Consider the following 57671-nt stretch of genomic DNA (forward strand, 5'->3'; position numbering starts at 1 on the left):
GGCACACGGCCCGGCCGCGTCATCGAACCCTCGACGAAAGAAAAACTCCGGCGATGCCCTAACGGGCCCGCACGTTGCCCCAGTTGTCGGCGCTCTTGCGCTCGTCGCGGGAGTGGTTGTCGTGGATCATCTGGATCAGCTCGCCGTTGTCGCCAAGGAGTTTGGCCATGTTCTTGGTGGCCTGATCCCACTCCGCCTGGACCTGACGGTAGGTCTCCTGGTCGGAACCCTCCCAGGAGTTGACGAGCGGCTTCAGCTCGTCCTCCAGGTTGTTGAGGGTGATGATGATCTGCTGGGTCTGGTCCATCAGTTCCTCGATGGCGTTGCGGACCACGGGGTACTGCACGTCGATGATGCCGTCGGCCATGGCGTCTCCTCTCGTAGGGCCGGGCGCCGGCCCGGGAAGCTCAAGGGTTCCGGCCTCGCCGTGACGGGGCCGGTGCTACCGGTCGGGTCAGCTCAGCGCTTCGAAGACGCCCTGACTGGTCTTGCTGTTGAGGACCTCGGTCAGGTCCTGGTTCTCCTGCGCCAAACGGTTGGCGGAGGTCACGTTCTCCTGGAGCGCGTCGACCATCGTGCTGATCTGGATGACGACCTTCTGCGCCTCGGCGTTCCAGCTGCGGAAGAGCTTCAGCAGGGCCTGGCCCTCGTCGCCGCCGACGCCCGAACGCGCGGCGATCTCACCGACGTTGTTCTGGATCTTCTCGACCTGGCTCCGGGCCGACTCCAGTGAGGAGACACCCCCCAGGCCCTTGGCATAGTCCGCTTTCCTCGCGGCGCTGTCCGCCATGTCGCGCTCCCTTCGTTCAGCCCCGTCTCGTCGCACAGTTGCTCGCTGAGGCTAAAGAGAAGCCGTCGTTCCGCGCAACGCGCACAGGGAAGATTTGAGCTTGGGTCAGCTCGCCTGGGAATTCTTACGTGGCAAGGGAGTTGTGCGGAGGTTTCAGCGATATGAACAAGCCTCTCCCACCCGCAGGGCACCCACAGCGCGCGCCGTCCGCCGGGCAACGCGAGGCGGGCAAAAAGCGGGCACGCGGACAAGCCGAACGGGCTTCGCGGAGAGCCGTATCCGGCTTTGCCAGCGCTTCCTCCGGATTTCGCGGGTGGCTCGGCCCAAATATCTGAGCTTTGTTTGAGGTTCCCGCCGTGTTCCGTTCCCGACGGCTCCGCGGACTTCACTTCACCGGCAACCACTTTGGCTCAAAACTTCTGTCGCCTGCGCCCTTTTCCTTTTCATCGGCGCCGAATGCACTCCTTGCCGTGATCAGCGTACGGTGTCCGCCTTGTCCTCAATGGCGCTCGCCTCATCCGCCTTCCGTTCCGCGTCCGGGGCGCACTGCGGAGCCGTCACCTTGGGCTCGGCAACGCCCGAGGCGGCGGCCGGGTCGAGGTCGGCGCCGGTCGGCAGAGCCGCGAGCAGAGGCGCCGGGACGGAGGCGATGTCCGCGCTCTCGTAGCCGAGCGCGGCCAGCGAATCCTTGGTGGAGACGCGGTACTTGACGCCGTTGTCCGCCACCAGGTAGCTCGTCCCCGCGTGCGCGGCGCCGCTGGCGTTCAGGGCACGGACCAGGGCACCGCGACCGGGCCGGACCACCGTGGCGTCGGTCGGGACGCAGGCCGGCTTCAGCGGCTGGGCGGCGCCTTCCGAGACCGCGACCGGGGCGAGCTGAGTCAGCGGCACCAGCACCGACCTGATCCGGACGCCGCCGTCGCCGCCGTCGACCTGTGCGCACAGCGCGGTACCGCGGGGCACGGACTGCGGGACGGGGGGCGCGTCCGGCAGCTCCGTGGAGGCACTGGTGTCCTGGCCCTTGGCTCGGTGCTCGCGCAACGCGTCGGCGCCGACCGTGCGCACCTCGGGCGAGCGCCCCCGGTAGGCGTCCTTCTGGGTGGCCGGGTCGCCCAGCACCAGGGCGGCGCCGAGCCGGGTCAGCGGCACCAGACCGTCCTTGCGCAGCAGGTGGTAGGTGCTGGCGCCCCCGGGGACGCTGACCTTGAACAGCTGGCCGATCCGGCTGGCCTCCCCGCCGAGTTCGGGGCCCTCCGCACCGCGTCCCGGCACCGCCGGCGGCTTCAGCACGGGGCCGGGGGCCAGCGCGTCGAGGAAGGCCGCCGAGACCGGCATCGGCCGCTCGGAGCCGTAACCGAGGGCGTTGCGCGCGTCCGACGCGCGGTCCAGGGGAAGCCGGCTGCCCCGCCACACCAGGTACTCGGTGTCGTCCGGCCCGCTCACCAGCACCCCGCGGTCGCCGCCGACGCCGCTGGAATCCAGCGGCGCTCCGGCCACCACGGTGGTCGCGCCCGGCTTGTCCACCCCGCTCGCCACGGCACCGGAGGTGTCCGGCAACGCGCCGTCCGGGCCGGTGACGCACATGTGCCAGGCGCCGGAGTCGAGTTGGCCGGGCGCGGGCACGGCGTCGGGGGCGCCGGGGATGCCTGCCGGGGCGCCCACCGGGACGTCCCGCAGCGATGCGGTGGCCACGTCCACGGTCTCCAGGTCGGAGCCGCCGATCAGCCGCGCCGAGGCGTAGTTGCGCACCGGGTGCAGCACGCCGTCGGTATCGGTCCACAGGTAGCGGGCACCGGTGTCGCGGTTGACCACCAGGTGCGCGCCGTCGCGCCAGGCGTCGTTCCCGCCGGGGCGCAGCAGGCCGTAGACGGTGGCGCCCGCGCCGACCAGGACGGTGACCAGTACGCCGAAGACCACGCCGCGTGTGGTGCGGCCGAGCGGGCTCTCCGGGGCGTCCGGGTCGGCCATCAGCAGGCCCGAACTGAGCCTGCCCATCATGAAGGTGTGGGCATGTACCTGGTCGCGTTTGGACTGCACGGCCTCTCCTCGTCGTTCTCGTGCCGGAGTGCGGTTGGACTCAGCCGAACAGGCCGCGCAGCCATCCGAAGAGTCCCGCCACCCACAGGCTGAGCGGCAGCAACGCCACCGCGATGCCGGTGTGCGCCACCTCCGCCGCCCGGCCCCAGTACGGCAGCATGCGGCGGCCGGGCACCGTCCAGGCGGCGATGACCAGCGCGGCGGCCGCGCCGAGCAGTACCGCGAAGACCACCAGTCGCCCATCGCCGTCGCTGTCCTGCGCCCAGCTGCGGGCGAGCAGCAGCAGACCCCAGATCCCGGGCACCGCGAGGGTCAGCCGCTGGCCGATGTGCACCAGCCCGCGGGAGTGCAGAAGCAGCAGCAGGCTCAGCGCGAGCGCGGTCAACACCTCGGGCAGGGAGGGGTGTTCGGCGAGGACCACCAGGGCTCCCGCGGCGATGATCCCGGTGACCGCGAAGAGCGCGGTGACCCAGCGCCCGGCCAGTTCGGTGCGCTCGGCGACGTCGCTGCCCGCGTAGGGCTCGATGCCTTCCTGGAGCTGGCTGGCGGAGGAGGGCAGGGCGGGCATCCGCATCCCGGCCAGCTTGAAGGCGAACGGCGCCACCGTCCCGGCCGCGAGCACGAACACCGTCGCCACCAACGCGACCGCGGCGGGCACCGCCAGGTCCGTGTAGCCGATGAGGGCCCCGGAGATCGCGATGGCCACCGACACGACCGCGGTACCCAGCAGGGCCGGGGCGCCGACCGCGGTGGCGGCCAGCGCGAGAACCGCGCCGCCGGCACCGGCCGCGCCCGCGGCGAGCAGCCGCGCGCCCGCAACCCGCGCCGCATCCGGGCCGGTCAGGTCACCGCCGGGCAGCACCCAGCCGGCCAGCGCCAGGCAGGGGGCGACCAGCAGGCCGAGCGCGGCCGCGGAGAGCCGGTCGCCGACCGCGCGGCTGGCGGTGCCCGCGCCCGCGAGCAGCAGGAGCCCCGCCACCGCGGCGCAGGCCGCCCTGACGGAGCCGGAGCCGGCCGCTCCCGGCCAGAACACCAGCACCAGGGCCGCCGTCACGGTCGCCACCGTGGCGCCCACCAGCAGCCCGCGGGCCGCCTCGGGGTGCCAGGTGTGCAGTCTGCGGCCGGCGGTGTCGGCTATCCCGTCCACCAGGTCGTCGAGCCGGGCCTCGGGCAGCGCCTCGGTGTGCGGGCGCAGATAGAGCACGTCCCCGTCGGCGAGCCCGGCCCGCGCGAGGGTCGCCTCCTCGTCGAGCGGGGCGTCACCCAGCCGCTGCAGCACCCAGCCGGCATGGTCGAGCCCGGCCTCCTCGGCCTCCTCGCCGACATAGCGCAGCAGCGTGGGCAGCAGATCGGCGACCGGCACGTCGGCGGGCACGGCCAGATCGACGGAGACGCTCGGCGCACGTACGGTCAGGCGGCACAGTTCGGCCACCGCGCTGTCGGTCATCAGCTGAACTCTCGTCTTCCGTGGGGGTTTTGACAGGAGGACTTCCCCGCGAGCGGCGTAGTGCGAAGAGTACGGAAGGTCCGCACGGGCCGGAACAGGGGGGTCGGACAAGGGAATTACGACCGCGAACCCGGCAACCACCTCTCCCGCGTGGACAGGTCGCGTCACGTGAATGCAGACTACTGCCTACGCTCGCCGGAACGTGCTGGGGACCGGACTCCTTGTCCGGTATGCAGTTGAATGGTGGGAGAGTTGGCCGTTTCCCGCTTTCCGCTTCCCCCCATTCATCCGGCGTTCACCGCGTGCCCGGGTCCCGGGAAAATGACAGCGGTGCGGTCTTTCCGGCTACCGGGTCTCCCGGTATTCGGCGTGGGCCGGAAAGTCAGCGAACCGGAGGTTCTGTTCCTTGAGTGTGGTGCTGTTTCGCCGGCCGGCCCGCAGGCGCGGTCCAGAGATGCCCGAAGGACAATTGACCCTCCAGGAGCCGCCGGTCCTCGCCGAGACGGTGCCCGACACCTCGGCGATATGGACCTATCTGCCGATGGCGCTCATGTCGGTGTCGATGATGCTGATGTTCCTGCGCCCGGGCGGTGGCAACGGCGTCTTCATCTACCTGGCGATGGGTGTCATGGCGCTGTCCGCCGGGGCGATGCTGCTGGGCCAGCTCATGCGGCGCTCCAGTGAGCGCAAGCAGCGCCTGAAGGGCGAACGCCGCGACTACCTCCGCTACCTGGCGCAGACCCGCAAGCGGGTGCGTGCCACCATCGTGGAGCAGCAGCGGGCGCTCGCCTGGCGTCACCCGGAGCCGTCGTCCCTGCGATCGCTGGCCCGCACCTCACGGCTGTGGGAACGGCGCCCGGCGGACGAGGACTTCGGCGAGGTCCGGCTCGCAGTCGGCGAACAGCAGCTCGCCCTCACCCTCAACCCGGTGTCCACCCGCCCGGTGGAGGACCTCGAACCGCTCTGCGCGCACGCCCTGCGCCGCTTCATCCGCGCCTACTCCACCATTCCCGAGCAGCCCCTGGGCCTGTATCTGCGGTCATCGGCGCGGGTTCTGCTGCGCCCCGAGGAGACCCTGGCAGGGGAGCTCCCCGCGTCGTCCGGGACCCCCGAGGGCGCCGACGGAGAAGCCGTACGCGCTCTGCTGCGTGCCGCTCTCGGCCAGCTCGCGGTGTTCCACGCGCCGGAGGAGCTGTGGATCGCCCTCTGCGTCAGCGACGAGCGCCGGGCCGACTGGGAGTGGGTCAAGTGGCTGCCGCACGCGCTGCATCCGTACGAGGAGGACGGCGCCGGGCAGGTCCGCCGGATCACCGCCGACCTCACCGAGCTGGACGACCTGCTCGGCGCCGAGTTCGCCGAGCGCCCCGGCTTCGACCCGGATGCCCGTCCGGGCCGTGACGAGCCGTACACCGTCGTCGTCCTGGACGGCATCACCGTGCCCGAGGGGCACCGGTGGGAGGGTCACGGCTATCGCAACGCCGTGGTGCTGGACGTCTCCGGCGCACTGCGCTGGCGGCCCGGCCGCAACACGCTGCGGCTGACCGTCGGGCCGGACCAGGTGAACCTGGTGCGCACCGACCGCAGCCGCAAGGAGCGCGCGGTGCCGCTCGGCCGGCCGGACCAGCTCGGCCCGCTCGGTGCGGAGTCGCTGGCGCGGCTGCTCGCCTCCCGCCGGATCAGCCTGAGCAGCGACATCGCCCAGCCGCTGGACAGCGACGTGGAGCTGACCACTCTGCTCGGCATCCCCGATCTGCACCGGCACGACACCAAGGCTCTCTTCGCGCGCCACACCGGCTCCGCCCGGTTGCGGGTGCCGATCGCGGTCGGCGTCGACGGCCGTCCGGTGGAACTGGACATCAAGGAGTCCGCGCAGGGCGGCATGGGCCCGCACGGCATGCTCATCGGCGCCACCGGCTCCGGCAAGAGCGAGCTCCTGCGCACCCTCGTCCTGGGCCTCGCCCTGACCAACTCCTCGGAGACCCTGAACTTCGTCCTGGTCGACTTCAAGGGCGGCGCCACCTTCCTCGGCCTGGAGGAACTGCCGCACACCTCCGCCGTCATCACCAACCTCGCCGACGAAGTCGCCCTGGTGGAACGCATGCAGGACGCCCTGCACGGCGAACTCATCCGCCGCCAGGAGCTGTTGCGCGCGGCCGGCAACTACACCTCGGCCCTGGAGTACGAGCGGGCCCGCGCCGGCGGGGCCGATCTCACGCCGCTGCCCAGCCTGTTCGTGGTGGTCGACGAGTTCAGCGAACTCCTCTCCGCACACCGTGAGTTCATGGACCTGTTCGTGATGATCGGCCGCCTCGGCCGCTCGCTCGGCGTGCATCTGCTGCTGGCCTCGCAGCGCCTGGACGAGGGCCGTATGCACCAGTTGGAGAGCCACCTGTCGTACCGGGTCGGCCTGCGCACCTTCTCCGCCATGGAGAGCCGGGGGGTGCTCGGCGTGCCGGACGCCTACGAGCTCCCGGCCCAGCCCGGCAGCGGCTATCTCAAGTCCGGTGTGGAGGCCCTGACCCGCTTCCGTGCCGCCTACTCCTCCGGCACCTACCGGCGCCGCACCGGCGCGGTGGTCCAGGCCCGGGTGGCCAGCCAGGTCGTGCCGTGGACCAGCGGCTGGGTGGTGCCGCGCACCCTCGACCCCACGCCCGGCCCGGAGCCGGAGAACGAGGAGACCGGCGACGAGGAGACCCTGCTCGACGTGGCCCTGGACCGACTGCGCGACTCAGGCCCCGCCGCCCACCAGGTGTGGCTGCCGCCGCTGGACGAGCCGTCCCCTCTGGACGCCCTGCTGCCCCATCTCGCCCCCGACCCCGAGCGCGGCCTCACCACCACCGGCTGGTCCGGCACGGGCAGGCTGCGTGTCCCGGTCGGCCTGGTCGACAAGCCCTTCGACCAACGCCGCGACCCGCTGGTCGTGGACCTGTCCGGAGCCGGCGGCCACGTGGCCATCGCGGGCGGCTCACAGAGCGGCAAGTCCACCCTCGCCCGCACCCTGATCGCCGCGCTCGCCCTCACCCACACCCCGGCCGAGATCCAGTTCTACTGCCTCGACTTCGGTGGCGGCGGCCTCTCCCAGTTCGCCGCACTCCCCCACGTCGGCGGTGTCGCGGCGCGGCTCAACCCGGAGCGGGTGCACCGGGCCGTCGCCGAGGTGATGACACTGCTCGCCCGCCGGGAGCAGTTCTTCGTCGACCACACCATCGACTCCATGCAGTCCTACCGCCGTCGCCGCGCCGCCGGGGAGTTCCCCGACGAGCCCTTCGGCGACGTGTTCATGGTGGTCGACGGCTGGTCCACGGTCCGTCAGGACTACGACGACCTGGTCCCGAAGTTCAACGAACTCGCCGCCCGCGGCCTGAACTACGGCATCCACCTGCTCATCACCACCACCCGCTGGGTGGAGCTGTCCGCGCAGGTCCGCGATCAGGCCGCGACCCGCCTGGAACTGCGGATGGGTGATCCGATGGACTCGGAGATCGACACCCGCAAGGCCCGATCGGTGCCGCGCAGCGGCGGCCGGGGCATCACCGCCGACAGCAAGATGCACTTCCTCGCCGGCCTGCCCCGCCTGGACGGCAGCGGCTCCCTCGAGGACCTCGGCGAGGGCGTCGCCCACCTGGTCGCTGAGGTGGCCAAGCACTGGTCCGGCCCGGCCGCCCCGCAGGTCCGCATGCTGCCGCACCGGCTGCCGCTCACCGAACTCCCCGCGCCCGAGCCGACCGAGGGCGGCGGCATGCGACTTCCGCTCGGCATCGACCAGGACGCCCTGGAGCCGGTGTGGCACGACTTCAGCCGCACCCCGCACCTGATCGTCGTCGGCGACACGGAGAGCGGCAAGACCAACCTGCTGCGCCGCGTCACCGCGGGCATCACCGCCCGTTACGCCCCGAACGAAGCCAAGATCATCGCGGTGGACTACCGTCGCACGCTGGTGGACGGCATCCCCGAGGAGTACCGCATCGGGCACGTCATCTCCCTGGACAACCTCAAGGAGACGATCGACGGCGCCGCCCGCGCGATGAAGACCCGTGTCCCCGGCGCGGACATCGCCCCCGCCCGGATGCGCAAGTGCGACTGGTGGACCGGCCCGCGTCTGTTCATCCTGGTCGACGACTACGACATGGTCGCCGGCAACTCCTTCCAGAGCCCCTTCGAACCGCTCTTCGAGCATCTGACCCTCGGCTTCGAGATGGGCCTGCACGTGATCGTCGCCCGGAGCGCCATGGGCGCTGGCCGGGGTCTGAGCGACGCCCTGATCCGCCGCTTGGACGAGGCGAACAACCCCGCGATCCTGCTCTCCTGCCCGCCCACCGAAGGCCGCCTCTTCGGCAACGCCAAGCCCGTCAACCTCCCGCCCGGCCGAGCCCTGCACATCGCCCGCCGCAAGGCCCGGTTGATACAGACGGCACTGGTCGAGGGCGAGCGTGTGCAGGAGGGCTGAGAGCGCTATGGGGTGAGCTACGCGGCGGCGGCGAGGTGGGGTGGTCGCCGCCGTCGCCTTTCCCGCACAAGGGCGACGTGCGGCGGCCCCCGCGTCGGCATTCCGGCACGCGGGTCACACCGGGCGGCCCCCTCCATCGACCATGCGGGACCAGGCCACGTGAGGTGACCTCCGCCGCCGGCTGTGCGGCACCAGGCCTCTGGGCCGCGCCCGCAGCCGCCGGGCGGTCGGGGTGCCCGGTCACCGGACCGTGGGCAGAGCGGTGGTTCGCTCGGCGAGGCCGACCACCGCCACAAGCACGACGCCGCCCGCCGGCTCCGCCGCTCCCGGGTACGGCTCAGTCCTCTCCCGTTCCACCGGCCTTTGCCGGACGCCAGCGCCTCGCACGGGCTCGGGGAAGGGCGAACACGGCCCATAGGACCGCGAGTACGGCAGCCGATCCGAGGATGACGAGGAGGGTGGCTCGGTCTGTGGCGGCGTCGGCGTCGGAGGTGTCACGGACGGTGACGCGGTCCGCGGCGCGCCCGGCGCCGGTCGACGCACGCGGGTCACCGAGGACCGTGGTCACGGCGGCGTACGCATCCAGCTGGGGGATGTCGGCCGGATAGGCGGTGGCGGTCAGGCGGCGGGTGACGGCGTCGGCCGAGGTGTCCGGGTGCGCTGCGCGGACCACCGCGGCGGCACCGGCCACATAGGCGGCGGCGACCGAGGCGCCGGCACCGAGGTAATGGCCGTCTCCGCGCGGTCCTCCGGAGACGACGCCGGCCCCGGGAGCGGCAAGGTCAATGCCCGTGGTGGGCAGGGCCCGGTCCGGACGGAGGCCACCGGGGAGCATGTCGGCGACCGAGAGGACTCCGGGTTCCCCGGCCGGCCAGTACACGCGGGGCGGGATCTCGTCGGTGTCCCCCCGCGTCGGCGGGTCGGGAGTGGCCGCGGCCACGACGACCGCACCCGCGCGGCGGGCGTCGGCGACCGCTCGGGACAGTTCCGTGTCCCGGCGCGGAAGGGCCACCGTGACCGCGATGACGTCGACCCCGGCTCGGGTGGCCTCGCGCACCGCCGCCGCGACGAGCGCCGGGTTCGCCTCACCGCGTGTGTCCGTGCCGCGCAGCGCCAGGATCCGCGCGCCCGGGGCGACGCCGGCCAGACGCGCGGCCCCCTCGGCGGTCCCGGCGATCAGCCCGGCCAGGAAGGTACCGTGCCCGACGCAGTCCTCCGCGGCCGGGCCGTCGGCGGTGACCCGGCCCTCCAGGCCGTCGGCGTCGGGGGTGACACCGGTGTCGATCAGGGCGACGGTCACGCCCGCGCCGATGCCGTGCCCGTGCAGCCGGTCCAGGTCGAGGCGCTGACGTGACCAGTCCTGCTTCTTCGCCTTCTCCCGCGAGGCTGGGGTGCACTCCGCGGCCGCATCGAGCACGGAAGGCATCGCCGGAAGCGCCTGACCCTTCTTCCCGTCAGCCGTCGGCGTCCGCGAGAGGGGGGCCGTATGAGCCGGAACGGCCGTAGGCAGCAGCAGGGCGGCGGCGAGGCCGGCGCCGGACAGCAGACGGGCTGCCCCGCGGGAAGGAGGCTTCACAGTCCGGCCGCCTTCGGCGCCGCGGCCACGTCCTCGGGAACAAGGATGCGCAAGTCGTCCAGGGTGGGCGCGGCCAGCGAACTGAGCCGCCCCGCCTGGCGGGTGACCATCGATTCGAGCACCTGCCGGGCAAGCCGGGCGTTGCCGAACGAGCGATCCCGGGGCAGCGCCTCGAAGTAGGCCCTGAGCACCGGGCCGGTGCCGGGGCCGCACTCGTAGCCCATGCTCGCGGCCTGTGCGCGCACGATGGTGACCAGTTCCTCGGAGGAGTAGTCGGCGAAGGCGATCCGGCGCGGGAAGCGGGAGGACAGCCCGGGGTTGGAGGCGAGGAAGCGCTCCATCTCGCCGGTGTAGCCCGCGACGATGACGACCACTTCGTCGCGGTGGTCCTCCATCAGCTTGAGCAGGGTGTCCACGGCCTCCTGTCCGAAGTCGGCGCCGCCGCCTTGCGGGGTGAGGGTGTACGCCTCGTCGATGAACAGCACACCGCCGCGGGCCCGTTCGAAGACCTCACGGGTGAGCTGGGCGGTGTGGCCGATGTAGCGGCCCACCAGGTCGGCACGGGCCGCCTCCACCAGCTGGCCCCGTTTCAGGATGCCGAGCTGGGTCAGGATCTCGCCGTACAGACGGGCGACAGTGGTCTTGCCGGTGCCGGGCGGGCCGGTGAAGACCAGGTGGTGGCTGAGCGAGGGCACCGGCAGCCCCGCGGCGGCGCGGTGACGGGCGGTGGTGATGAGGTTGACCAGGTCCGCGACATCGCGCTTCACCTCGGCCAGGCCGATCATGTCGCCGAGGCGGGTCAGCGGGTCGTCCTGAGGTGCACCGGACCCGGCGGCCGTCGCGGCGCCGGTGGCCGACACGTCCTCCGGCAGCAGCAGCCGCAGGTCGTGCTCACCGACCTGCGCCTGGGCGGCGAGCCGCACGGCCTGTCGGTCCACCATCTCCTCGAACACCCCGCGTGCGGCACGGCCGTTGCCGAATCCGGCGTCCCTGGGCATCGCCTCGAAGTGCGCGGCCAGCGCGGCCTCGGTGCCCTCGCCCAGTTCGTACTGGTGCTGGGCGCACATGTTCCCCATGATGGCCACCAGTTCGGGCACGGAGTAGTTCTCGAACTCGACGGTCCGGGAGAAACGGGAGGCGAGGCCCGGGTTCGAGCCCAGGAAGGACTCCATCTCCCGGGAGTAGCCGGCCGCGACCACGACCACGTCATCGCGGTGGTCCTCCATCAGCTTCAGCAGGGTGTCCACCGCCTCGCGGCCGAAGTCGGCTCCGCCGTTGCCGCTGTCCGCGGTGAGCGTGTACGCCTCGTCGATGAACAGCACGCCCCCGAGAGCCCGTTGGAAGATCTCGGTGGTCTTGATCGCGGTGCCGCCGACGACCTGCGCGACCAGGTCGGCGCGGGAGACCTCCACGAGGTGCCCGCTGCGCAGGGAACCCAGTTCGGCCAGGATCGCCCCGTAGAGGCGGGCGACGGTGGTCTTACCGGTGCCCGGAGGGCCCGCGAAGATCAGGTGTCTGCTCATCGGCGGTGCGGACATACCGAGTTGCTCGCGGCGCTGGGCGAGCTGGGTCAGGTTGACCAGGGTGCCGACCTGCTGCTTGACGTTCTCCAGACCGATCAGCGCGTTGAGGGCGCCGAGCGGGCCGTCCACGCGGTCCGGCGGGGGCGCATCCGCGGCGCCGGATCCTGCCGGGTCGGTGTTCTCGGCGCTTCCGCTGCCCCAGGCGTCACGCTTGCCGTTGCCGGTGCTCCTGAGGCCGTCCACGGCGAGCCGATCGCCGGGCGTTGTCTGCACCAGGCCGCCGCCCTCGTTCTCCCGGGCCAGGCAGTTCACGAGCGCGACCGGGGCGGTGGACTCCACCCGGAAGCCGTCCTGGGCGCCGCCGGAGACCTCACAGCCGCTGAGCGAGGCGAGCGCACCCTCGCGAAGCAGGAAGCCATGCCCCTGAGCGGCGTGGACCGTGGTGCGGTTGGCGGTCAGCTCCCCGCCGGACGCGACCACGACACCTTCCTCGCCGGATATCTCGACGCGGAAGTCGCGGACGGTGACACTGCCGCCGTCCTCCACGACCAGACCGCTGGTGGCGCTGTCCGAGACCCCTCCGCCGGCCAGATACAGGGTGCTGCCGGAGGCCACCCGCACGCCCGCGCCCTTCGGCCGGACGATCTCGCAGTCCTCGGCACGGCCGCGGGCGTCCTTGCCCGCCGTGATGCCGTCACCGGAAGGCTCCACCAGTCGGGCCCGGCGCAGCAGCGGGTTGGCACCACCGCGCACCGAGACCGCGGGCGAGCCGCCGATCACCTCCAGGCGGTCCAGCTCCGGTGCCGAGTCCTCCTCCAGGAGCAGCCCCGCCTGCTGGCAGTCACGGACCGTCAGACCGGTCAGTGCCGGAGAGGCGGCCCCCGCAACCCGCAGCGCCGCGCCCTGCGCGCCGTCCACCCAGCAGTCCTCGAAGGTGCCACGCGCCCGGTCGGTGACCAGCACGCCATGTCCTCGGGTACGCGAGACGCGGCAGCGGCGCAGCACCGGATCGGTGCCTGCGGCCAGCGCGATGCCGTTCCCGGAGGCTCCGGTGACGCGGACGTCCTCCAGCGTCGTACGGCCCGTGCTGCTCAGGTGCACTCCGGTGCTGGTGTCGTGCACCACGGTGCGCACCACCGTCAGGGAGCAGTTCTGCTCCAGGGCGATGGAGGGCTTGTCCGTGGAGGAGATGTCGCAGTCCTCGACGCTGCCGGTGGCCTCGCCGCTGGCGAGCAGGCCGTTGCCGCGGGCGGCGCGCACCGTGCAGCCACGGAGCCGGGCTTCGCCCTGTTCGGCGAGGACCAGGCCGCTGGTGCCCAGGTGCTCCAGCGTGCAGGATTCCACGGTCGTGGGCGTGGTCGAGGTGACGACGATCCCGGCGCCCTGGGGGTTGCTCACCCGGCAGTCCCGCAGCGCGAGGGAGCCGGTGCCCCCGGCCAGTACCGCGGTCCAGGCGACGCCGACGATCTCGCAGCCGTCCAGCGCGGCCTGCCCGCGCCGCACGTCCACGGCGGGCAGTTCGGCGTCACCGCCGCGCAGGGACAGCTCGGAGAGCATCACGGCGTCGGCGCGCAGCGCGAGGACGCTGCCCGAGCGTGGCCTGATCTCGACGGTTCCCCGGCCCTCGGCGGCGGTGAGGGTGACCCGGGTGTGGATCACCAGGTTCTCCGCGTACGTCCCGGGCCGGACGCTGATCAGCGCCCCGGTCCGGGCAGCCGCGAGTGCCTCACCGATCGTCCGGTAACGGTCCCGGTCCCCGGGACCGACCGTCAGTACCTGGCGCGACACGCACCAACCTCCTTGCTAGGGCAGCATCTTCAGCGGGCGCCCCGACCTGCGAGGACGCGTGTCGGCGAGCCGACGGTGCCATCATGCCCCGCTGCCGGGGCGGTCCGGCGCCAGGAGCGACGCTCTCGGCCAGAAGACGTCTGACACGCGGTCAGACGCTCCACTTCTGGTTGTCGGTACCGGCACAGGTCCACAGTTGCAACCAGGCGCCGTTGCCCGTGTTGTTGTCCTTGATGTCGACGCACTTGCCGACGACGGTGTTGACCAGGTCGTGACGCTCGTTCAGGACGAACTTCTGGGCGGCGTTCCCACTGCACCGGGCGATCTGGATGGCGGTGCCGTCGCTGTAGTCGGCGTTGGCCACGTCCAGGCACAGGCCCCGGATGCGCATGGTGCCGTCGGAGGCGAACTGCCACTTCTGCGCCACGCCGTTGTTGCAGTCCCACACGAACAGCTTCTTGCCGTCGCCGAAGTCGGCGTTCGGTACGTCGAGGCAGCGGCCGGAGAGGTGGCTGCGCAGAGAGACCGGGGCACTGAACGTCACGCCCGAACCGGTGTTGGCGGGCTGGTCGGCGCCGCCCCCGGAGGTGTTCCCGCCGCCCGACTTCGCGGGCTGATCCTGCCGGCCCGCGTCCCCCTCGGGCCGGTCCTTCCCGCCACCGTCCTGCTTCGGCGTCTCTCTGCCCGAGCCCTGCGCCGCGCCGCCCTCCGGGGCTTGCTTCACCGGCTTGTCGGGCTTGGCGGACCTCTTCTCGCCGCCGTCGGAGGCTTTGGTGTCGGGTTCGGTGACCACGAAATCACCCGGCGCCTCCTGCGCACCACCGCCGAGCACGGTTCCTCCCGCCGGTGCCGCTTTGGGGTCCTTGTCGTCGCCCCCGGTGAGCACGAGGAACGGCACCGACACGAGCAGTGCCCCGGCGACCGCGGCCCCGGCCAGCACCGCCTTGCCCGGACGCCCCACGGGCGCGGTCTGCTGCCGCGGCCGGTCGATGGCGGTCGCGGTCATGGTCCGCACGAGAGCGGGCAGTCGGCTCTTGACCGCCGCGGCCGCACCGGGGTCACTCTCCGAGTCGGCGTCGCCGTGAGGCTCCGCTTCCGACTCGGACAGACGGCCGGCGGCCATGCCGTCGGCGGGACCTGTTTCGGCCTCGGGCTCGGCGGCCCGGCCTTCCGCGGCGGCTTCGGGCTCGGTGGCACCGCCCTCGGCTGCAGTTTCACCCCCGGCGGCCGTCCCCTCGGCCCCGGACTTCGCCTGGGCGGTCTCGGGCTCGGCCTCGGGCTGAGGCTGGGTGAGGGCGGCGGCCGTGTCCTCGCCGGCGGAACCGGACTCCGCCCGCGGGGAGGTCGGGGGATGCTGGGCCGGACGCGTCACGGGGTCCTCCCTGTGGTGTGGGGCCAAGGTTCAGCAGAACTGTGGGTCCGGACCTCGGAGGGGGCCGCGGGCACCCGCTCGACTTCCGGCTCGGGCAAGGCGTCCAGGAGCCTGTCCGCCGGGACGAGCAGGGGGGCGGCGGCACCGGCGTTGACCATCAGCAGGGCGCCGGACCCGCGCAGTGACCGTGCCAGCTCCTGTGCCGGGACCGTGTCATGGCGAAGTGCCGCGGACATGAACTCGTGCGCCGGTGAGGTGAACGACAGGATCACCGGCGCCCCGTCCAGTCCGGCGGCCCTGAGCGGCCCGCCGTCCGGTCCCCGCACCACCGTGATCTCTGCTTCCGCGAGCGCCGCGAACGCCTCGGCCACCGAGCCGTAGCCGGTGGCAGCCCGCTGCGCCGCCGCGTCCACCGGGTCGGTGGGCTCCGGCCAGCCCAGCACCCGGGCCGAGGGCCGGTAGGCGGGGTTGGGACGGTAGTCCCCGACGTCCCCGCTCTCGTCGGACTGCCACTCCCCCACCACCGCCCACTCCGGCGGCATACCGTCCTGCTGCCACTCCGGGTCCACCATCCCGATCCAGTGGCCGGGCGCCCGGCGGGCGGCGTCCCGTACGGCCCCGGGTATCTCGGGAGTCTCTGTGACCTTGGCGTCGTCGGCGCCGGATGCCTCCGCGGCGGCCGGGCCGGAGCTGTCGGGCACCGCGGACGGGACGTCATCCCCGCCCTCTTGCCGTTGTCCGGGCCGCATCTCCACCTGAACTCTTCGGTCAGTACCAACACTTGGGCGCCGGTGGCTCGCGCACACACCGACGATGATCAGATCGGGAGCCCAGGATGCCACACCAGCCCCGCCCGTTGCGGAGCGGACGGAGTCCGAATCGCCGCGTCGGCGTGCCCGTTCGTTGCCCGGATCGGGGACTTTCCGGGAGCAGCGAGGCCTGAGTGGACAAAGCGACGGCAGAGTTGAGGGAGGCGGTCGGCCAACCGTCCACGGCAGGAGCTAAGTTGAGCCGTACGGGAAGACCTTGTTGCTCGGCACGGCGCCGGATCGGCCTGCGGCCACCACAGCGCCGGGCCGGTGCACCTTGACGACCGCGACCGGACCGAACTCCGGTCCACCTCGGGTCGGCACTCGACCAACGCCCGCCGGACTTCCCGGTGTTCATCCAAACGACCACTGCACGGGCCCCCGGCCACGACCGACAGCTCCGCCACCGAGGAGGAGTACCGCATGTCCCCCCAGCACCCCACCCCCGACGCGAACTCGGAGGCGGCCGCCGCCCGCGCAGGGGAGACCGGATTACCGCCCACCCCCTCCACACCGGACGGACCGACGCCGCGCCAGTCCCCGGCTCCACAGGCGGAGTCCGCAAACACCGCCGCGGAGTCAGACGAAGCCGGGGCGAAATCCGGCAAGAACGAGAAGGAACACGGCACCGCGGACACGGAATCCGGCGGCGCAGGCGCAGAATCCGGACCCCCTAAGGCGGAGTCCGGTGCCAACGAGACCGGGGCGCCCACCGCTGCCGGAGCCGAGGAGAGCAACGCCACCGCGGCCGGACCCGAAAAGGCCACAGCCCCGGGTACGAGCGAAACCGCCGACGCCGAGGAAACCACTGCCATCCCGCCCTCGCCCGAGGCAACCGGAACCACTGAGGCACCCGAGGAGCGCGCCGCCGTAGCGGCAGCCGTCGGAACCACGCCGCCGGGCGCCAAGACCCACACCGGCGTCGGCGGCGGACGTCCCCGCAAGCCGATCCTGGCCGGGGCAGCGATAGCCGGCGCCGCTCTGATCGCCATACCCCTGCTGCTGACCGGCAGCGCGAAGGACGACGGACCCCCCGACTCCGCACAGGGGTTGGCCGCAGGAGGCTCCGACACCGTCCTGAACCCGACCTCCGCCCCAGCCGCCCTCGACGACTACGTGGCCGAGAAGCCCAGCCCGTCCCCGAAAAAGGCGAAGCCGACGAAGAGCGCGCCCGCGAAGGTCGCCGCTCCCCAGTCCGCCGCTCCCGAGCCGAAGACCAGCCCGAGCAGCACACCGGAAACGAAGCCCAAGGCCAAGCCCAAGCCCAAGGCGAGCCCGAAGCCGAACTGGAGCACCGAGACCGTCTCCGCGACCAGCGTCCTGGAGGTCAACCAGGCCTGGACCACCAACCGCATCCGGATGGTCATGCAGACCGACGGCAACCTCGTCGTCTACAACGAGCAGCGCAAGCCGATCTGGGCATCCATGACCTTCGGTACGAACCACCGGGCGATCTTCCAGCAGGACGGCAACCTCGTCATCCACAACGGCGACGACCGCCCCATCTGGGCTTCACAGACCTGGGGCCACGAAGGAGCCCAACTCGTCCTCCGGGCCGACGCCAAGGTGGCCATCGTGCAGAACGGCGCAGTGCTCTGGACGACCTGACACCCTCTCCGACGCGACAAGGACGGATCGGCCTCCCGGCCTCCCTCACTTCCCCTGCGTGTCGAAGGCGACGAACCTCAACTCCGCCGTGTAGCGCCGCCTTTCGTCATCAGTGAGCCAGGTCTGTTCCGGGGTCGGAAGCATCTCCGTGAACGTGGCCGTGCCGTTCGGGTCCTTGCGGGCAAGGCGGCGCAGGGCCTTGGCGAGGATCGTGACGTACACCGGACTGTCGAAGTCGACGTAGAAGGGCCGGGACTCCGTCGGAGAGACGACGAAGACGTAGCGGGGCAGCCCGAGTCGGGTGCGCCACTGGCGCGCCCGCACGAAACGCCGGGCTTCGTCCTTGTCGTCGGCGAAAGCGGCCTCCGCGGCGGGCAGCTGCCAGGTCTCGCGGGCGACCACCATGCGGTCGAGGGTGACGCGGGGGGTGTGGGCAGCCGCCGGCAGCAGCTGGAAGAGGTCCATCGACAGCGTGGTCAGGACGTGTGAGAAGACATCGATCGCGGGGAAGAGCGCACCGTCGGGCAGGCGGACGACGAGCTCGCCGTCGCGCTCCTCGACAAGGGCGTCGGCGCTGCGGACGGCCCGGGGGCGGGCGGGGTCGGCGGTGAAGTCGGAGAGGGCGACCTGGTAGTCCTGGGGTCGCACCAGCGTGTGCCGGACGCGGGCCGAGAGGCGGGCGCGGTGCTCCTTGGGGATCAGGGGCATCAGGCGCGGGCCGGGGTGGTCCTGGTCGGTGAGGGCGATCAGTTCCTCGATGTCCGGGTGCTGGTGGGTGAAGAGCGAGGCACCCAAGGTGTTGGCCGCGAGGTGGAGTTCACCGAGGACGAGGGTGAGGTCGCCGCGTGCGGCAGCCTCAGGACCGTCGGCGGCGATCATGATGTCCGGGCTGAGGTAACGGGCCGTGGTCCAGCCTCCCCCACCGTCGAACTCCCGCCGCGCGGCCCTCTCGATGTCGGCGGCGCGCCGGCCGACCCGGCGGGCCCCCTCGGGGACTGCGAGGATGCGCTGCCAGCGTGCGGCGAACTCCCGCTGCAGCTCCCCGGCTGCCGTGCGGGCACTGCCGTGCAGCACCGGCAGGCACGCGAACCAGAAGGAGGCCAGGTCGACCGGGCCGGAGGCTGCGAGTCGGTGATGGACCGCGCGGATCTCGGCTTCCACGGTGGCGGCCAGTTGTGAGGTCAGCCAGCCGGCGCTGTCCATCAGGATGCGCAGTGGGGACAGCGCCTCCACGACAGCCGGGCCGAGGCGGGTGGTGGCGGAGCGCCGCGTGTCGCTGTACACGAGAGAGCGGCAGGGGGCGGTGGAGGCCGACTTCTCCCGCACGGCGGCCGTGTCCGTGAGGTCGGTGAAGTCGCGCTCCAGCTCCTGCAAAGCCGTCAGGAGTTCGTCCTCGTCGGTGGCGGCGGCTACTTTCTCCCTGCCTTTCTCCAGGAGGTCGAGGGCAGCGAGGCCACGTTGCCTCAGGCTCGGCTCGCCGATGGTCAGCAGCCAGGTGCGCAGGGCCCGCTCGGGGTGGGTTCCGGCCGGGACCTCCAGCCGCCAGGTCACCCAGCGGCGGGCCACCAGGTCGTGCAGCGTCGCGGCGACGTCGGTGCCGGGCAGGTCGCTGGCGATGTCGCGGGCCCGCCGTACCCCGTCACAGTGGGCGAGAACCGCCGCGGCCGCGGCGGACACCGTCGTCGGGCGCCGGCCGGGCACCCGCACCTCGTCACCGTTCAGCACGACGAACGGCACCCGCCGCGGGGCGATCCAGTCGCGCAGTCCCGCATCCGCGTCCAGGATCTTGGCAAGCGCGTCAATGCCCCAACTGGCCCAGTACACCGTGGAATCGGCGATCAGGCCGGTTCCCGGGTCGACCTGCACCCCGGACGCCGCCGTGTCCCAGCGGCCCCAGCCGACGGGGCCGAAGAAGCCGATGGTGTCGTTCTTCACGCAGAACCGCTGCCAGTAGTGCGCGACGAGTTCCTCACGCTGGCGGGGCATGCTGCTGCGCGCATCGATGCCCGGCTTCCAGCGCAGGAACGGGGCGATGCCGGAGGTGAGCACGGGCCGGTTCTGCCAGGCCACCGCCTGCCGGAACGCCGGGGTGCGGGCGATGTCCTGAAGAACGTGCGCGGTCTGCACGGCCGCCGCGCCCAGCTCGTCGGCGAAGGCTTCCCAGTCGGGGCCGGACAGCGGGGTGTCGGGGCCGAACTTGTCCGCGGCCTCGGCGAGTCCGGGGGGAGCCAGGCGTAGCACGCCGTCGGCCGGGAAGCCCGGTCCGCGCAGCGCGAACTGGTTCCACAGGCGCCAGCGGCCGAGGAACGGAACGAGGTCTTCGGTCATGGCGGACTCCTTGACGCGCGTACGGGACGAGGTGAGGTGGGAGTGGGGTGGTGCGGCGGCCGACCGGTGGCCCCCGGCCCGCGCACGGACCGAGGTGCGCGGAGCATCGGGGGCCCGGTCGGCGCCACGGTGCCCGGGGTCAGGGGCGGCCGAAGTCGGCGTCGACGACCTCGGCGAGGTCGCGCGGGGTCGGGTAGGCGAAGACCAGGGAGACCGGGACGTCGTCGGAGCCGAGGATCTCCTGGAGGCGGCCGGTGATCTGGAAGGCGGTCAGGGAGTCGCCGCCCGCCTCGTAGAAGTCGGTGTCCGCGGTGAGGTCGGCGTAGTCCAGGACGTCGCGGAAGATGTCGACGAGCAGGTCGAGGGTGCTGACGGCGGTGGCGGTCTTCTCGGTCATGGCGTGTCCTTTTGGAAGGTGATCGGTGTGATGCAGGTGTGCAGGCGGGCGGCGGTGTTGCCGCCGGAGACGACGGCCACGGCGGCTTCGCGGCGGCCGGCGCGCAGGGCTCCGGCCAGGGCGACGGCACCGCTGGGTTCGGCGTCGACGCCGTGGTGGCGCAACAGGGCTGCCGCGGCGAGGATCTCGGCCTCGCCGACGGCGATGAGGTCATCGACCCGGTCACGGATGATCGGGTACGTGAGGCGTCCGGGCCGCTGGCCGCGCAGGCCGTCGGCGACGGTGTTGCTCGGCGGCAGCTGTACGGGGTGTCCTGCGGCCAGGGAGCGGGCGTAGCGCGGGGTGAGGGCGGGTTCCACGCCGACGACCCGGATGGGGCGTCCGGTGGCGGCGAGACAGACGCCCGCCAGGAGGCCGCCGCCGCCGACCGGGACGTAGACCGTCTCGGTGTCGGGGGCGTCGGTGAGGAGTTCGGTGCCGACGGTGCCCTGGCCGGCGATCACCAGGGGGTGGTCGGACGAGGGGACGAGGACGGCGCCGGTCGTGTCGGCGAGAGCCCGGGCGCGTTCCTCGCGCGCGGCGACTCCCCCGCTCACCTGGACGGTGTGGGCGCCCAGGGCGCGGATGGCGGCGGCTTTGGCGGGGGCGGCACCGGAGGCGAGGACGACGGTCAGCTCGAGGCCGAGGGTGCGGGCGATACGGGCGAGGGCGATGCCGTGGTTGCCGGAGGAGCCTGTGACGACGCGGTCGGCGGCCAGGGCGAGAACGGCGTTGGCGGCGCCGCGGGTCTTGAACGAGCCGCCGATCTGGCGGTGTTCGGCCTTCAGCAGCAGGTGCGGGCCGCGGGCGGCGGTCCTCGGGCCGGGCAGCAGGGGGGTGCGCACGATGTGCGGGGCGATGCGCGCGGCGGCGATGGCGAGGTCGGCGGGATCAGGGAGATGGGCCACGGAGTGCGTGGTCGTGGGCCTGGTGCCGAGCACGGTCGGGCGGCCGGTGGTGGTCGGCGTGCTCATGCGGTGCTCCCGGCGACCAGGCGGCTGCGGTCGGCCTTGCCGCCGCGGGTGGTGGGCAGGGCGGTGTGGCGGTGGAAGAGGCGCGGCATCAGGTGGGGCGGCAGAGTGCGGGCCAGATGGGCGCGCAGGGCGGCGTCCGGCGTCGTGTGGTCTCCGGTGACGTGCGCGGCCAGGTAGACGCGGCCGCGGTCGTCGGTGTGCGGGGTGATGACGGCCCCGCTCACGGCGGGGTGGGTGAGCAGGGCGCCCTCGATCTCGGCGGGGTCGACGCGGTAGCCGCGGATCTTGATCTGCCGGTCACTTCGGCCTTCGTAGCGCAGCCCTTGGGGGCTCCAGCGGCCCAGGTCACCGGTGCGGTACATGCGGGAGCCGGGCGGTCCGTAGGGGTCGGGGACGAACGAGGCGGCGGTGCGCGCCGGGAGTCCTCCGTAGCCGCGGGCGAGGCCCGTGCCCCCGATGTACACCTCGCCCACGGCGCCGTCGGGGACGGGTGCGAGGTCGGGGCCGAGGACGCGGATGGTGGCGCCGCTCCTGGGCAGGCCGACGACGTCGTCGGCCGGGTCCGGGTCGGCCGCGACCATGTGGCGGGTGGTCGTCATGGTGCACTCGGTCGGCCCGTACTGGTTGACGAGGCGGCCGGGGACGAGGTGCCGGCCGCCCGCGGTGAGGAAGGGGCGCAGGGACTCGCCGCTGGAGGCGACGAGGGTGACGCCGGCCAGCGGGTCGGAAAGGTCGCGCTGTCCGGCGAGGTGGGTGAGGAAGGACGGGGTGACGCTGAGCAGGGCGGTGACACGGTGTTCGCGCACGGTGCGGGCGAATTCGGCCGGGCGCAGCAGTCGGGCGCGCTCCACGAGGACGAGGCGGGCGCCGGCCAGCAGGGGTGCGAAGGTGTCGCGGATCGAGGCGTCGTAGCCGAGCGGAGCGGTCTGCAGGACGACGGTGTCGGGGCCGAGGCCGAAGGCGCGGGCGGTGTCGCGCAGATAGCTGTCGAGGGCGTGGTGCTCGACGAGGACGGGGCTCGGCTCGCCGGTGCTGCCGGAGGTGTGGCTGACGTAGGCCAGGGCCCGTGGGTCGGCGGGCGTGAGCGGTGGGTCGTCGGCCGGGGTGGCGCGGTCCGGTGCGTCCAGGCGGACGACGGGGACGCCGAGATCGAGGTCGGCGGCGTGCGCCGTGGTGGTCAGCAGCAGTCGGGCGCCCGCGCTGCGGACGAAGGATGCCAGCCGGTCGCGGGGCTGGCTCACGTCCAGGGTGAGGAAGGCCGCGCCGCAGCGCAGGACGGCCGTCATGGCGGCGACCGCGTCCAGGCCGTGCTCGACGGCGACGGCGCAGACGGTCTCCGGCCGCAGGCCGTGCGCCCGCAGCAGACGGGTCACCTCTGCTGTCCGGTCGTCGAGTTGCCGGTAGGTCACCGGGCCGTCGGGGGTCTGAAGGGCGATCCGTCGCGGGTGCCGGGCGGCGTGTTCGGCGATGTCGTCGGCGAACGTGCGCATCACCGGCCCCCCTCGCCGTTGACGGTCTGGTCGACGGCGACGAAGCGCAGTTCGGAGGTGTAGCGCTGTCCGTCCGCGTCGGTGAGCCAGGCCTGTTCGGGGGTGGGCAGCATCTCGCTGACCTTCAGGCGGGCGCCGGGGTCCTTGCGGGCGAGCCTACGGGCGGCCTTGGCGAGGATGGTGATGTAGAGGGGGCTGTCGAAGTCGACGTAGAACGGGCGGGGTTCGGCCGGGGAGACGACGAACACGAAACGCGGCAGGTCGTGGCGGCCCTGCCAGTGGCGGGCCCGGACGAAGCGGGCGGCCTCCGACTTCTCGTCGGCGAAGTCGACCTCTGCGACCGGCAGTTGCCAGGTCTCGCGGGCCAGGATCATGCGGTCGACGCTGATGCGCGGGGTGTGGTCGCCTTCGGGGCGCAGGGTGAAGCGGTCCATCACGCGCTGGGTGAGGGTGTTGGCGTAGGCGTCGAGGAGGTCGTAGCGGGTGCCGTCGGGCAGCACCGCGGTGAGCCGGCCGTCGGTGTCCTGCACCAGGACGTCGGCGCTCAGCGCGGTGCGCGGACGGTGGGGGTCTCCGGTCTGGTCGACCAGCGCCACGTAGTGGTCCTGGTCCCGGTCGAGCGAGGGGCGGCTGCGGGTGGACCACTTAAGGGGCAGCTCCTTGGCGAGCATGGGCAGCAGACGCGTGGCGGGGAAGTCGCGGCCGGTCTCGGCGATCAGCTCGTCGCGGTCGGGGTGCTGGTGCACGAAGAGGGAGGCGCCCATGGTGTTCAGGGCGCAGTGCATCTCGCCCAGGACCAGTGCCACGTCGCCGCGTGCCAGCGCCGCCTCGTCCTCGGCGACGACGAGCAGGTCGGGGCTGATGTAGCGGGCCAGGGACCAGCCGTCACCGGGCTCGTCGAACTCCTCACGGACCCGGGCTGCGAGGTCGGCGGTGGTCAGCCGGACGCGGCGCGCGCCGGGCGGGATGTCGAGCAGGCGGGCCCACTTGGCGCGCAGTTCGCCCTGGACGGCGTCGATGAGGTCGCCGGCCTCGGGGTGCGGTGAGGGCAGGGTGTGCAGCCACAGGGTGGCGAGGTCGACGGGGCCGTCGGCGGCGAGCCGGTCGTACACGGTGCGCAGGCGGGCGCGGATGCCGTCGGCGAAGCGGTTGGTCATCCAGCGCGCGGCGGTCAGGCACAGCTGGAGGGGTTCCAGGTGGGCGAGCAGGCCCGGTCCTGCGGTGGCGGTGGCCGCGCGGCGCGTGTCGGAGTAGACCAGGCCGCGGCAGGGCGCGGTCCGGGCGCCCTTGGCGCGCTGGGCCTCGGTGTCGGTGAGGGCGGCGAAGTCGGCTTCCAGGGCGCCGATCGCCGCGGTGAGCGCGTCCGCGTCGTCGCCGGCGTCGCGCACGGCGTCCCGCCCGCCCTCCAGGACGGCGAGTTTGGCCAGCGCACGACCGCGTGCCGCCGCGTCGGGGACCCGCTCCACGATGGCGCGCAGCGCGCGGTCGGGGTGGGTGGCCGCGGGTACCTCCAGACGCCAGTGCACCCAGCGCCTGCGCGCCAACTCCCGCACGACGGCGGCGGTGTCGTCCTCGGGCAGATCGAGTGCGGTGGCGATCTCGGCCACCGGCCGGGTCCCGTCGCACAGTTCCAGTACGGCCGCCTCACGCTCCCCCACCGGCTGCGCGGGCCGCCCGGGCACCCGGACGGTGGTGCCGACGACACGGACGATGGAGACGCGGCGCGGCGGGATCCAGCGCATCAGCGCGGCGTCCTCGGCCAGCACCTTCGCCAGGGCGTCGATCGCCCAGCCGGAGAAGTACACCTCTCCCGCGGCCAGGAAGGCGTTCCCGGCGCGAGTGGAGACGGCGTCCGCCGCGGCGAGGTCCCAGCGGCCCCAGCCGACGGGACCGAAGAAGCCGATGGTGTCGTTCTTCACGCAGAACCGCTGCCAGTAGTGCGCGACGAGCTCCTCACGCTGGCGGGGCATGCTGCTGCGCGCATCGATGCCCGGCTTCCACCGCAGGAACGGGGCGATGCCGGTGCGCAGTACGGCGGGGTTCTGCCAGGCCAGGGCCGCCTGGAAGCGGGGCCGGGCGGCCACCTCCTGCAGGTGGCGGGCGGTGTGCACGGCCGCGGCGGCCAGCTCCTCGCTGAAGCCGTCCCACTCGGGGCCCGACAGCGCCGTGCCGGGGCCGAACTTGTCGGCGGCCTCGGCCAGTCCGGGTGGGGCCAGGCGCAGCACGCCGTCGGCGGGGAAGCCCGGGCCGCGCAGCGCGAACTGTTCCCACAGCCGCCAGCCTCCGCCCGGCAGCAGGACAGGTGCGTGCTCGTCCGACATCGCGTGCTCCTTCCGGAAAGGGGGGTGCGGGGAGGCGACCGGCCCCGGGGCGGACGGTGGTCCGCCCCGGGTCTGCCGGGTTCTCCGGCCGCAGAGCACCGTCCCGCGCGGCGGGGTCGGGCCGACAGAGAAGTTCCGGCAGCAACACGTGCCGCGGGGTCGGCGCGTTCGTCCCTGACCCCGGCCTTCGGGGTGCGGGCACGCTGTCGGCGTCGGCCGTGACCTGCGGCCGGCCCCATCACCCGCGGGAGGTTCACCGTGACGCAACCCGACTTCGCCAACGGCGCGGACGCCGAGGAGGTCCGCCCGGACATCGACGAGGAGTACCTCGTGGTGCGCAACGACGAGGAGCAGTACTCGATCTGGCGGGCGGACCGCGAACTGCCCGCGGGCTGGCACCCGGAGGGGCTGCGCGGCAGCCGGCAGGCGTGCCTGGACCACATCGACGTGATCTGGACGGACATGCGTCCGCTGAGCCTGCGCCGGCGGCTGGCCGGGGCAGATGCCTGAGGGGCTCCCGGGCAGGCTCCCGGGTCCCTCGGCCCACGATCCGCCGGCAGCCGACACGTCCTGCGTGCTGACCGCTCCCGCCGCACCTGTGGTACTGCCGCAGCGGTTGTGTCCGGCCGTGCTGGACCTGTCGGGGCTGCGGGACGGGCCGGCCGGGCAAGGCCCCCGTGGCCTGCGTGCCCCGCTGGAGCTGTACCTGGCCCGGGTCGCGGAGCAGGACGCGCAGACCCTCCGGCACGCCCGCGAGGTCCTCGACGCGGAGGAACGGGCCCGCGCCCGCGCCTTCCGGCACGACCGGGACCGCGACGCCTACGTGGTCGCCCACGCAGCGCTGCGGGGGGTGCTGAGCGTCGTGCTCGGGGTACGCGCCGACGCGCTGGCGCTGACCCGCGAGCCCTGCACGGGCTGCGGCGGGCCGCACGGGCGCCCGGTGCTGCCCGCATCAGGGGTGCACTTCTCGCTGTCGCACAGCGGGGGGCTGGTGCTGGTGGCGCTCGCGCCTGCGCCGGTCGGCGTCGACGTGGAGGAGCTGGCCACCGTGAAGGTCATGCTCAGCGCGCAGGCGGCACTGCACTGCGCGGAGGCGGACGAGCTGGCACGCCTGCCCGCCTACAGCCGGCCGGCGGCGTTCACCCGCGCCTGGGTACGCAAGGAGGCCTACCTCAAAGGGCTGGGCACGGGTCTGGTCCGCAATCCCGCGCTCGACTACCTGGGTACCGGCCCGACGCCCACCGACCCGGCACCGGGTTGGGCGGTGCGCGACGTTCTGGTCCCGTCCGGGTATGCGGCCGCCGTGGGCCTGCACACCTGCTGACCCGCACCCGGCAGCGGGGCGGAGGCCGGTTCAACCACCGGTCCCCGCCCCGCTGTTGGCATGCACCAGGCGGTCCGACCTGCGCACCGCCTTCACGAATCGCTCACGCTTTCCACCACGGCGATCGGTATACGATCATGCGGATGACAGCACCCGAACCCACCATCGTCGCCACCTCAGGCGGTTTTCGCCCCGGCAGACGCACGCGGGTGCTCTTCGACTCCCTGGTCCACCACGCGGTCGACCTCTCCGGCGTGCACGGCAGACGCCCGCGCATCCTCCACGTCGGCACCGCGGCGGGAGACGCCGAGCACGTCGCCGCACGAGTCTCCGAAGCGGCCCGGGTGGCGGGCTACGACCTCACCCCGCTGCAGTTGTTCCCCATGCCCAACGTCGAGGACATCGAGGCCACCGTGCTCGACCACGACGTGGTGTGGGTGGGCGGCGGATCGGTGGCCAACCTGCTCGCCGTATGGCGGGTGCACGCCCTGGACACCGTCCTGCGGCGCGCCTGGCAGGCCGGAGTGGTCCTCGCCGGCGTGAGCGCGGGCTCCATCTGCTGGTACGAGGGCGGCACCACCGACTCCTTCGGACCCGAGCTGCGAGCGGTCACCGACGGACTCGCCCTGCTCCCCTACGGCAACGGAGTGCACTACGACTCCGACGAGGGCCGCCGCCCGCTGATCCACCGCCTGGTCACCGACGGCACCTTCACCGAGGCCCACTGCACCGACGACGGGGTGGGCCTGGTCTACCGCGGAACCGAACTCGTCGAGGCGGTGGCGGAGTTGCCGCGCAAGGCGGCGTACCTGGTGCGGCGGGAGAACGGGCGGGCCGTGGAGGAGCGCATCGAGCCGCGCCTGCTGCCGACCGCCTGACTGCCCGGTCCTGTCTCCGGGCTTCCCGCACACGACCGCGCGGGGCGACGGGCCGGCCCTCGGTGCCCGTAGGGCACCAGGAGCGCGCATTCCCGTGCCCCGCGTCGTGGACGGGTCGGTCCAGGACTCAGACCAGGCCGTGGCGCACGGCGTGGGCGACCGCGTGGGCGCGGTTGCGGGCCTGCAGCCGGGTCATGAGCTCGTAGATGACGTTTTTCACGGTGTGTTCGGAGCAGCTCAGCAGCAGGGCGATGTCGGCGTTGCCGTGTCCCTCGGCCATCAGGCGCAGGACCGAGGTCTGCCGTGCGGTCAGGGCCGGCGTGCCGGGGGCGGGCGGTCCGAGCGGGCGGATGCCGGTGCTCAGCACGCCGGACAACTCCGGGTAGGGGATGCTCGGATGAGGGTGCGCGGCCCGGTGGACGGCCCTGAGGAGGCTGTCCTCGGTCAGTTCGGCGGCACCGATGACGACCGCTCCGGCGCGCAGGACCCGCCGCCGGCCCTCCGAGCTGACGGTGTCGCAGACGAACAGCACCGGCCCGGGCGTGCGCGGCACGCGCAGTGCCCGTTCCGTATCGGCGGCGACGATCACGGTGACCGTCCCGGCGGACGCGCACTGGTCCGCGCCGGGCTCGAGTCCGGCTCGTTCAGCGAGCGCACGGATGCGTTCCGCGCCCGGGGCGGGCACGACCCGCACCGCGACGGCAGGGGCGACGGGCGGCGCTGTCAGGGTGGCGGTCACAGCAGGCCCGCCCGCAGTGCGTAGGCGACCGCGTGGGCGCGGTTGCGCAACCTGAAGCGCTGGGTGATGTCGTGCACGACGGTGGTCACGGTGCGAGGCGAGTAGGCGAGCCGCTGGGCGATCTCCGCCGTCTCGTGCCCGTCGGCCACCAGGCGCAGCACCGAACGCTCCCGTTCGGACAGCATGCCCGCGCTCCAGCCGCCGGAGCCGCGCACGGACGCGTCCGGCTGGTCCAGGAGCTCCTCCAGCAGGCCCGGTGGCAGGGTGCAGTCGTCGCGCGCGGCCGCCAGCACCGCGTGGGCCAGTCGGGAGGCGTCGGCCTCACGGCGCAGCAGCAGGCCCCGGGCACCGGCGGCCAGGGCGTGCAGGACGTCCCCGGAGGCGAGGGTGCCCGCCACCAGGACGACGGCGGGGCGGTGGGGCTGGGTGCGGGTGGCGCGCACCATGTCGAGTTCGGCCGGACCGAGCCGGTCCACGGTGAGGACGGCGACCCGCGCGTCGGCGGGCTCGCAGACGGTCAGTTCGGATCGGACGAGCAGGGTCGCGCAGATGCCTGCCTCCAGCACCGGGTCGAGTGCGACCACACTGACACCTACGGGTGCTCCCATCTGCTGCTCCTTGGAAGATCGTGCGCCGGGCCTGAGGCTCCGCGGGCGGTCTGGCATGGGGACGTGAGAACACCGTGCCGTCCGCACGCCCGCCGGGGCATCGGTAGCCGGACCCCACATTTGCGCACCGGCCACGCCCCACACCCCGGTGCCACCGCACAGGCGGCTGAGACCCGGCCGCTCAGCCGGCCCGGCGAGACGGGGCGCAGGCCGGACGGACCCCGGCATGGGGAGCCATGGGGAGCACGCACACCCAGGCACCGCCCCACCCCGGTCCGGGCGGCCCCGCTCCCCACCGCCGCCCCCTGCGCACGCACGAAGGACCACGTCTGCCACCTGCGGTTTCCTCGGCCCATCCCCCATACCCCCACCGGCGGGTGGCAGGCCGGGGAAAATATGGGGGACGGTTACCCATGTGGGGGCCGCAGAGGGTCTGCGACCTTCTTCTCGTGACCGACACCGCCAGCCTCCCAACTCCCCGGAGCGCCGGACTGCCCGCCACCTGGTGGGCCCCGGCCCTGACCCTCACGGAGCGGCTCCACGCCCCCGGGCACCCCGGGGCGGCCGCCGCGACCGGCGCCTTGGGGCCGATGCCCTGGGCCGTCGGGGACGCGGAGGGCTTCGCCCTGCGGCTGGCCCGCCTGGGCGTGGACGGCGACACCGCGGCAGCCCTGGCCGCCGAGTCCGCCGAGTGCCTTGCGGAGCGGACCGCCAAGCCCGACTGGGCGTCCTACGCGGAAGAGGTTCTGGCCGGCGCGCCCGAGGGCCTTGTCGAGGTCGAGGTCGGCGGCGAGGGCCCCGACGTGTTCGCACCGGTCGTCAAGCCGCTGGTCGCCACGGCCGCCGCCCGCCTCGCGGACCTGACGGCCGGCGTCCCGGACGCCGAAGCCACCGTGTGGCGGGACGGCTTCACCCGGCGCCTGACCCGACAGCTGGTCCGGCAGGCCGCCCGCACCCTGGTCCACGAACTGCACACCGCCCGGCGCTCCCGGCGCCTGGCGGGGGCCGGTCCGCGCGAGCGGTTCGCCTCCTTCACCGCGGCCACCGGCACCCGGCGGGGGCTGTCGGACCTGTTCACCACCTACCCCGTGCTGGCCCGGATGCTGACCCGGACCGCCCTGGACGCAACGCAGGCCGCCGCCGAGCTGGTCACCCGCTTCCAGGCCGACCGCCCCGCCCTGACCGCCACCCTCCTCGACGGCCGTGCGCCGGGCAGGCTCGTCCGCGTCGACCTCGGCCGCGGCGACGCCCACCAGGGCAACCGGTCCGTGGCGATCCTGCACTTCGACGACGGCAGCCGGCTCGTGCACAAGCCCCGCCCGCTCGACCAGCACGCCCTCCTGGACCACCTGGTCGCCTGGCTCAACGCCAAGGTGCCCGGACTGGGGCTGCGCACACCGCGCACGCTGCGCCGCGACACCCACGGCTGGCTGGAGTTCATCGAGCACCGCTGGTGCACCTCGGTCACCCAGACCGACGCGTTCTACCGCCGCCAAGGCGCCCTGCTGGCCCTGCTGTACGCGGTGGACGGTGCCGACATGCACTACGAGAACGTCATCGCCCACGGCGACCAGCCGGTCCTGGTCGACGCCGAGACGCTGCTCCACACCGGTCTCGGACAGCCCCTCACGGCGGGCGCCGACCCGGCCGCGGACGCCCTGGCCGCCTCCGTCCACCGCACCTGCCTGCTCCCCCACCTCCTCATCGGTGAACACGGCGCCCTGGACATCTCCGCGCTCGGCCGCGACACCGACGGCACCTTCCCCAGCGAGGGGCTGCGCTGGGAGGACAGCGGACAGGACACGATGCGGGCCGTACGCGGCCCGCTGCCCAGCCCCGCCGCCCAGAACCACCCGCTGCCCCACGGCACTTCCCTCTCCGGCGCCGACCACACGGCTGCCCTGCTGGGAGGATTCCGCACCGCCTACACGGCGATCGCCGCGCACCGCCGCGAACTGCTCGACGCCGACGGCCCGTTGGCACGCTGGACCGAGCGTCCGGCCCGGCTGATCGCCCGCGCGACCCGGCTGTACGCCACCCTCCTGGAGGAGTCCACCCACCCCGCGCTGCTGGGCAACGCGCTGGCCCGGGAAGGGGTGTTCGCGGTGCTGTGGACGGAGTCCGCGCACGACACGGCGCGCGAGCGCCTCACCGAGCACGAGACCGCGGCCCTGTGGCGCGGCGACATCCCCTTCTTCACCCACCGGCCCACCGACACCGCGGTCCACGCCGACGACGGCACCTCACTGCCCGGCGTCCTGCCGATGGCCGCCGCGACCGCGGTGCGCGAGAAGATCGGCCGCATGGACGAGGTCGACTGCCACGACCAGGAATGGATCATCTCGGCCACCCTCGCGGTACGCGGCGCGAGTTCACCGCTGGACCGGCCGCGGTCGGAACTGGCCCCGGCCCCTGTACCGCCGGTGGCACCGGAACCGTCCCGCCTGCTGGCCGCCGCCTGCGGGATCGCCGACGAGATCGCCGCCCGCGCGCTCCGGGGCGGATCCCGCACCAACTGGATCGGCCTGGAACGGGTGTCGGGAGCTCACTGGGCCGTACTGCCCATGGGGGCGGGCCTGGCCCAGGGCTACTGCGGAGTCGCGCTGTTTCTGGCCCACACCGAAGCACTCACCGGATCCGGGCGCTACGGCACGGCGGCCCGGGAGGCGGTACGCCCGCTCCCCGCCCTCCTCAAGGCACTCGCCGAGGACCCCGAACTGAGCGCGGCGGCCGGCCCGGGCGCCTACGACGGACTCGGCGGGATCGTGTACGCCCTGGTCCGCATGGCACGGATCCTCGACGAGGACCTGCGGGCATGCCTGCCGGACGCGCTGACCGCACTGGGCCACGCCGCGACGGCATGTTCCGACGCCGGGCTGGCCCAGGGCCGAGCCGGGGCACTGGCCGCCGCGGTCGCCGCGTACGAGGCCACCGGCGATCCGGCAGCCCTGCACCTGGCGGACCAGGTCGCCGACCTGCTGCTGGCTGCTCAAGCAGCCGGCCACATCCCTGCCACCGCTGGTCTCGCCGACGGCGCCACCGGCATCGCGTGGGCGCTCCAGCGCTACGCCGCACACCGGCCCGAGCGCGCCACCCCTGTCACCGAGGCTGCCCGCGCCCTGCTCGACTCCACGCCGCCCACCGGCGCAGAAGCGGATCTGTCCTGGTCGCACGGGCTGGCCGGAAGGGCCGCCGCCGGCCTGCCGGAAGCCACCGCCCGCCTCGCGGACGCCTCCACCGGCCCCGACCTCAGCCTCGCCCAGGGCGCCCTCGGCAGGCTGGAGGCCCTGGCCGTCCTGGCCCAACAGGGCGACACCACGGCCCAGTCGGCCCTGGCACGGCACAGCGGTCACGTCCTCGCCCTCGTCGAGGCCCAGAGCCACCACTGCGCCACCCCCGACCACGTTCCCTCGCCCGGACTGATGACCGGCCTGGCCGGCATCGGCTACGGACTGCTCCGCCTGGCCCATCCGAGGACCGTCCCGTCGGTCCTGCTCCTGCACCACCCCGACCACTGACCCACACCAGAAGGGACCACCGTCATGGACAAGCACCTCATCGCCGCCGACTCCGCCGAGTTCACCGCCACCGACTCCGCCGCGAGCGCGCACACCGAGCAGGACGCCGCGGGCGGCATCACCCTCTCCGGCCGCAACCGCGCCTGCGCCCGCGCCCGCGTGCTGGCCGGCATGGTCCTCACCAGCGGCATCGTCATCACGCTGAGCACCCTGGACACCTCGGTCTCCGCCCCCAACTGACCGACGCTCCCCAGCCGTTCCACGTGATGGCGCGGGCCCGCCGCAGCGGGCCCGCGCCGCCGCGTTCCCTCAACGCCTCCGACCGGCGGTGCAGGACTCCGCTCCCTCGCCCCGGGAGATGACCTCGATCACGGTGCGCTCTGCCCCCGGCTCACTCCGCCGCTTATCATCAGCGTTCATGCGTTCCCATACGCCTTCCCTGGTCGGGCGGGACCCCCAACTCACCCAGCTCGAGCGCGCCATGGCCGAGGCAAGGCAGGGCATGGGCAGCGTCGTCTTCCTGGTCGGCGAGGCCGGAGTCGGCAAGTCCCGCCTCGCGGCGGAGGCCGTGGGCGGGGCGCTGGGCTCCGGGATGCGCGTGCTGCGCGGCCGCAGCAGCACCACAGGCCCCGCCGTACCGTTCCGGCCCCTCACCGAGGCGCTGATGTCGCTGTTCCGGGGCGGTGACCCCATGGACGACCTCGCGCTCGGCCCCTACCGCCCGGTCCTGGGCCGGCTGATCCCCGACTGGGACACCGGCGAACGCGACAGCAGCTCCATGGTCATCCTCGGCGAGGCCGTACTGCGCCTGCTCATCGCCGCCGGACGCGGACAGGGCCAGTTACTGCTGCTGGAGGATCTCCACGACGCCGACCCCGAGACACTCGGCGTGCTGGAGTACCTGGTCGACAACCTGGCGTACACGCCCGTCCTGCTGGTGGCCACCGTGCGCACCGACATCAGCGACGCACTGGACCTCGCCCAGTCCGCACGCCGCCGCGGCGCCGCCACCGTGGTCGAACTGGCCCCGCTGTCCCAGCCACAGGTGCACGAGGTGATCGCCGCGCAGCTCGGCGCGGACAGCCCGGACGACGTCCCCGCCGCAGTGCTCAGCAGGCTCTGGGAGGACAGCGCGGGCAGCCCCTACCTCGTCGAGGAACTGCTGCAGTCGATGATCGGCTCGGGCACCCTGGTACAGGGCCCCGGCGGCTGGCGCGCCGTCGGCGACCTGCGCCGTGACGTTTCCTCAACGCTGGCCCGCGGCATCCTGCGCCGCATCGACCGGCTCGGCACCCAGGGCCTGAACCTGCTGTCCGCCGCGGCGGTGCTGGGCCGCCGCTTCCCGCTCTCCGTCCTGCAGCACATGACCGGCGTCGACGACCGGACCCTGCTCGGCCATCTCCACGCCGGCGTCGCCGCCCGGCTGCTCGTACCCGACGAGCCCGCCCCCGACTGGTACTCCTTCCGCCACTCCCCCACCCTCGAAGCCCTGTTCACCCAGATGACACCGGGCCAGCGCGCGGAGCTGGCACGGCAGGGCGCACAGGCGGTGGAGGAACTCCACCCGGCCCTGGAAGGCGACTGGTGCGCCCTGGCCGCCAGCCTGCGCTGCGAGGCCGGCGACCGGGTCGAGGCCGGGCTCCTCTACGCCGACGCGGGCGGACGCGCCCTGACGGCAGGCGCTCTGAACTCCGCCGTGACGCTGCTCAGCCGAGCCGAGTCCCTGCTCGCCGACGCGGGCGATCCGCAGGCACGGGCGGCGGCCCTGGAGAACCTGCTCCCCGCCCTCGCCGAAGCCGGCGACTTCGCGCGCGCCTTCGACCTGGTCGACGACCTGCACGCGCTGGGCAGCGCCGGCTTGAGCGCCCAACGCCTGGCGACGCTGCACGCACGGCTGGCCAAGGTGGCCCACACAGCGGGCCGGTGGAGCGACGGCAACCGGCAGATCGCCCGCGCCCGCGAAGTGCTGGCCGCCGCCCCCGACGAAGCCACCGCGGCGGCCGTGGACGTCACCGCGGCCTACCTCGCCCTGGACACACCCGGCCCCGACCGCACCCAGCACGCCCAGAAACTGGCCCGCTCCGCCGCCGACACCGCCGAGCGTCACGGGCTGCCCGTCGTCGCCTGCCAGGCCTGGGAACTGCTCGCCACCGTGGCACGCGAACGGGACCCGCAGGAGTCGGCGGCCATGCTCGGCCAGGCCATGTCCGCCGCCGAACGCCACCGGCTGCCGTTGCAGCGCATGTACGCGGCCACCCGCATGGGCGGCAACGCCTGGCTCGCCGAGGGCGACACCGCGGGACTGCTGACGGCCCGTGAGGAGGCGCTGCGCCTGGGCTCGGTGAACATCGTGCACACCGTCGACGGCATCCTCGTCCTCGACGCCGTCCTGCGCGGCGAGGACACCGCCGCGCGCTCGGCCGCCGCGGAGTGCCTGGCCGTCGTCCGCCGGCTGCGCCTGGCCCCCGCCGTGCGCTACGTGCTGATGGCGCAGGCCACGTTGGAAGCCCATCGCGGGGACCGGCCCGCGATGGAAGCGGCACTCGCGGCGTTCACCGAGTGGGACGGCGCCGGTTCGCAGGAGGAGCCGCTCAGCCTGGGCCTGGCGCGGGCCTTCTGCGCGCTGCTGGAGGAGAACCGGGACCTGGCCCGCGCGGAGTTGGCGGCAGTGCAGGCCCTCGAGGCGGACAACCCGTCCACGTACCACCTCAGCGGCACCCACGGTGTGCTGCTCCTGCTGGACGTGCTGGCCGGGGACGCCGACCGAACCCGGCACGCGGAGATCACGGCGACCGCCATGGCCCGCATGCGGTGGAACCGGCAGTTCGTCCACCTGGCCGAGGCCGTGCTGCTGGGACGGCAGGGGGCCCACACGGACGCGGCGGCCGCCGTGGAGGTGGCACTGGCGGTGGCCGAACCGTATCCGCTGGCCCAGCAACTGGGGCTGCGGCTGATCGCGGACGCCGCGCACCAGGACGGCTGGGGAGATCCGGTGGGCTGGCTGCGGCGCGCCGAGCACTACTTCCACGAGCGCGACATCCCCGCCGTCACCGGCGCCTGCCGGGCGGGACTGCGCCGCCTGGGCGCCCCGGTGCACCAGCACCGCAGCGGCACCAGCGGCATTCCGGAGGACCTGCGCACCCAGGGGGTGACCGTCCGGGAGTTCGACGTGTTCCGGCTTCTCGCGGAGCGACTGAGCAACAAAGGGATAGCCGACCGGCTGTTCATCTCGCCCCGCACCGCGGAGAAGCACATCGCGAGTCTCATCACCAAGACGGGAGCGGCCAACCGCGCGGACCTGTGCGCGCGATCGGCCGCTCTGCGCTCGGGCTGAACCTCTCGACCGGGTCAGCGCATCTCCCGCACCGCGCGGGAACCGAGCACCGCCAGTCCCGTGCAGGCGAGGACCACGGCTACGACACCGAACAGGGCCAGGTGCCCCGTCCCGGCCAGAAGACCGCACAGGATCAGCGACAGCGGCGCGGCGGCGTAGCCGAGGACCATGTCGACGGAGACGACGCGGGTCAGGACGTCCTGCGGGATGTTCCGCTGGATCCAGCTCAGGCCGAACACTCCCTGGTAGCCGATGGCGAAACCCATGGCCACGACGGTCGCGACCACGACCGGGGTGCTCTGCGCCAGGCCGAGGACGGCCATCCCCGCGGCCAGCCATCCTGCGAGGGCGGCCACCAGCAGGCCGACGCGGGGCCGTCCGCCCACGGCGCCGCCGGCGAGGGTGCCGAGGACCGCTCCCCCGGCCAGGGCGCCGTTGAGGACGCCGAGTGTGGCCGAGCCTCCGCGCAGCACCTGGTCGGCGAGGGTGGCGAAACCGACCGTGAAGGGGCCCGCGTAACAGAAGTTCACAGCTGTGTCGAGGGCGACGATGGTGCGCAGGCGCGGGTCGCGCCAGGTGAAGGTGATGCCTTCCCGGATGCGCGCACCGAGGGACGGGCCCGTCGTGGCCGGTCCGGTGCGGGGGGTGTCGGGCCGGGGGCGGGTGTGGATGCGGGCCACGCACAGGCCGCACAGGGCGAAGCAGACCGCGTCGACGAGGAAGGCGACCGGCGCCTGCGTCAGGGCGATGACGACACCGCCGACGGCGGGGCCCAGCACAGCCGCCGTACGCGCGCCGGCGCCCAGCAGTGCGTTGGCCGGGGCGAGCAGGTCCTTGTCGACCACCGACGGCAGGATGGAGACACGGGCCGGCTGGAAGAACGCGTCGACGGCGCCGAAGGCGGCAGCCGCCGCGCACAGCATCCACACGGTCAGGTGCCCGGTGAGTCCGGCGGCGCCGACCGTGGCCATCAGCACGGCGCGGGTCCAGCTGGAGGCCACCATCAGGGTGCGGGTGGACCAGGTGTCGCCGAGGGTGCCGCCCACCAGGGTGAGCAGGGCGCGGGGCACGGCCTGGAACGCCAGGACGTAGCCGAGGGTGAGGGTGGACCCGGTCAGGCTCAGGGTGATCCAGGAGAAGGCGACGACGCTGAATCCGTCACCGAGCAGGGAGAGCGCCTGCCCCGTCCACAGCAGGCGGAAGGAACGGTGCCGGGCGGGCGCCCACAGCCGCGGGCGGTCCGCGGCGAGGGTGGTGGCCATGGGGGTGCCTCTCTTCGAGGGGACGCGTGCGGTCCGGTCAGTAGTGGACGGGCAGGGCGGTGAGGCTGCGGTTGAGCAGGGACGGCTGCCAGGTGAGCCGCTCCGGGTCGGCCAGGGCCAGGCCGGGCCGCTCGCACACCAGCGTGCGCACCGCGCAGACGGCGACCAGGCGGGCCAGCGCGGCGCCGATGCAGAAGTGGGCGCCGAAGCCGAACCCCAGGTGGGTCGTGCCGCTGCGGGTGACGTCGAAGCGGCCCGGGTCGGGGAAGCGGGCGGGGTCCCGGTTGGCGGCGGCGGTCACGAGGAAGATCCGGTCGCCGGCGCGGACCGTGTGACCGCCGAGTTCGAGGTCCTGGGCGGCGGTGCGGATCGACATCTTCGACGGGCCGTCCAGGCGCAGCGTCTCCTCCACCGCGCCCTGGGCCAGCTCCGGTTCGGCGCGCACGGCGGCCAGCTGGTCAGGGCGGGTGTGCAGGGCCAGGACCGTGTTGGCGATGAGGTTGCTGGTGGTCTCCCCGCCGGCGAACGCCATCTGGGTGAGCATCCCGACGAACTCCTCCTCGCTCACCGAGTCGCCCACCCGGCCCTCGCCGAGCACCTGGCTGATCAGGTCGTCGCCGGGCTCCGCGCGCCGCCGGGCGACGAGGGCACCGAGGTAGTCCTCCAGGCTGACCAGGGCCTGCAGGGAGGCGCGGTACTCGCTCTCCTCCTGGGCGGTGCCGAGCACGAGGTCGGCGACGCGGGTGTTCCAGTACCAGAAGGAGGGCCCGTCGGTGGGCGGGATGCCGAGCCAGCGGGCGAAGACCAGGGCCGGCAGCGGCTTGGCGAGGTCGGCCATGAGGTCGCCGCTGCGGCCGGGGACGGCCTTGCGGGCCAGCACGGCACGGGTCACCTTCTGGGTGAAGGCGCTGTAGCGGGCGACGGCGCGGGCGGCGAACGCCTCCTGGAAGACCTGCCGCAGCCGTCGGTGCTGGGGCGGGTCGTTGAAGACCATCCAGCGCGACAGGATCCCGAAGGCGCGCTCGGCGTCCTCACGGGCCCCTTGCGGGACGGCGTCCATCAGCGGCCGGACCCGGTCGGCGGAGACGGCCCGGTCCCGCAGGCAGCGCATGACCTCGTCGTAGCCGGTGACGAGCCAGGCATGGTGCAGCGGGCTCCACTGGACCGGCGCGCTCTCGCGCAGGGCGTCGAGGTGAGCGTAGGGGTCGGCGACCAGGTCGGGGGCGAGCAGGTAGCGCTCGGTGCGGGCGGGGGCGTGCGTGGTCATCGGGACTCTCCCGTCTCCAGGGCGGCGAGCAGGCCGGCGATTCCGGTGACCTGGGGCTCGGCCATCATCGACATGTGGTCGCCGTCGCTGATGTGCAGCGTCAGCCCGCCCCGTGCGGTCTCGCGCCAGCGGGCGACGTAGGTGTCGTAGTCGACGTCGAGGCCGGGCATCGCGACGCCGCGGGGCAGGCCGGCGGCCTCGCTGCCGACCACCAGGTGGATGTGGCCGGGATAGGGCCGTACCTCGTAGCCGGCCAGCGCGGCGAGCAGAGAGTGCCAGACCTCGATGGGGGCGCCCTCGACGAGGGCCGCCTCGGCCGGGCTCATGCCGGCGCCCAGGAGGGTCGCGGTGAGTTCGGCGGTGGCCCGGTCCCGCTGCGCGGAGGCGGGCAGTTCGCGCAGCCGGTCCCGCAGGCGCAGGGCTTCGCGCAGGTCCCGGGTGACGCCTTCGAGGCGGGCGCGGGCGGCGGGGTTGGGCAGGTAGGGCTCGATGAGGACGAGCGGGGCGACCGGGTGTCCGCTCTGGTGGAGCTGGGTGGCCATCTCCAGGGCGATGTTGGCTCCCATGGACCAGCCGAGCAGGGCGTGCGGGCCCGGCATGCCGCGGTCGGTGATCTCGGCGGCGTAGTTGGCGGCGATGCCGGTCACGGTGCTGGGGTCGACGCCGCCGAGCAGGCCGCGGGCCTGGAAGGCGTGGACGGGCCGGCCGGGCGGCAGGGCGCGGGCCAGCGGTACGAACCAGGCGGCGCTGCCCCCGGTGGGGTGCACACACCACAGGGGTTCGCCCTCGCCCTCGCGCAGCCGCACCTCAGAGGTGACGGTCCGGGGCACTTCGGCGCCGACCGCGCGGGTGGCGTGGGCGGCGAGGCGGGCGAGGGTGGGGTGTTCGATCAGATCGCCCACCGTCACCGGCAGTCCGCGCCCGGCGGCCATCAACGACACGCGGACGGTGGACAGGGAGCTGCCGCCGATCCGGAAGAAGTCGTCGTGGACACCGATGCGGGACAGGCCCAGCACCTCGCGCCAGATCTCGGCGAGGATCCGTTCCGCCGCGGTGGCGGGCGCGACGTACTCGGTCTCGTCCTGGTCGAGTTCGGTCGGTGGCAGGGGCAGCGCCCGCTTGTCGATCTTTCCGCTGCGGTTGACGGGCATCTCGTCCAGGACGACGAACCGCGACGGCAGCATGTACGCGGGCAGACTGGTCCGCAGTGCGCCGCGCAGGTCCTCGGGGGTGTACCCGTCGGCCACGGTGGTGACGAGGTAGGCGACCAGGGCGGGTTCACCGCCGGGCAGGTCGGTGCGGTGCAGGACGACGGCCTGGCGGATGCCGGGCAGTTGCCTGAGCGCGTGCTCGATCTCGCCGAGTTCGATGCGGAAGCCGCGCAGCTTCACCTGGGCGTCGCGGCGACCGAGCCACTCCACGGTTCCGTCGGGCCGGTAGGCGCCGAGGTCGCCGGTGCGGCACAGCCGTTCGCCGGGCTCGCCGTAGGGGTCGGGGACGTAGGTGGCGGCGGTCAGGGCGGGCCGGCCGAGGTAGCCGCGGCCGACGGCCTGTCCGCCGAGGTGGATCTCGCCGGGGACACCGACCGGGACGGGCTGGAGGTCGTCGTCGAGGACATGGATGCGGGTGTTGCGGATCGGGGTGCCGATCGGCGGCCGGCCCTGGCCGGGGGCGAGGTCGGCGGCGACGGACCACACGGTGGTCTCGGTGAGACCGTAGACGTTCTGGAAGCGCCGGCCGGGCGAGAAGCGGTCGGCGAGTTCGGCGGGGCAGGCCTCACCCGCCACCTGCAGGACGCGCAGGTCGGGGAAGGTGTCCTCGCCGAGGACGGCCAGGGCGCTGGGCGGCAGCATGCCGCCGGTGATCCGGGCCGCGCGCAGGGTGCGGGCCAGGTCGGGGCCGGGACGCAGGTCCTCCTTGGGCGCGGTGACCAGGCAGCCGCCGTTGGCCAGGGACCAGGTCAGTTCCAGGATGGAGGCGTCGAAGCCGAAGGAGGCGAACTGCAGGATCCGCTCCTCGGGGGCGGGGTCGACCAGGTCGCGCTGCCCTTCGAGCATGTTGGACAGGCCGCGGTGCGCGATGGCGACGCCCTTGGGGACGCCGGTGGAGCCGGAGGTGTAGATGAGGTAGGCGAGGGTGTCGGCGTCGGGTTCGCGGCCGGGTACCGGTCCGACCGGCTCGGCGGGCACGTCCAGGTGGATCGTGGGGCCGTCGAAGGGTACGGCGCCGTCCAGTGCCCGCTGGGTCAGCAGCACCCGCATGCGGCTGTCCTGGGCCATGAACGCCAGCCGCTCGGTGGGGTGTTGGGGGTCCAGCGGAACGAAGGCACCGCCGGAGCGCAGCACGCCGAGGGCGGCGCGCACCCAGTCGGGGCCCCGGTCGACGCAGATGCCGACCACGGTCTCCGGGCCGACGCCGAGCAGCCTCAGCCGGCGGCCCACCTGCTCGGCCTGCTCGTGCAGCTCGGCGTAGGTCAGCGGCTGCCCGCGGTGTTCGACGGCGACCGCGTGCGGGGTGCGGGCGGCCTGCTCGGCGACGTGCTCGTGGAACAGCAGTGGGGAGGAGGGCACGTCCGGGCCCGCGGCCCACCCCAGGACGGTCGCGCGGGCGGCGCCGCCCGCTGCGGGCCGCCTCACTCGGGCGTGCGGGTCGGCGGTCATCGCCTCCAGCTGGGCCACGAACACGTCGGCGACCTGTTCGGCGGTGGCGGGAGCGACGTACTCCGGGTCGGCGTCCAGGGTGAAGGCGTTGACGCTCGCGTTCACCAGCAGCGGGAACATGGTGCGGGCGATCTCCAGGGAGTCGTCCCAGGAGTCGTGCGCCAGGCGGTGGAAGTTGACGTAGTTGAAGACGGTGTCGGTCAGATTGGGTTCGGTGGGACGCAGCTGGGCGATGCGCACCAGGGGCACCCGGCGGTGCGGGAGCATCTCCTGCTCGGCGCCGAACACGTCCCGCAGATAGGCCAGCCAGTCGCCGCGCGGCCGCTCCACACCGAACGGCACGGTGTTGAGGAACAGTCCGCGCATCCGGTCGGCGCCGGGCACCTCGGGGCGTCCGTTGGTGACCAGGCCGATGCTGTGTCCCTGGACGCCGGTGTCCCGGTCGGCGAACAGGCTCATGGTGTGGTGGAAGGCGGCCAGGAGCACGGTGCGGCGGGGTACGCCCGCCTCCTTGGCGAGGCGGCCGATGCGTTCGGCGAGGTGGGCGTAGGAGCGCCGCACCTCGTGCACCGGCGGCCCGTCCACGCCGGCCCCGTCGGTGCGGCGGCGCAGGGTGACCGGGCGCAGTGCGGCGAGCCGGTCGCGCCAGTAGGCCAGGGACTCCTCGCTGTCGAGTGCGGCCCGCTCCAGGGCGACGTATTCGGCGAAGGCCGGGACGCTCGGCGGGCGCGGTGCGGTGCGCTGGGTGACCGCTTCGCGGTGCAGTGCCAGCAGATCGGCGACGAGGGAGGTCAGGCTCCAGCCGTCGAGGACGACGTGGCAGTCGGTGAGGACCAGGCGCAGGTCGTGGTCGGTGATGTGGTGCAGGTGGATCCGGACGAGGGGAGCGGTGGCCAGGTCGAAGCGGCGGTCGAACTCGGCGTCGACGAACCGGCGCAGCCTCTCCCGCTGCTCCTCACGGGGCAGATGGCGCAGGTCGGTGTAGCCGACGGGCAGGTGGGCGGCCCGGTGGACGAGTTGGAGGGGTTCGCGGTAGGTGACGAGGTCGACGGAGGTGCGCAGGATCGGGTGCGCGGCGACGACGGCGTCGACGGCGGCCTGGAAGGCGGCGGCGTCGAAGCCCTCGGGCACGGTGATCTTCAGGTCGGTGACGTTGTGGTAGGCGCCGCGCCGGGGATCGGCGAGCATCTCGTGCAGCATGCCGGCCTGGAGCATGGTGAGCGGGTAGGCGTCGGCGAGGCCCTCGGGCAGCCGGTCCGCGTCGGCGGGGTCGATCAGTGAGAAGGGGGCGACCGGCTCGGGGGTGTCGGCGGCGTCGGTGACCAGTTCCGCGAGATCGGCCAGCGTGCGGGCACGGAAGACGTCGGCGACGGTGAAGCCGAGTCCGGCGAGCCGGCCGACGCCGACCAGGCGCAGGGCGAGGATGGAGTCGCCGCCGAGGTCGAAGAAGTTGTCGGTGCGACTGACGCGCTCGACGCTCAGGACCTCACCGAACACCTCCGCGAGGGCGCGCTCGGTCACTCCCTGCGGGGCGACGTAGGCGGACCCTCCTGCCGAGGAAGGGCGCACGGCGGTCAGAGCGGCACGGTCCACCTTGCCGTTGGCGGTCAGGGGCAGTCGCTCGTGGCGTACGAACAGGGCGGGGACCATGTACTCGGGCAGCGTCAGCCGCAGCCGTTCGCGCAGGGCGGGGGCGTCCAGGGGGCGGCCCTCGGGGGTGACGACGTGGGCGACGAGGCGGGCGGCACCGTCGTCGCGGCGGGCCACGACCGCGGTGTCGGCGACGCCGGGCAGGGCGCGCAGGGCGGTCTCGATCTCGCCCGGCTCGATCCGGTAGCCGCGGATCTTGACCTGGTGGTCGGCGCGGCCGACGTAGGCGAGCTGTCCGTCGGGCAGGACGCGGACGAGGTCACCGGTACGGTACATGCGGCTGCCGGGGGCGGCGAAGGGGTCCTCGAGGAAGCGTTCCGCGCTCAGCTCGGGCCGGTTGCGATAGCCACGGGCCACTCCGCCGCCGGCGACGTACAGTTCGCCGACGGTGCCGTGCGGGACGAGGCGCCTCCAGGCGTCCAGGACGTAGCCGTGGGCTCCGGTGAGCGGGCGTCCGACGGGTGAGCGGACACTGCCGTGGACGTCGTCCTCGGTGATGGTGCGGATCGTGACGTGGACGGTGGTCTCGGTGATCCCGTACATGTTCACCAGCGTCGGACGGGGCCCCGCAGCGGTGAACCAGTCGCCGTAGTCGCGCACGTCGAAGGCGTCACCGCCGAAGACGACGGTGCGCAGGGAGAGGGTCGAGAAGTCGGTCCCGGCCTCCTGGAGGTGGGCGCGCAGGCCCTTGAAGGCGGCCGGGGTCTGGTTCAGGACGGTGACGCCCTCCTCGCGCAGGATCCGGTGCACGGCAGCCGGATCGCGTACCTCGTCGGCGGTGAGGACCGTGACGCGCCCTCCGGTGGCCAGCGGTGCCCACAGTTCCCAGACGGAGAAGTCGAAGGCGGGCGAGTGCATCAGGGTCCACACGTCGGCGGGACCGAAGTCGAAGTGGCGGTCGGCGGCGCCGAGCAGCCAGGCCAGGTTGCCGTGGGTGATTTCGACGCCCTTGGGGCGGCCGGTGGAGCCCGAGGTGTAGATGACGTAGGCGAGGTCCTCATGGGCCGGGACGACGTCCTGTGACGGCGGGGCGTCCTGGACCGGGACACCGTCCTCGGCCGCGTCCAGTTCCAGGAGCCGGGCCGGCAGTCCCACTACGGCGCCGTGGGTGGCGGAGTCCGTGACGATCAGTTCGATGCCGGAGTCGGTGACGGTGAACTCGCGTCGCGCCGTGGGGTGGGTCGGATCCAGGGGCAGGTAGGCGGCTCCGGCTCGCCAGACGGCCAGGAGGGCGACGGCCAGGTCGGGGGTGCGGTCGAGGCAGACGCCGACCAGGGAGCCGTTCATGACGCCCTCGGCACGCAGGCGGCGGGCCAACGCCGTCGCTTCCGAGTCGAGTTGGGCGTACGTCAGGCTCCGTCCCGAGCCGGTGACGGCGACGGCCTGCGGGGTGCGGGCGATGTGGCCGGCGAGCCGGTCGGCGGCGGTGCGCGGCAGGGGGGCGGGGGTCTCGGTGGTGCGGGCGGGGCCGTCCGGTCCGAGCAGCCGACCGCGTTCGGCCGTGCTGAGCGGGTCGACGGTGCTCAGCGGCGCGTCGGGATCGGCGCGGAAAGCCTCCAGGAACGCGACGGTGTGCCGGGCGAGTGCGGCGACGGACTCCTCGGCGAAGAGATCGGGCCGGTAGACGAAGGCGAGTTCGGTGCGGCCGCCGCCGTCGCGCAGGTCGAGGGTGAGGTCGAACTTGGCGGTGGTGAGCCCGATCCGGTAGGGCGTGCCGTCGGCCTCACCGAGGGTGAGGGTGCCCGCGCCGGTCTCGGTGTGCGTGTACAGCACCTGTACGAGCGGGTTGCGGGCCAGGTCGCGCTCGGGGCTGAGGACTTCGACGACCTTCTCGAAGGGCAGCGACTGGTGCGAGAACGCCTCCAGGACCCGGTCGCGGGTGCGCTGCAGCAGTGCGGCCGGGGTCGGGTCGTCCGAGAGGTCACCGCGCAGCACGAGCGTGTTGACGAAGAACCCGACGAGCTGTTCGGTCTCGGCCCGCTCCCGGTTGGCGACGACGGTGCCGACGGCGATGTCGTGCTGCCCGCTGTGGAAGGCGAGCGCTGCCTGGAAGGCGGCGAGCACGGTCATGTACGGCGTCGTCCCGAACGTGCGGCCCAGGGTGGCGAGGGCGTCGGTCAGGGGGGCCGGGAGGGTGACGGCGTGGACGGCGCCGTGGCTGGAGGGGGCGTCGGGGCGAAGGTGGTCGGTGGGCAGGTCCAGCGGGGTGAGCCCGGCGAGCCGGGAGGTCCAGTGGTCGAGGGCGGGGCCCTGGTCGGCGGCGCGCTGCCAGATCGCGTAGTCGGCGTAATCCAGGGGAAGTTCGGGCAGTTCGGCGCGGCGACCCTCGCGCCTGGCCCGGTACAGCTCGGCCAGGTCGCGCATGAGGATGTCGAGGGACCAACCGTCGGAGACGATGTGATGCATGGCCAGGACCAGGACGTGGTCGTCGTCGCCGGCGCGCACCAGCGCCGCCCGGAAGGCGGGTTCGCGGGCGAGGTCGAAGGGGCGCAGGGCGGCGGCGTGGACGGCGGCGTCCAGGTGGTGGGCCGCGTCTTCGCCCGCCGGGGCGGCGTCGATGACGTCGAGCACGGCGTCGTCGGCCGGCAGGACGCGCTGGTAGGGGACGCCCTCGTGCTCGCGGAAGACGACCCGCAGCTGTTCGTGGCGTACGACGAGGTCGGCGAGGGCGGCGCGCAGGGCCGGCACGTCCAGTCGGCCGCGGAGCCGCCAGGCGGCGGGCAGCAGGTAGGTCGCGGCTTGGGGGTCGAGCCGGTCCAGGAAGTACAGGCGCTGCTGGGCGGCGGACAGCGGAGTTCGCTCCGGGCGGGGCCGGACGCGGACGGGGCCGTCGTCGCGGACGGTCGACCGGCCGCGCAGCCGCTGTTCCAGCAGTCGCCGGGCGGCCGGGGAGAGGCCGCCTCCCGCGGGCAGGGGGCCGGGGCGCACGTCGGACGTGGTCATGAGGGCACTCCGAATCTCAAGGTCTGTGGCAGGGCTGAGGGCGTGGGCCGCCGAAAAGGGGGCTGCGGACCCAGGCGGCGGGTGGCGTCCACCGGGCGGGCCCCCTGCCGGGGACCCGCGTACCGGGGACGGCCGGCGGACGGCCGGAGGTCAGAGGTCGGCGGTCAGGGACAGGTCGATCTCGTCGTCGCTCATCTGGGAGATCAGCTCCAGCAGGCGGCGTTCCACCTCGGCAGCGAGCCGCTCGACGGTGGGGTGTTCGAACAGGTCCCTGACCTGGAAGGGGCAGTCGAAGGCGGTGCGCAGCCGGGAGGCGACCGATACCGCGCGCAGGGAGTGGCCGCCCAGCGCGAAGAAGTCGTCGTGGACGCCGACCCGGGGCAGGTCGAGGACCTCGCACCAGATCTGGGCGACGACCGTCTCGGCCGGGGTTCGCGGCGGCACCAGGGTGTGCGTCTCGCGGACCTCGGGCTCGGGCAGTGCCGCCGCGTCCAGCTTGCCCTGGACGGTCAGCGGCAAGGCGTCGAGCAGGACGTACGCCGACGGGATGAGGTAGTGGGGCAGGTGGGCCCGGCAGTGGGTGGCCAGGGACTCCTCGGAGAGGCCGTCGCCGGCGACGTAGCCGACCAGTGCGGGCTCGCCGTGCAGGGTGCGGACGAGGACGGCGGCGCCGCGAACCCCGGGGTGAGCGCGCAGGACCGCCTCGGCCTCGCCGGGCTCGACACGGAATCCGCGGATCTTGACCTGGTCGTCGTTGCGGCCGAGGAACTCCAGCTCTCCGCTGGGCAGTCGGCGCACGACGTCGCCGGTGCGGTAGAGGCGGGCGCCGGGTGCGCCGTGCGGGTCGGGCACGAACCGCTCTGCCGTCAGGGCGGGCCGACCGAGATAGCCGCGGGCCAACTCCGGCCCTCCGACGAGGAGTTCGCCCGGGACGCCGTGCGGGGCCAACTCACCGCGTGAGTCGACGACGTAGGTGCGGCGGCTGCCCAGCGCCCGGCCGATGGGCACCCTGCCCTCCGGGCGAGCCCGCAGGGTGTGCGCGGTGGCCGAGACGACCGCTTCGGTGGGCCCGTAGGTGTTGACGACCGCAACGCCGGGCAGGTGCGCGAACCACCGCTCCAGCGGGTCGGCGGGCAGCGCCTCTCCCCCGGTCACCAGCATCCGCAGAGTTCCCAGGCGAGGGGCCAGCGCGTCCAGGCGGGCCACGAACTCCGCCCAGTAGGACGGGGTCACTTCCATGACGGTGATCCCGGCCGCGGCGACCCGGTCGGCCAGTTCCTCCGGGGCCCAGATCTCGTCGGGCCGCACGAGCACGCTCGCTCCGACGCTGAGCGCGGGCAGGATCTGTTCCAGGGAGGCGTCGAAGGAGGTCGAGGCGAAGGTGAGCACCCGGTCCCGGCAGGTCAGCGCGAACAGCTCGCGGGCGGCGGCGACATGGGCGTCGAGGGCCTGGTGTTCCACCCCGACGGCCTTGGGCCGGCCAGTGGAGCCCGAGGTGAAGATGACGTAGGCGAGGTCGTCGGGACGGGGAGTGTGACGCGGGCCGGCGGCCTGCGGCGGTGCGTCGTCGGCGCTGACGGACCGCACGCCGAGGGTGTCGACGGTGTCCCGGGTGCGCGCGTCGCACACCACGTGCCGCACGCCCGCCTCCTGGAGCATGTGCCGCAGGCGTTGTGCCGGCAGGTGCGGGTCGAGCGGGACGTAGACGCCGCCCGCCCGCCAGACGGCGAGCATGGCCGCGACCGCTGCCACACCCCGCCCCATGCACACGCCGACCGCGTCCGAGGGGGCCGCCCCCGCGGCCACGAGCGCGGCGGCGATGCCCGCGGTGCGGGCGTCGAGCTCGGCGTAGGTGAGGGCGGTGTCCTCGCCGACGACGGCCGTCGCCTCCGGCCGCCCCGCCACCGCGAAGGCCGGCGGCGGGGCGGTGCTGCCACCGGCGGCGGCGAGCAGGCCGCGGCGTTCGTCCGGCGACAGCAGGGGCGCTTCGTCGACGCGTACGTCCGGGCGGTCCACGAGGGTGTGCAGGAGGCGGCCGACGTGGTCGGCGAAGCGGGTGGCGGTGGCCGGGTCGAAGAGGTCGGCCGCGTACTCGACGTTGAGGGCGAAACCGTTGTCCCGGATCACGAAGGTCGCGGTCAGGTCGAACTTGGCCGAACTCCACGGCAGGGCAAGGTCGGTGGCTTCCAGGCCCGGCAGCGCACCACCGCCGGCCGAGGCGTCCTGGACGTCGACCATGACCTGGAAGAGCGGATTGCGGGACAGGTCGCGTTCGGGTCGCAGTCGTTCCACGACCTTCTCGAAGGGGACTTCCTGGTGGTCGAAGGCGCCCAGGACCACGTCGCGGACCCGGTCCACGAGGGTGGCGAGCGTCGGCCGCCCGGACAGGTCCGTGCGCAGGACGACCGTGTTGACGAAGAAGCCGACCAGGGGCTCCAGTTCGAGCCGGCCGCGCCCCGCGACGGGCGTGCCGACCGTGATGTCGCTCTGGCCGGTCCAGCGGGCCAGCACCGCCTGCGCGGCGGCGAGCAGCACCATGAAGCGGCTGGCCCCGTGTGCCCGGGCCAGGGTGTCGACACGGTCGACGAGGTCATGGGGCAGTGCGATCTCGACGGCGCCGCCCCGGCCGGTGAACGCGGCGGGGCGGGGCCGGTCGGTGGGCAGGTCCAGCACCGGTGCGCCGTCGAGGACGTCCTGCCAGTAGGTCAGTTGGGCCTCCATGGCGCCGCTGTCGGCCCGGTCGCGCTGCCAGACGGCGAAGTCGCCGTACTGCACGGGCAGCGGCGGCAGTGCGGCGCGCTCACCCCTCAGGCGGGCGTGGTAGTGCTGGGCGAGTTCGTCCAGCAGGACGCCCTTGGACCAGCCGTCGGTCACCGCGTGGTGCAGGCTGATCAGAACGACGTGGTCGTCGTCGGCCAGTTCCCACACGCCCGAGCGCAGCAGGGGCGGCCGGGCGAGGTCGAAGCGACGGGTGGCGAAGGCCGCGGCGCGTGGGAGGAGCTCCTCCACGCGGTCCTGCCTGTCGGCGGCCTCGGGCACCCGCTCCCAGTGCAGCGGCACCCCGACCGGCGCGCACACCTCCTGCACCGGGCGCCCCTCGCTCTCGATGAGGGCGGTGCGCAGCACCTCGTGGCGGGCGACCAGGTCGTCCAGGGCCTGCTGCCAGGCGGCGCGGTCCAGACCGCCGCGGACCCGCCAGCAGTACCAGAGCAGGTAGGACTCGCCCGTGTCGGAGGTGCGGTCCAGGAACCACAGCCGCTCCTGGGCGAAGGACAGCGGCAGGGGCCGGTCACGGTCGACGGGCACCACGTCGGTGGCTCCCGAGACGCGGGCGTCGGCCACCGCGGGGGCGAAGCCGCGAACAGTGGGGTGCTCGAAGACGGTGCGCAGCTCGACCTCGCGCCCCAGGCGCTGGGCGATCCGGGAGACGGCCATGGTGGCGAGCAGGGAGTGACCGCCGAGGTCGAAGAAGCTGTCGTCCAGCCCGACCCGGTCCAGGCCCAGGACGTCGGCCCACACCTCCGCGACGATCCGCTCCGTGTCGTCACGCGGTGCGGCGTAAGCGGGGCCGACCGCGGTACGGGTGTGCTCGGGGTCGGGCAGCGCGGACCGGTCGAGCTTGCCGGACACGCCGACCGGCAGGGCGTCCAGGACGACGAAATCCGAGGGGACGGCGTGCTGCGGCAGGTGGCGCGCGCACCAGGCACGCAGCTCGGCCCGGTCGGGAACGGCCTCGGCGTCCGCGGCAGGCACCACGTAGCCGATGAGACTGCGGCCGGTGGCGCGGTCGGGACGGGCGGCGGCCTGCGTGACCAGCGGGCAGGCCCGCAGCACCGTCTCCACCTCCCCGAGCTCGATGCGGAAGCCGCGGATCTTGACCTGGTCGTCACGGCGGCCGAGGAACTCCAGATCCCCGCCGGGTGTCCAGCGCACGATGTCGCCGGTGCGGTAGAGGCGTCCGCCGGGCGGCCCGAACGGGTCGGGCACGAAGCGGTCGGCGGTGAGCGCCGGCAGCCCGAGGTAGCCGCGCGCCACCTCTGTCCCGCCGATGAGGAGTTCACCTCCGACGCCGACCGGGACGGGCTCGTCATCGCCGTCGACGACGTACACGCGGCGCTCCCCCAGCGGCCGGCCGATGGGCACGGTGTGGGCGGGCGGGTCGTCGGCGTCGTAGGTGGTGGCGGTGACCGTGGTCTCGGTGGGGCCGTAGGCGTTGCAGACGCGGACACCGGGGACGGCGGCGCGCCACGCGGCGAGGGTGTCGGGCGGGACGGCCTCACCGCCCAGGACCAGCAGGCGCAGGGTGCCGAGGGCGGCGGCAAGGCGACGGTCGAGGGAGAGTGTCAGTTCGGCCCAGTAGGTGGGGGGCACGTTGACGACGGTCAGGGCGTGCCGCTGGACGATCTCGGGAACCTGGGTGGGCAGCCACGGCTCGTCGGGCCGCATGACGACTCGGGCGCCCGTGGTCAGGGCGGGCAGGACCTGGTCGAGGGAGGCGTCGAAGGAGAACGAGGCGAAGGCCAGGACGCGGTCGGCGGCGGTGATGCCGAGGCGGGCGCGGACGGCGGCCACGTGGGAGGCGAGGGCGGCGTGCTCGACGCCGACCGCCTTGGGGTGTCCGGTGGAACCGGAGGTGAAGATGACATGGGCCAGCTCCCTCGGGTGCGGCCGGTGGCGGGGTCCGTCCGGGCGCGGGACGACGGTGCTGGTGTCGAGGCGGACCCGGGCGAGCTCGGCGGCGTCGGCCGCGGTCGCCGGGTCGGTGATCACGCAGGCCAGGTGTGCCTCCTGCGCCATGTACCGCAAACGCTCGGCGGGGAGTTCGGGATCGAGGGGCACATAGACGCCGCCCGCCCGCCAGATGCCCTCGATGGCCGCGACCGACCACAGGCCCCGGCGCAGCAACACCCCCACCGCGTCACCCGGCTCGACACCCGCGGTACGCAGCGCGGCCGCCAGCCCGCCGGTCATCGCCTCGAGTTCCTTATACGTGGCGCTCTCTCCACCGCACCGCAGCGCGACCGCCGCGGGATCGCCGGAGAAGGCGAGGCCGGGCGCCGGACCGGCGGGACGGTCGGGGGCACCGTGCCAGTCGGGGCGAGGCCGGGCGAGCGCACCCGGACGCGCGGGAAGGGCGCGGACCAGCTCCCGTACCGGCGTGTCGGGGGCGGCCAGCACAGCCCGGATCAGGGCCACGTACGCCTGGGCGAAGACGCGCATGGTGGCGGCGTCGAACAGGGCGGTGGCGTACTGCAGGAGTGCGGCGATGCTGCCGTCCGCACGCAGGGTGAGGTCGAGGAAGACGTCCAACGGGGTCTCGGACAGCGGCGGTTCGACCAGAGAGACATCCAGGTCGGGCATCCGCACCGGCTGGATCGGCGCGTTGAGAAGGGTGAACGACGCCTGCGCGAGCGGGTGCCGGGACAGGTCGCGGGAGCCGCCGAGGGCGCCGACGACGAGGTCGAACGGTGCCTCGGCGTGCGCGAGATCGACCGGGACACGGCTGCGCACCCGGTCCAGCAGGCCGGCGAACCCCGGCGCGCCACCGAGGTCGGACCGCAGTACGACGGTGTTGACCAGCGGACCGATGAGTCCTGCGGCACCGGGCCGGGACCGCTCGGCCAGGGTGCTGCACACCGCGACGTCCTCGCGACCCGCCCAGTGCCCGAGAAGCACCTGGTAGGCGGTGAGCAGGAACATGTACCGGGTGGCACGGCGGGAACGGGCGTAGGAGTCGACAGCGGCGACCACGTCGGCGGGCAGATCGAAGCGGACGACGTCACCCGCGCCGTCCCAGGTACGAGGCCGGGGCCGGTCCGTCGGCAGGTCCAGCGGAGCGAGTCCGGACAGACGCTCCCGCCAGTGCGCGAGCAGGCGCTCCAGCCGCGGGCCACGCAGACGCTCCACCTGGGCGCGCGCCAGGTCGCTGTAGGAGACGGCGGGCGCGGCGACGGCCTCACCGCGGTACCCGGCGGCGAGTTCCTCCAGCAGCACGCCCCAGGACCAGCCGTCCACGGCGATGTGGTGCACCTCGACCAACAGCAGGTGTTCGTCCGCCGCGACGCGTGCGAGGACGGCCCGGACCGGGTGCTGCGCGGCCAGGTCGACGGGCCGCCCGAGGTACCGGCGGTACAGCTCGTCCGGACCACTCACCTCGGCGCGTTCCAGGACGATGCCGGCCGAGGCGTGGACCACCTGAACGGGTTCACCGTCGACGGCGGTGAACCTCGAGCGCAGCACCTCATGCCGGTCCACGATCGCCGACAGCGACCGGTGCAGCCGGTCCACGTCCAGGGAACCGCTCAGCCTCAGGACCAGCGGGAGCATCGACCCGCTGGAGGAGCCGGCGAGCTGGTCCATGAACCACAGTCGGCGCTGGGCAAAGGATGCGGTGCGGGTTTCGACGCCGTCCAAGGCCCTCTCGGGGGCCGGTCCTGCTGTCACTGTGAGCCTCCAAGCCGTGTTTTGCAGCAGACTGCCGTCGGCGGCCAGGGGCCCATAGGGAAGAAGACGCAGCACCGCACGCAGAGCGTGCTGCCGGACCGGCTGACCGGCAGGTCAAGTGCCGGCCACCGCATCCGGACACGGCAGCCATGACGTGCGCTGATGCACGGATCGTGATCTTCACCCGTGCCACCGGGTCAGTCGGCGAGGCCCTGTGGAAGCTGTCCCTGTCGACGATGTGCCGACCGTCCAAGGTGAACACCTGGCCTGCCGGAGCCTCACCTGCCTCGCGGGATGAGTTCCAGCGCTCGTTCCCGCCGCCCGACGGCCCCCGAACCTGTTCATACCGATCCGGCCCGCCATCCTGACCAGGCAAAATGGGCCGACCAGGTGAGGTTGCGCAGACTCGGGGAAGAAGGTGCGGCAACCGACAGGAGGTTGCTGTGAAGGGTGGAGACCTGGAACTGGGCGAGCTGCTGGCCGCTGCGGAAGCGGCCCCGCCCGGTGAGTCCGTCGACGTCGTGGCACACGACCTGCAGAAGCGGTTCGGTGCCGAGAGCGTGTCCTTCCTGTTTGTCGACCTCATCGGCCAGCGGCTGGTCCGCCTCGCGGCGGCCGGCGATGTGCCCGCCGACCCTGGCGAGCCGATCGACCTGCAAGGCAGCGTCTACGACAGCGTGCTGCAGAGCCAGCGCCAGCATGTGGATCCGGACGGCCAGGGCGGACAGCGCGTCATCACGCCGGTCACCAACCGCGGCGACTGCATCGGCGTCCTGGAGCTGACTCTGCAGTCCGCGGACGACACGGTGCTGCGACAGGTCCGCGACGCGGCACACGCACTGGCCTACATCATCGTCACGGACCGGCGCTTCACCGACCTGTACCACCTGGTCCGGCGCACCACCGAGACCAGCCTGGCCGCGGAGATCCAGCATCAGCTGCTTCCCTCGGCCCCCTGCTGCGAGGCGGCCCAGTTCACTCTGGCCGCCGGGCTGGTCCCGGCCGACGACATCGGCGGCGACACCTACGACTACACCCTCGACAGCGACACCCTGCACCTGTCGATCACGGACGCGATGGGGCACGACACGAACTCCGCGCTGCTTGCCACCCTGCTGGTCGGTGCGCTGCGACGGGCACGCCGCAGCGGCTGCGACGCCCTCAAGCAGGCCGACCACGCCCACCAGGCCCTGCTGAGCCACAGCCGCGGCCTGGCCACCGGGCAGCTGCTGTGCGTCGACCTCGAAACGGGCCTGTGCGAACTGGTCAACGCCGGCCACCCCCGGCCGCTGCTGATGCGTGACAACACCGTCGAAGAGGTGGAACTCGCCGTCAACCTGCCGTTCGGTGTGTCGGCACCCACCCCCTACCACCTACAGGAACTGCAGTTGCTTCCCGGGGACCGCCTGGTCCTGCTCACCGACGGCATGCAGGAACGCGGTGCCGCGGCCGTCGACCTGGCCGCGGTCGTTCACGACACCCGCGCGCTGCACCCGCGAGAAGCCGTCCGGAGCCTGACCGCCGCGGTGATCGACGCCTGCCACGGCAGCCTCGAGGACGACGCCACCGTCCTGATACTGGACTGGCACTGCAATCGCAGTCGACCGGCCGAAACAAGACCCGACCCGCAGCGATGAGCCGTAACGGCCCACTCCCTGAGTCTGAGAGGGCGTCAAGTCCGCTTCTGCTAGCGGCCCCGTCCCGGTTGGGTGAGGAAGCCTTGGCGGTGAGGCGTCCGAGGCGGCTGCTCGCGACGTTCACCGGGTCGTCGGTGGCCATGCCGAGGACTTCGCGCAGTGCGCTGGTCTCGGGCCCGGGCGGTCCGATGCCCCGCGGCTCGCTCTGATGCTGCGGGGCGGTGCCGTCCGTCGCCGGATCGGGTGCCCGAGGGACATGTGAGAACAGCTTCTGACCCGGTCCCGGTCGGCATGTCCCGGCAGCAACTAAGCGCTACGCCCCACGCTTTGGCCGCCGACGGCGATGTAGATCAAGACAACCTGTTAGTGATCTGCAAGCTCTCTTCCCTCCGCCGTGCGGAGGAACGGAATCCGGCCATCCGGGGTTCTTGACGGGTATCAATTGGTCCGTACCTGAGTATTGACTCCCCCTTATTTCACTCCTTAAATCAACAGGCGAACCCTTCACCCCCACCCCGATCGGCTCACCTGTGTGCTCGATCGCCGCTTGGAAGGACAGACACGTGGCCTCCCCACGCCTGCTCCGCAGATGCCTGTTCGCCGCCTTGTCCGCCGTGTTGGTCGCGTCCACCGCGACCGGCGCGGCCCATGCGGATCCATCGGACCTCTCCGCCTCGCCCTCGGATGCCTCCGCCGCCGCAGTGGTGTTCTCCGACACCTTCGACGGCGCCGCCGGCAGCGCCGTCAACTCCTCCAAGTGGTCACTGGAGACCGGCGACAACGTCAACAACCACGAGCGCCAGTACTACACGTCCGGCACCAACAACGCGGCCCTCGACGGCCAGGGCCACCTGGTGATCACAGCCAAGAAGGAGAACCCGGCCAACTACCAGTGCTGGTACGGGACGTGTCAGTACACCTCGGCCCGAATGAACACCTCCGGGAAGTTCAGCGCGCAGTACGGGCACGTCGAGGCCCGGATGAAGATCCCGCGCGGACAGGGCATGTGGCCCGCGTTCTGGATGCTCGGCACCGACATCGGGTCGGTCGGCTGGCCCAACTCGGGCGAGATCGACGTCATGGAGAACGTCGGCTACGAGCCCTCCACGGTCCACGGCACCATCCACGGACCCGGCTACTCCGGTTCAGCCGGCATAGGCTCCGGCTACACCCTGCCGAACGGTCAGGCCTTCGCCGACGCCTTCCACACCTTCGCCGTCGACTGGGCACCCAATTCGATCAAGTGGTCGGTCGACGGCGTCGTCTACCAGACGCGCACGCCCGCCGACGTGGGCGGGAACACCTGGGCGTTCAACAAGCCGTTCTTCCTGATCCTCAACCTCGCGGTCGGCGGCTACTGGCCCGGCGACCCCAACAGCTCCACCGCCTTCCCGGCCCAGCTGGTGGTGGACTCGGTGTCCGTGACCACGAGCACGACAGCCACCGGCGTGCCGATCCGCGGCCTTGCCGGCAAGTGCGTGGACGTCGCCGGGGCGAACACCGCCAACGGCACCGCCGTACAGCTCTACGACTGCAACGGTTCCGCCGCGCAGCAGTGGACCGTGGGCTCCGACGGCACGATCCGCGCGCTCGGCAAGTGCCTGGACGTGACCGGTGGCGGCACCGCCGACGGCACCATGACCCAGCTCTACGACTGCAACGGCTCCGGCGCCCAGCGGTGGGCCGTCAGCTCGGCGAACGACATCGTCAATCCACAGGCCAACAAATGCCTGGACGTGACCGGCAACAACAGCGCCAACGGCACCCGGCTACAGATCTGGACCTGCTCAGGCGCCGCCAACCAGAAGTGGACGGTTGGCTGACCGAGCCTCGAAAGCCACAGCTCAGGGGCTGACGCTCACCACCACACCGGTCAGGCCAGCGCGCCGGGGCGGGCGTAGCGCTGTCGTACACCGTGCCGGTGCCCTTCGACGATCTGGAGGACGACGACAAGCGGGCGGGCGGGCGGGCGGGCGGGTTGCCCGGCTCGTCCGGTCGCTGGACGCCGTCCCCTAGGACGGGCCGCCCGCGGCCGCAGTGAGGGAGACCATGCGGGGTGAGGTCGGGCCCACCCGGCCCATGCGGCCTGGCTGAGAGCACCAGCCTCCTGGGCTCGGGGCCACGGCACGCTGCTGGTGGTGGACGACATCCAGATGGGCTGCGGCCGCACCGGACCGTTCTTCCCCTTCGAACCGACCGGAATCGCCGCCGACATCGTCTGCCTGCCCAAGCCCATTAGCGGGCACAGGATGTCGATAGCCCTCACGCTGATGCGTCCCGAGTACGACGTGTGGAAGCCCGGCGAGCACGACGGCACCTTCCGTGGTGACAAGCCGTCGTTCGCGGTCCGCGCGGTGTGTGACGCCGCGTGCCGGGGCGGTCTGCTGCTGGAGACAGCTGGGCCCCACGACGAGGCGGCCAAGGTCCTGCCGCCGCTGACCGTGACGGACGAGCAGCTGGAACTGGGCCTGGGCCTTGGAGGGCTGGACGACTCCGTCGCCTCGACCGTCGGCAGGCGGACTCTCGCGGCCTGAGCGGGGAACCCCACCTCTTGGATGAACGCCCCTCGCACTGCGGACCGGCCGCAGCGCCGGTGAAGAACCGGCCGCAGGGCCAACGAAAGGGAGAACGGATGTCGGTCGACCTCGTCGGCTTCCTCGGCGTAGTGCTGGTGGCGTATGTGGTCCCCGGACCGGACTTCCTCGTAGTGGTGAGATCGGCCACCGAGCATCCCGCCAAGGGCCGCGCCGCGGCGCTGGGCGCCCAGACCGGACTGTGTGTGCACATGCTCGCCGCCGCGGTCGGACTGTCGCTGATCGCCGCCCGCTCACCGGCGGTCTACAACACCATCAAGCTGCTGGGCGCGGCCTACCTCGTCTACCTAGGCGTCCGGGCCGTGCTGGCCGCGCGACGGGCCGCTCGCAAGCGGGCCGCCGGACGCGAGACGGTCGGCGGCCTGGAGCACGGCGCCGACCCGCGAACTCCGGCGGAGGACGGCCGGGCCCACGGCCGGTGGCGCTCCGGCTTCACCCAGGGCTTCCTCACGAATGTGTTGAACCCCAAGGCGGCGCTGTTCTTCCTCAGCATCCTGCCGCAGTTCGTCGACGGGGGCGGTTCGGCATCGCGACAGATCTTCTTCCTCGGCACCCTGGACATCGTCATCGGTGTCGCTTACTGGTTCGCCCTGGTCGCCGTAGCCGCGCGGCTACGGGCGTTCCTCGCCCGCCCGAAGGTCCGCCACCGCTGGGAGCTGACGACCGGCTGGCTGTTCATCGCCGTCGGTATCGGCGTCGCTGCGGCTGCCTAAAAGCAGTGCTTCGGCAACGCGGGTCGGCGGGTTCTGTTCGCGTCACTGGAGACCTCGCGCGGCACGCCAGGGGCGCAGCACCGCAACTGCGCCCCGAGCCCCGGCCACGCCGCCCATCCGCCCGTCCCGCCCTACCTCGCGGGCGACAGGTGTCAGCTGGTGGTGAGCATGCCTTCGCGCAGTCGGGCAAGGGTGCGCGACAGGAGCCGGGAGACGTGCATCTGGGAGACGCCCAGGCGTTCGCCGATCTGTGCCTGGGTGCATTCTTCGACGAACCGCATGTGGATGATCTGTCGGTCGCGCTCGTCGAGTTCCGCGATCAGCGGGGCGAGGGCGTGGAAGTCCTCCACCAGCTCCAGGTCTGTGTCCTGGGTGCCGATGAAGTCCTGCAGGGCGGCTTCGCCGTCCGCGCTGTTGCTGATCGTGGCGTCCAGGGAGGAGGAGTTGTAGCCGTTGGCGGCCAGGCGGGCCTCGCGGACCTCGTCCTCGGGCAGGCTCATCAGCTCCGACAGCTCCTTGACCGTCGGGGTGCGGCCCAGTCGGCTGCGCAGCTCCTCGGTGGCACGGGCCAGCTGGACGCGGGCTTCCTGCAGCCGGCGAGGGACGTGCACGGCCCAGGTGGTGTCACGGAAGAACCGCTTGATCTCACCGACGATGTAGGGAATGGCGAACGAGGTGAACTCCACCTCCCGGGACAGCTCGAAGCGGTCGATCGCCTTGATCAGCCCGATCATGCCGACCTGGACGATGTCCTCCATCTCCTCCGGCCCACGGCTGCGGAACCGGCCGGCCGCGAAGCGGACCAGGGACATGTTCATCTCGATCAGCGTGTTCCGCGCGTACTGGTACTCCGGGGTGCCTTCCTCCAGCACGGCCAGCTGCTGGAAGAACAGCTTGGACAGTTCACGGGCGTCCTTGGGTGCCACCCGGGACGGGTCGGCGACCTCGGGCAGCTCGGCCGTCCGGGTCTGTGTTGCCGCCATGCTCATGGGCGCCATGCTGTTCCCCTCCCAATTCGTTCCCGCCGCCGCGACCGACCTAAGCGGCCGACGACGCATCGCCTACCCCCATGTCCTGCCCCTACTCCCCCATCATCTCGGCCTGCAGTGGAGCAGAGGTCTGCGGACCGGTCCGCGACCCACGGCAATGTTCGT

The 57671-nt window shown here is 73.1% G+C and carries 32 protein-coding genes; 12 read left to right on the top strand and 20 right to left on the bottom strand.

Features of this window, described 5'->3' with window-relative positions:
- Window positions 1-58 precede the first annotated feature (58 nt).
- The 4 genes from OG381_RS02650 to eccD all read right to left on the bottom strand — a co-directional run bounded on the left by OG381_RS02650 (window position 59) and on the right by eccD (window position 4274).
- Window positions 59-367: a WXG100 family type VII secretion target gene (locus OG381_RS02650; RefSeq protein ID WP_327714438.1), complete on the bottom strand. Its 309-nt coding sequence runs from the start codon at window positions 365-367 to the stop codon at window positions 59-61.
- Between the two features lie 87 nt (window positions 368-454).
- Entirely contained in the window at window positions 455-790 is a 336-nt protein-coding gene (locus OG381_RS02655) for a hypothetical protein (RefSeq protein WP_327714439.1), read from the bottom strand.
- Between the two features lie 474 nt (window positions 791-1264).
- Complete coding sequence (gene eccB, locus OG381_RS02660) at window positions 1265-2827, bottom strand: type VII secretion protein EccB (protein WP_327714440.1); 1563 nt, start codon at window positions 2825-2827, stop codon at window positions 1265-1267.
- Window positions 2828-2867: 40 nt separating this feature from the next.
- Window positions 2868-4274, bottom strand: coding sequence for a type VII secretion integral membrane protein EccD (eccD, locus tag OG381_RS02665; RefSeq protein ID WP_327714441.1), 1407 nt, complete (start codon window positions 4272-4274; stop codon window positions 2868-2870).
- 454 nt (window positions 4275-4728) lie between these two features.
- On the opposite strand from eccD, the gene eccCa reads away from it, so the two are divergent.
- Window positions 4729-8721: a type VII secretion protein EccCa gene (eccCa, locus tag OG381_RS02670; RefSeq protein WP_327714442.1), complete on the top strand. Its 3993-nt coding sequence runs from the start codon at window positions 4729-4731 to the stop codon at window positions 8719-8721.
- A 337-nt stretch (window positions 8722-9058) separates the two neighbouring features.
- On the opposite strand, the gene OG381_RS02675 is transcribed toward eccCa, so the two are convergent.
- The 4 genes from OG381_RS02675 to OG381_RS02690 form a co-directional block, all read right to left on the bottom strand.
- Window positions 9059-10297: a S8 family serine peptidase gene (locus OG381_RS02675; RefSeq protein WP_327714443.1), complete on the bottom strand. Its 1239-nt coding sequence runs from the start codon at window positions 10295-10297 to the stop codon at window positions 9059-9061.
- The gene (locus tag OG381_RS02680; protein WP_327714444.1) at window positions 10294-13608 is read right to left on the bottom strand and encodes a right-handed parallel beta-helix repeat-containing protein; all 3315 of its coding nucleotides are present in this window, start codon (window positions 13606-13608) and stop codon (window positions 10294-10296) included. The genes OG381_RS02675 and OG381_RS02680 overlap by 4 nt, the downstream gene beginning before the upstream one ends.
- Before the next feature lie 151 nt (window positions 13609-13759).
- Window positions 13760-14980 carry a ricin-type beta-trefoil lectin domain protein gene (locus tag OG381_RS02685; protein WP_327714445.1) on the bottom strand — a complete coding sequence of 407 codons (1221 nt, stop codon included), beginning with the start codon at window positions 14978-14980 and terminating at the stop codon, window positions 13760-13762.
- Window positions 14977-15729 (bottom strand): type VII secretion system-associated protein, encoded by a 753-nt coding sequence (locus tag OG381_RS02690; RefSeq protein ID WP_327722366.1) that lies wholly within the window; start codon window positions 15727-15729, stop codon window positions 14977-14979. Before OG381_RS02690 ends, OG381_RS02685 begins: the two co-directional genes overlap by 4 nt.
- A gap of 483 nt (window positions 15730-16212) precedes the next feature.
- On the opposite strand from OG381_RS02690, the gene OG381_RS02695 reads away from it, so the two are divergent.
- Entirely contained in the window at window positions 16213-17397 is a 1185-nt protein-coding gene (locus OG381_RS02695) for a mannose-binding protein (protein ID WP_327714446.1), read from the top strand.
- 45 nt (window positions 17398-17442) lie between these two features.
- Here the strand turns inward: OG381_RS02695 and OG381_RS02700 are convergent, their stop codons facing one another.
- The 5 genes from OG381_RS02700 to OG381_RS02720 all read right to left on the bottom strand — a co-directional run bounded on the left by OG381_RS02700 (window position 17443) and on the right by OG381_RS02720 (window position 24946).
- On the bottom strand, window positions 17443-19725 hold the full coding sequence (locus OG381_RS02700) for a lantibiotic dehydratase (protein WP_327714447.1): 2283 nt from the start codon (window positions 19723-19725) through the stop codon (window positions 17443-17445).
- Window positions 19726-19864: 139 nt separating this feature from the next.
- Window positions 19865-20122, bottom strand: coding sequence for an acyl carrier protein (locus OG381_RS02705; RefSeq protein WP_327714448.1), 258 nt, complete (start codon window positions 20120-20122; stop codon window positions 19865-19867).
- Complete coding sequence (locus tag OG381_RS02710) at window positions 20119-21135, bottom strand: threonine ammonia-lyase (RefSeq protein WP_327714449.1); 1017 nt, start codon at window positions 21133-21135, stop codon at window positions 20119-20121. Before OG381_RS02710 ends, OG381_RS02705 begins: the two co-directional genes overlap by 4 nt.
- Window positions 21132-22625, bottom strand: a complete 1494-nt coding sequence (locus tag OG381_RS02715; protein WP_327714450.1) for an amino acid adenylation domain-containing protein — start codon at window positions 22623-22625, stop codon at window positions 21132-21134. Before OG381_RS02715 ends, OG381_RS02710 begins: the two co-directional genes overlap by 4 nt.
- Window positions 22625-24946 (bottom strand): lantibiotic dehydratase, encoded by a 2322-nt coding sequence (locus OG381_RS02720; protein ID WP_327714451.1) that lies wholly within the window; start codon window positions 24944-24946, stop codon window positions 22625-22627. The genes OG381_RS02715 and OG381_RS02720 overlap by 1 nt, the downstream gene beginning before the upstream one ends.
- A 312-nt stretch (window positions 24947-25258) precedes the next feature.
- Between OG381_RS02720 and OG381_RS02725 the strand changes: the two genes are divergently transcribed.
- From OG381_RS02725 to OG381_RS02735, 3 genes are all read left to right on the top strand, one after another.
- Entirely contained in the window at window positions 25259-25456 is a 198-nt protein-coding gene (locus OG381_RS02725; RefSeq protein WP_327722367.1) for an MbtH family protein, read from the top strand.
- A gap of 64 nt (window positions 25457-25520) precedes the next feature.
- Window positions 25521-26270, top strand: coding sequence for a 4'-phosphopantetheinyl transferase family protein (locus OG381_RS02730; RefSeq protein ID WP_327714452.1), 750 nt, complete (start codon window positions 25521-25523; stop codon window positions 26268-26270).
- 143 nt (window positions 26271-26413) lie between these two features.
- Window positions 26414-27148 (top strand): peptidase E, encoded by a 735-nt coding sequence (locus OG381_RS02735; RefSeq protein WP_327714453.1) that lies wholly within the window; start codon window positions 26414-26416, stop codon window positions 27146-27148.
- Window positions 27149-27275: 127 nt separating this feature from the next.
- Here the strand turns inward: OG381_RS02735 and OG381_RS02740 are convergent, their stop codons facing one another.
- Together OG381_RS02740 and OG381_RS02745 are read right to left on the bottom strand one after the other, a co-directional pair.
- Window positions 27276-27887 (bottom strand): response regulator transcription factor, encoded by a 612-nt coding sequence (locus OG381_RS02740; protein WP_327714454.1) that lies wholly within the window; start codon window positions 27885-27887, stop codon window positions 27276-27278.
- Window positions 27884-28495, bottom strand: a complete 612-nt coding sequence (locus tag OG381_RS02745) for a helix-turn-helix transcriptional regulator (RefSeq protein WP_327714455.1) — start codon at window positions 28493-28495, stop codon at window positions 27884-27886. The genes OG381_RS02740 and OG381_RS02745 overlap by 4 nt, the downstream gene beginning before the upstream one ends.
- Window positions 28496-28944: 449 nt before the next feature.
- On the opposite strand from OG381_RS02745, the gene OG381_RS02750 reads away from it, so the two are divergent.
- From OG381_RS02750 to OG381_RS02760, 3 genes are all read left to right on the top strand, one after another.
- Complete coding sequence (locus OG381_RS02750) at window positions 28945-32013, top strand: type 2 lanthipeptide synthetase LanM family protein (RefSeq protein ID WP_327714456.1); 3069 nt, start codon at window positions 28945-28947, stop codon at window positions 32011-32013.
- 24 nt (window positions 32014-32037) lie between these two features.
- On the top strand, window positions 32038-32253 hold the full coding sequence (locus OG381_RS02755) for a hypothetical protein (protein ID WP_327714457.1): 216 nt from the start codon (window positions 32038-32040) through the stop codon (window positions 32251-32253).
- A gap of 178 nt (window positions 32254-32431) precedes the next feature.
- Window positions 32432-35347: a helix-turn-helix transcriptional regulator gene (locus tag OG381_RS02760; protein ID WP_327714458.1), complete on the top strand. Its 2916-nt coding sequence runs from the start codon at window positions 32432-32434 to the stop codon at window positions 35345-35347.
- 14 nt (window positions 35348-35361) lie between these two features.
- Here the strand turns inward: OG381_RS02760 and OG381_RS02765 are convergent, their stop codons facing one another.
- The 4 genes from OG381_RS02765 to OG381_RS02780 all read right to left on the bottom strand — a co-directional run bounded on the left by OG381_RS02765 (window position 35362) and on the right by OG381_RS02780 (window position 51573).
- A complete protein-coding gene (locus OG381_RS02765) occupies window positions 35362-36609 on the bottom strand; it encodes an MFS transporter (protein WP_327714459.1) in 1248 nt (415 codons plus the stop codon).
- 37 nt (window positions 36610-36646) lie between these two features.
- Complete coding sequence (locus OG381_RS02770) at window positions 36647-37876, bottom strand: cytochrome P450 (RefSeq protein WP_327714460.1); 1230 nt, start codon at window positions 37874-37876, stop codon at window positions 36647-36649.
- Window positions 37873-45129: a non-ribosomal peptide synthetase gene (locus OG381_RS02775; protein ID WP_327714461.1), complete on the bottom strand. Its 7257-nt coding sequence runs from the start codon at window positions 45127-45129 to the stop codon at window positions 37873-37875. The genes OG381_RS02770 and OG381_RS02775 overlap by 4 nt, the downstream gene beginning before the upstream one ends.
- A gap of 150 nt (window positions 45130-45279) precedes the next feature.
- On the bottom strand, window positions 45280-51573 hold the full coding sequence (locus OG381_RS02780; RefSeq protein WP_327714462.1) for a non-ribosomal peptide synthetase: 6294 nt from the start codon (window positions 51571-51573) through the stop codon (window positions 45280-45282).
- Window positions 51574-52016: 443 nt separating this feature from the next.
- On the opposite strand from OG381_RS02780, the gene OG381_RS02785 reads away from it, so the two are divergent.
- The 4 genes from OG381_RS02785 to OG381_RS02800 all read left to right on the top strand — a co-directional run bounded on the left by OG381_RS02785 (window position 52017) and on the right by OG381_RS02800 (window position 56517).
- Window positions 52017-53210, top strand: a complete 1194-nt coding sequence (locus OG381_RS02785; protein WP_327714463.1) for a PP2C family protein-serine/threonine phosphatase — start codon at window positions 52017-52019, stop codon at window positions 53208-53210.
- 563 nt (window positions 53211-53773) lie between these two features.
- Window positions 53774-55033 carry a ricin-type beta-trefoil lectin domain protein gene (locus OG381_RS02790; protein ID WP_327714464.1) on the top strand — a complete coding sequence of 420 codons (1260 nt, stop codon included), beginning with the start codon at window positions 53774-53776 and terminating at the stop codon, window positions 55031-55033.
- Window positions 55034-55342: 309 nt separating this feature from the next.
- Window positions 55343-55744, top strand: coding sequence for an aminotransferase class III-fold pyridoxal phosphate-dependent enzyme (locus OG381_RS02795; protein ID WP_327722368.1), 402 nt, complete (start codon window positions 55343-55345; stop codon window positions 55742-55744).
- Between the two features lie 98 nt (window positions 55745-55842).
- Entirely contained in the window at window positions 55843-56517 is a 675-nt protein-coding gene (locus OG381_RS02800) for a LysE family translocator (RefSeq protein WP_327714465.1), read from the top strand.
- A 152-nt stretch (window positions 56518-56669) separates the two neighbouring features.
- On the opposite strand, the gene OG381_RS02805 is transcribed toward OG381_RS02800, so the two are convergent.
- A complete protein-coding gene (locus tag OG381_RS02805; RefSeq protein WP_327714466.1) occupies window positions 56670-57515 on the bottom strand; it encodes an RNA polymerase sigma factor SigF in 846 nt (281 codons plus the stop codon).
- Window positions 57516-57671: the final 156 nt, after the last annotated feature.

The organism is Streptomyces sp. NBC_00490 (assembly GCF_036013645.1).
Taxonomy (GTDB): Bacteria; Actinomycetota; Actinomycetes; order Streptomycetales; family Streptomycetaceae; genus Streptomyces; species Streptomyces canus_F.

Coding starts and splice junctions, on each gene's coding strand:
- eccCa (WP_327714442.1), top strand. CDS start 4,729: ATGCCCGAAGGACAATTGACCCTCCAGGAGCCGCCGGTCCTCGCCGAG.
- OG381_RS02800 (WP_327714465.1), top strand. CDS start 55,843: ATGTCGGTCGACCTCGTCGGCTTCCTCGGCGTAGTGCTGGTGGCGTAT.
- OG381_RS02755 (WP_327714457.1), top strand. CDS start 32,038: ATGGACAAGCACCTCATCGCCGCCGACTCCGCCGAGTTCACCGCCACC.
- OG381_RS02770 (WP_327714460.1), bottom strand. CDS start 37,876: ATGACCACGCACGCCCCCGCCCGCACCGAGCGCTACCTGCTCGCCCCC.
- OG381_RS02735 (WP_327714453.1), top strand. CDS start 26,414: ATGACAGCACCCGAACCCACCATCGTCGCCACCTCAGGCGGTTTTCGC.
- eccD (WP_327714441.1), bottom strand. CDS start 4,274: ATGACCGACAGCGCGGTGGCCGAACTGTGCCGCCTGACCGTACGTGCG.
- OG381_RS02650 (WP_327714438.1), bottom strand. CDS start 367: ATGGCCGACGGCATCATCGACGTGCAGTACCCCGTGGTCCGCAACGCC.
- OG381_RS02710 (WP_327714449.1), bottom strand. CDS start 21,135: ATGAGCACGCCGACCACCACCGGCCGCCCGACCGTGCTCGGCACCAGG.
- OG381_RS02775 (WP_327714461.1), bottom strand. CDS start 45,129: ATGACCACGTCCGACGTGCGCCCCGGCCCCCTGCCCGCGGGAGGCGGC.
- OG381_RS02745 (WP_327714455.1), bottom strand. CDS start 28,495: ATGGGAGCACCCGTAGGTGTCAGTGTGGTCGCACTCGACCCGGTGCTG.
- OG381_RS02765 (WP_327714459.1), bottom strand. CDS start 36,609: ATGGCCACCACCCTCGCCGCGGACCGCCCGCGGCTGTGGGCGCCCGCC.
- OG381_RS02715 (WP_327714450.1), bottom strand. CDS start 22,625: ATGCGCACGTTCGCCGACGACATCGCCGAACACGCCGCCCGGCACCCG.
- OG381_RS02705 (WP_327714448.1), bottom strand. CDS start 20,122: ATGACCGAGAAGACCGCCACCGCCGTCAGCACCCTCGACCTGCTCGTC.
- OG381_RS02700 (WP_327714447.1), bottom strand. CDS start 19,725: ATGACCGAAGACCTCGTTCCGTTCCTCGGCCGCTGGCGCCTGTGGAAC.
- OG381_RS02690 (WP_327722366.1), bottom strand. CDS start 15,729: ATGCGGCCCGGACAACGGCAAGAGGGCGGGGATGACGTCCCGTCCGCG.
- OG381_RS02805 (WP_327714466.1), bottom strand. CDS start 57,515: ATGGCGCCCATGAGCATGGCGGCAACACAGACCCGGACGGCCGAGCTG.
- OG381_RS02720 (WP_327714451.1), bottom strand. CDS start 24,946: ATGTCGGACGAGCACGCACCTGTCCTGCTGCCGGGCGGAGGCTGGCGG.
- OG381_RS02655 (WP_327714439.1), bottom strand. CDS start 790: ATGGCGGACAGCGCCGCGAGGAAAGCGGACTATGCCAAGGGCCTGGGG.
- OG381_RS02695 (WP_327714446.1), top strand. CDS start 16,213: ATGTCCCCCCAGCACCCCACCCCCGACGCGAACTCGGAGGCGGCCGCC.
- OG381_RS02760 (WP_327714458.1), top strand. CDS start 32,432: ATGCGTTCCCATACGCCTTCCCTGGTCGGGCGGGACCCCCAACTCACC.